Annotated in this window: 50 protein-coding genes and 4 tRNA genes (1 of these 54 running past the window's edge); 22 read left to right on the plus strand and 32 right to left on the minus strand. The window is 36.0% G+C overall.

The features are described 5' to 3' along the window. Window positions 1–611 precede the first annotated feature (611 nt). The 4 genes from DD829_RS20925 to DD829_RS20940 all read right to left on the minus strand — a co-directional run bounded on the left by DD829_RS20925 (window position 612) and on the right by DD829_RS20940 (window position 6,949). Window positions 612–2,057 (minus strand): TolC family protein, encoded by a 1,446-nt coding sequence (locus DD829_RS20925; RefSeq protein WP_108409201.1) that lies wholly within the window; start codon window positions 2,055–2,057, stop codon window positions 612–614. After that, the gene (locus DD829_RS20930) at window positions 2,044–5,238 is read right to left on the minus strand and encodes an efflux RND transporter permease subunit (RefSeq protein WP_076392652.1); all 3,195 of its coding nucleotides are present in this window, start codon (window positions 5,236–5,238) and stop codon (window positions 2,044–2,046) included. The genes DD829_RS20925 and DD829_RS20930 overlap by 14 nt, the downstream gene beginning before the upstream one ends. Before the next feature lie 87 nt (window positions 5,239–5,325). Continuing rightward, window positions 5,326–6,411, minus strand: a complete 1,086-nt coding sequence (locus tag DD829_RS20935; RefSeq protein ID WP_175608810.1) for an efflux RND transporter periplasmic adaptor subunit — start codon at window positions 6,409–6,411, stop codon at window positions 5,326–5,328. A gap of 148 nt (window positions 6,412–6,559) precedes the next feature. Continuing rightward, window positions 6,560–6,949 carry a hypothetical protein gene (locus DD829_RS20940; RefSeq protein WP_108411055.1) on the minus strand — a complete coding sequence of 130 codons (390 nt, stop codon included), beginning with the start codon at window positions 6,947–6,949 and terminating at the stop codon, window positions 6,560–6,562. Between the two features lie 414 nt (window positions 6,950–7,363). Here DD829_RS20940 and DD829_RS20945 point away from each other — a divergent pair, with 414 nt between their 5' ends. The 3 genes from DD829_RS20945 (at window position 7,364) to DD829_RS20955 (ending at window position 9,352) form a co-directional block, all read left to right on the plus strand. Then, window positions 7,364–8,236: a hypothetical protein gene (locus tag DD829_RS20945; protein ID WP_108410182.1), complete on the plus strand. Its 873-nt coding sequence runs from the start codon at window positions 7,364–7,366 to the stop codon at window positions 8,234–8,236. 249 nt (window positions 8,237–8,485) lie between these two features. Next, entirely contained in the window at window positions 8,486–8,890 is a 405-nt protein-coding gene (locus DD829_RS20950; protein ID WP_108411334.1) for a hypothetical protein, read from the plus strand. Between the two features lie 18 nt (window positions 8,891–8,908). Then, a complete protein-coding gene (locus DD829_RS20955; RefSeq protein WP_108411335.1) occupies window positions 8,909–9,352 on the plus strand; it encodes an META domain-containing protein in 444 nt (147 codons plus the stop codon). Window positions 9,353–9,411: 59 nt separating this feature from the next. On the opposite strand, the gene DD829_RS20960 is transcribed toward DD829_RS20955, so the two are convergent. After that, window positions 9,412–9,669 (minus strand): SemiSWEET transporter, encoded by a 258-nt coding sequence (locus DD829_RS20960; RefSeq protein ID WP_116548118.1) that lies wholly within the window; start codon window positions 9,667–9,669, stop codon window positions 9,412–9,414. 180 nt (window positions 9,670–9,849) lie between these two features. On the opposite strand from DD829_RS20960, the gene DD829_RS20965 reads away from it, so the two are divergent. Continuing rightward, window positions 9,850–11,268: a LuxR C-terminal-related transcriptional regulator gene (locus tag DD829_RS20965; protein WP_116548119.1), complete on the plus strand. Its 1,419-nt coding sequence runs from the start codon at window positions 9,850–9,852 to the stop codon at window positions 11,266–11,268. 417 nt (window positions 11,269–11,685) lie between these two features. Continuing rightward, entirely contained in the window at window positions 11,686–12,960 is a 1,275-nt protein-coding gene (locus DD829_RS20970) for a hypothetical protein (RefSeq protein ID WP_123906951.1), read from the plus strand. Between the two features lie 50 nt (window positions 12,961–13,010). On the opposite strand, the gene DD829_RS20975 is transcribed toward DD829_RS20970, so the two are convergent. The 8 genes from DD829_RS20975 to DD829_RS21010 form a co-directional block, all read right to left on the minus strand. Beyond that, on the minus strand, window positions 13,011–14,054 hold the full coding sequence (locus DD829_RS20975; RefSeq protein ID WP_116548120.1) for an NAD(P)/FAD-dependent oxidoreductase: 1,044 nt from the start codon (window positions 14,052–14,054) through the stop codon (window positions 13,011–13,013). Between the two features lie 55 nt (window positions 14,055–14,109). Continuing rightward, the gene (gene gldN / locus DD829_RS20980) at window positions 14,110–15,048 is read right to left on the minus strand and encodes a gliding motility protein GldN (RefSeq protein WP_108410342.1); all 939 of its coding nucleotides are present in this window, start codon (window positions 15,046–15,048) and stop codon (window positions 14,110–14,112) included. A 9-nt stretch (window positions 15,049–15,057) separates the two neighbouring features. Further along, complete coding sequence (locus tag DD829_RS20985; RefSeq protein WP_108410343.1) at window positions 15,058–16,647, minus strand: GldM family protein; 1,590 nt, start codon at window positions 16,645–16,647, stop codon at window positions 15,058–15,060. Window positions 16,648–16,700: 53 nt separating this feature from the next. Next, entirely contained in the window at window positions 16,701–17,390 is a 690-nt protein-coding gene (gene gldL / locus DD829_RS20990) for a gliding motility protein GldL (protein WP_076392674.1), read from the minus strand. Window positions 17,391–17,447: 57 nt separating this feature from the next. Then, on the minus strand, window positions 17,448–18,866 hold the full coding sequence (gene gldK, locus DD829_RS20995) for a gliding motility lipoprotein GldK (RefSeq protein WP_076392676.1): 1,419 nt from the start codon (window positions 18,864–18,866) through the stop codon (window positions 17,448–17,450). A 108-nt stretch (window positions 18,867–18,974) separates the two neighbouring features. Further along, window positions 18,975–20,828 carry a glutamine--fructose-6-phosphate transaminase (isomerizing) gene (gene glmS, locus DD829_RS21000; RefSeq protein ID WP_108408848.1) on the minus strand — a complete coding sequence of 618 codons (1,854 nt, stop codon included), beginning with the start codon at window positions 20,826–20,828 and terminating at the stop codon, window positions 18,975–18,977. Between the two features lie 23 nt (window positions 20,829–20,851). Continuing rightward, complete coding sequence (locus tag DD829_RS21005; RefSeq protein ID WP_108408849.1) at window positions 20,852–22,420, minus strand: DUF4270 domain-containing protein; 1,569 nt, start codon at window positions 22,418–22,420, stop codon at window positions 20,852–20,854. A gap of 14 nt (window positions 22,421–22,434) precedes the next feature. Then, a complete protein-coding gene (locus DD829_RS21010; RefSeq protein WP_087711716.1) occupies window positions 22,435–23,205 on the minus strand; it encodes a glycogen/starch synthase in 771 nt (256 codons plus the stop codon). 181 nt (window positions 23,206–23,386) lie between these two features. Here DD829_RS21010 and panC point away from each other — a divergent pair, with 181 nt between their 5' ends. Then, entirely contained in the window at window positions 23,387–24,235 is an 849-nt protein-coding gene (gene panC, locus DD829_RS21015) for a pantoate--beta-alanine ligase (protein WP_116548121.1), read from the plus strand. A gap of 185 nt (window positions 24,236–24,420) precedes the next feature. Here panC and DD829_RS21020 read toward each other — a convergent pair. The 4 genes from DD829_RS21020 to DD829_RS21035 all read right to left on the minus strand — a co-directional run bounded on the left by DD829_RS21020 (window position 24,421) and on the right by DD829_RS21035 (window position 25,015). Continuing rightward, window positions 24,421–24,493: transfer RNA gene (locus DD829_RS21020), tRNA-Lys, on the minus strand. 181 nt (window positions 24,494–24,674) lie between these two features. Continuing rightward, window positions 24,675–24,747: transfer RNA gene (locus DD829_RS21025), tRNA-Lys, on the minus strand. 74 nt (window positions 24,748–24,821) lie between these two features. Continuing rightward, window positions 24,822–24,904: transfer RNA gene (locus DD829_RS21030), tRNA-Leu, on the minus strand. A 38-nt stretch (window positions 24,905–24,942) separates the two neighbouring features. Then, a tRNA-Lys gene (locus tag DD829_RS21035) sits at window positions 24,943–25,015 on the minus strand. Between the two features lie 114 nt (window positions 25,016–25,129). On the opposite strand from DD829_RS21035, the gene DD829_RS21040 reads away from it, so the two are divergent. After that, on the plus strand, window positions 25,130–25,645 hold the full coding sequence (locus tag DD829_RS21040; protein ID WP_076392687.1) for a shikimate kinase: 516 nt from the start codon (window positions 25,130–25,132) through the stop codon (window positions 25,643–25,645). Window positions 25,646–25,654: 9 nt separating this feature from the next. Here DD829_RS21040 and DD829_RS21045 read toward each other — a convergent pair whose 3' ends face one another. Continuing rightward, a complete protein-coding gene (locus tag DD829_RS21045; RefSeq protein WP_076392689.1) occupies window positions 25,655–26,092 on the minus strand; it encodes an RNA-binding S4 domain-containing protein in 438 nt (145 codons plus the stop codon). A 57-nt stretch (window positions 26,093–26,149) separates the two neighbouring features. On the opposite strand from DD829_RS21045, the gene DD829_RS21050 reads away from it, so the two are divergent. Then, complete coding sequence (locus DD829_RS21050; RefSeq protein ID WP_108411016.1) at window positions 26,150–26,896, plus strand: hypothetical protein; 747 nt, start codon at window positions 26,150–26,152, stop codon at window positions 26,894–26,896. A 47-nt stretch (window positions 26,897–26,943) separates the two neighbouring features. Here DD829_RS21050 and DD829_RS21055 read toward each other — a convergent pair whose 3' ends face one another. The 6 genes from DD829_RS21055 to DD829_RS21080 all read right to left on the minus strand — a co-directional run bounded on the left by DD829_RS21055 (window position 26,944) and on the right by DD829_RS21080 (window position 34,340). After that, window positions 26,944–28,461 carry an FMN-binding glutamate synthase family protein gene (locus tag DD829_RS21055; protein ID WP_108411017.1) on the minus strand — a complete coding sequence of 506 codons (1,518 nt, stop codon included), beginning with the start codon at window positions 28,459–28,461 and terminating at the stop codon, window positions 26,944–26,946. A gap of 194 nt (window positions 28,462–28,655) precedes the next feature. Continuing rightward, complete coding sequence (gene mtaB, locus DD829_RS21060) at window positions 28,656–30,002, minus strand: tRNA (N(6)-L-threonylcarbamoyladenosine(37)-C(2))-methylthiotransferase MtaB (RefSeq protein ID WP_108411018.1); 1,347 nt, start codon at window positions 30,000–30,002, stop codon at window positions 28,656–28,658. Between the two features lie 66 nt (window positions 30,003–30,068). Next, a complete protein-coding gene (locus tag DD829_RS21065) occupies window positions 30,069–30,707 on the minus strand; it encodes a hypothetical protein (protein WP_185140326.1) in 639 nt (212 codons plus the stop codon). Then, window positions 30,707–31,228 carry a DUF1572 family protein gene (locus DD829_RS21070; protein WP_108411019.1) on the minus strand — a complete coding sequence of 174 codons (522 nt, stop codon included), beginning with the start codon at window positions 31,226–31,228 and terminating at the stop codon, window positions 30,707–30,709. Before DD829_RS21070 ends, DD829_RS21065 begins: the two co-directional genes overlap by 1 nt. Window positions 31,229–31,312: 84 nt before the next feature. Continuing rightward, complete coding sequence (locus DD829_RS21075; protein WP_108411020.1) at window positions 31,313–33,409, minus strand: T9SS type B sorting domain-containing protein; 2,097 nt, start codon at window positions 33,407–33,409, stop codon at window positions 31,313–31,315. 133 nt (window positions 33,410–33,542) lie between these two features. Next, a complete protein-coding gene (locus DD829_RS21080; protein ID WP_108411021.1) occupies window positions 33,543–34,340 on the minus strand; it encodes a hypothetical protein in 798 nt (265 codons plus the stop codon). 201 nt (window positions 34,341–34,541) lie between these two features. Here DD829_RS21080 and glgP point away from each other — a divergent pair, with 201 nt between their 5' ends. Then, window positions 34,542–36,200, plus strand: a complete 1,659-nt coding sequence (gene glgP, locus DD829_RS21085; RefSeq protein WP_108410738.1) for an alpha-glucan family phosphorylase — start codon at window positions 34,542–34,544, stop codon at window positions 36,198–36,200. Window positions 36,201–36,383: 183 nt separating this feature from the next. Here glgP and DD829_RS21090 read toward each other — a convergent pair whose 3' ends face one another. Continuing rightward, the gene (locus DD829_RS21090; protein WP_108410739.1) at window positions 36,384–36,569 is read right to left on the minus strand and encodes a DUF6496 domain-containing protein; all 186 of its coding nucleotides are present in this window, start codon (window positions 36,567–36,569) and stop codon (window positions 36,384–36,386) included. A gap of 12 nt (window positions 36,570–36,581) precedes the next feature. Beyond that, window positions 36,582–37,055 carry a hypothetical protein gene (locus tag DD829_RS21095; protein WP_076392708.1) on the minus strand — a complete coding sequence of 158 codons (474 nt, stop codon included), beginning with the start codon at window positions 37,053–37,055 and terminating at the stop codon, window positions 36,582–36,584. A 120-nt stretch (window positions 37,056–37,175) separates the two neighbouring features. Between DD829_RS21095 and DD829_RS21100 the strand changes: the two genes are divergently transcribed. Next, the gene (locus DD829_RS21100) at window positions 37,176–39,305 is read left to right on the plus strand and encodes a S9 family peptidase (protein ID WP_116548122.1); all 2,130 of its coding nucleotides are present in this window, start codon (window positions 37,176–37,178) and stop codon (window positions 39,303–39,305) included. Window positions 39,306–39,358: 53 nt separating this feature from the next. Here DD829_RS21100 and DD829_RS21105 read toward each other — a convergent pair whose 3' ends face one another. Further along, complete coding sequence (locus tag DD829_RS21105; RefSeq protein WP_165796581.1) at window positions 39,359–39,661, minus strand: type II toxin-antitoxin system RelE/ParE family toxin; 303 nt, start codon at window positions 39,659–39,661, stop codon at window positions 39,359–39,361. After that, window positions 39,651–39,896 (minus strand): DUF2281 domain-containing protein, encoded by a 246-nt coding sequence (locus DD829_RS21110; protein WP_165796582.1) that lies wholly within the window; start codon window positions 39,894–39,896, stop codon window positions 39,651–39,653. Before DD829_RS21110 ends, DD829_RS21105 begins: the two co-directional genes overlap by 11 nt. Before the next feature lie 88 nt (window positions 39,897–39,984). Between DD829_RS21110 and DD829_RS21115 the strand changes: the two genes are divergently transcribed. From DD829_RS21115 to recG, 9 genes are all read left to right on the plus strand, one after another. Then, a complete protein-coding gene (locus tag DD829_RS21115) occupies window positions 39,985–41,640 on the plus strand; it encodes a peptide MFS transporter (protein WP_108409436.1) in 1,656 nt (551 codons plus the stop codon). Between the two features lie 133 nt (window positions 41,641–41,773). Beyond that, window positions 41,774–43,528, plus strand: a complete 1,755-nt coding sequence (locus DD829_RS21120) for a peptide MFS transporter (RefSeq protein WP_076392718.1) — start codon at window positions 41,774–41,776, stop codon at window positions 43,526–43,528. A gap of 165 nt (window positions 43,529–43,693) precedes the next feature. Continuing rightward, the gene (locus tag DD829_RS21125; protein WP_108409437.1) at window positions 43,694–44,275 is read left to right on the plus strand and encodes a Crp/Fnr family transcriptional regulator; all 582 of its coding nucleotides are present in this window, start codon (window positions 43,694–43,696) and stop codon (window positions 44,273–44,275) included. A gap of 173 nt (window positions 44,276–44,448) precedes the next feature. After that, window positions 44,449–45,288 carry an MBL fold metallo-hydrolase gene (locus DD829_RS21130; protein ID WP_108409438.1) on the plus strand — a complete coding sequence of 280 codons (840 nt, stop codon included), beginning with the start codon at window positions 44,449–44,451 and terminating at the stop codon, window positions 45,286–45,288. 59 nt (window positions 45,289–45,347) lie between these two features. Continuing rightward, window positions 45,348–45,737, plus strand: a complete 390-nt coding sequence (locus tag DD829_RS21135; RefSeq protein WP_108409439.1) for a nuclear transport factor 2 family protein — start codon at window positions 45,348–45,350, stop codon at window positions 45,735–45,737. A 9-nt stretch (window positions 45,738–45,746) separates the two neighbouring features. After that, entirely contained in the window at window positions 45,747–46,166 is a 420-nt protein-coding gene (locus DD829_RS21140) for a MoaF-related domain-containing protein (RefSeq protein ID WP_228408260.1), read from the plus strand. A gap of 156 nt (window positions 46,167–46,322) precedes the next feature. Then, window positions 46,323–47,834 carry a peptide MFS transporter gene (locus DD829_RS21145; RefSeq protein WP_076392734.1) on the plus strand — a complete coding sequence of 504 codons (1,512 nt, stop codon included), beginning with the start codon at window positions 46,323–46,325 and terminating at the stop codon, window positions 47,832–47,834. A gap of 41 nt (window positions 47,835–47,875) precedes the next feature. Then, window positions 47,876–48,409: a thioredoxin family protein gene (locus DD829_RS21150; protein ID WP_108409425.1), complete on the plus strand. Its 534-nt coding sequence runs from the start codon at window positions 47,876–47,878 to the stop codon at window positions 48,407–48,409. A gap of 70 nt (window positions 48,410–48,479) precedes the next feature. Continuing rightward, window positions 48,480–50,564, plus strand: coding sequence for an ATP-dependent DNA helicase RecG (gene recG, locus DD829_RS21155; protein ID WP_108409424.1), 2,085 nt, complete (start codon window positions 48,480–48,482; stop codon window positions 50,562–50,564). 575 nt (window positions 50,565–51,139) lie between these two features. Here the strand turns inward: recG and DD829_RS21160 are convergent. The 4 genes from DD829_RS21160 to dapA all read right to left on the minus strand — a co-directional run bounded on the left by DD829_RS21160 (window position 51,140) and on the right by dapA (window position 53,949). Beyond that, on the minus strand, window positions 51,140–51,586 hold the full coding sequence (locus DD829_RS21160; protein WP_116548123.1) for a response regulator: 447 nt from the start codon (window positions 51,584–51,586) through the stop codon (window positions 51,140–51,142). Beyond that, entirely contained in the window at window positions 51,583–52,161 is a 579-nt protein-coding gene (locus tag DD829_RS21165; RefSeq protein WP_108411275.1) for a helix-turn-helix domain-containing protein, read from the minus strand. The genes DD829_RS21160 and DD829_RS21165 overlap by 4 nt, the downstream gene beginning before the upstream one ends. A gap of 295 nt (window positions 52,162–52,456) precedes the next feature. Continuing rightward, window positions 52,457–52,954, minus strand: coding sequence for a GNAT family N-acetyltransferase (locus tag DD829_RS21170; protein WP_108410016.1), 498 nt, complete (start codon window positions 52,952–52,954; stop codon window positions 52,457–52,459). A gap of 122 nt (window positions 52,955–53,076) precedes the next feature. Next, window positions 53,077–53,949: a 4-hydroxy-tetrahydrodipicolinate synthase gene (gene dapA, locus DD829_RS21175; RefSeq protein ID WP_108410017.1), complete on the minus strand. Its 873-nt coding sequence runs from the start codon at window positions 53,947–53,949 to the stop codon at window positions 53,077–53,079. 469 nt (window positions 53,950–54,418) lie between these two features. Here dapA and DD829_RS21180 point away from each other — a divergent pair, with 469 nt between their 5' ends. From DD829_RS21180 to DD829_RS21190, 3 genes are all read left to right on the plus strand, one after another. Continuing rightward, a complete protein-coding gene (locus DD829_RS21180; RefSeq protein WP_108410018.1) occupies window positions 54,419–55,099 on the plus strand; it encodes a hypothetical protein in 681 nt (226 codons plus the stop codon). Between the two features lie 492 nt (window positions 55,100–55,591). Continuing rightward, entirely contained in the window at window positions 55,592–57,382 is a 1,791-nt protein-coding gene (locus tag DD829_RS21185; RefSeq protein ID WP_108411107.1) for a hypothetical protein, read from the plus strand. Between the two features lie 3 nt (window positions 57,383–57,385). Continuing rightward, window positions 57,386–57,671 carry the 5' portion of a DUF6705 family protein gene (locus tag DD829_RS21190; protein WP_116548124.1) on the plus strand. The gene runs 311 nt beyond the window's last position, so 286 of the gene's 597 nt are visible here — the first part of the coding sequence; its start codon is at window positions 57,386–57,388; its stop codon lies beyond the right edge, outside the window.

Here is a 57,671-nt window from a genome sequence, read left to right on the forward strand (position 1 = left end):
AAATAATCCTATGTGTAAACTCCGTCAAAAGTACAGAAAATAGATCATTTTTTATCAAAGAATATGGAATTAAAATGTGGTATAGAATTATTTCTACTTTACAAATATATCAATTGAAAATCAAACAATTAAACAATAAAAATCATAATATTAAGCTGTCTTAATTTATGAATAATGACCGCATTTGTTTTTTTATTTCACCATAACGTTATAATTTCGAAACCGGAAATCAAAACAACAGACAAAAATTAATTTAAGCCGTTTTATAATCATTGAATAGAAAAGAAGCCCTAAAAAAGCACATGCAGATAAATTTTGAAAAGCTAATAAAAACATGATTCTATTCATAAATCTCACCACCTTCCTTAACAGGAGAAATTACTTTTTTGGAAGGCTGGTTTTTTAAAATTTAATTTTCAAAAAAGCTAATAACCATTTTTTTTAAAATGATAATAACCGTGAAGAAATAAATTAGTCCTGTATCCTACAGGTAAATTGGGAAGGAGGTTCTGAAATATGAACCTTTTTATTAAAGTTTTCAGTTTTAATCGAAAAGAGACTGTTCCTTACGGGCAGCCTCTTTTCTTTTTAAAACATTAAGGATTTACAAATCACTTCCAGCCTCCGCCTAAGCTTTTGTAAATATCAACAACTGTACTCAGCTGTTTTTGTTTAGCTTCCACCAGTTCCATTTTGGCATCCAAAGCATCTCTCTGGTTCAGAAGAACTTCCAGATAATCGGCTCTTGAATTTTTAAATAACTGGTTAGCAATATCTATTGATTTTTCCAAAGCATGTGTTTCTTCAGACTTCAGTTTGTAATACTGATCGATGTTTTTCACTTTAGACATTAAATTGGCAACATCCAGATACGCATTCAGAATGGTTTTATCATATTCGTACAACGCCTGAATCTGTCTTGCATCCGCCGTCTGAAAGTTCGCTTTAATGGCACTTTTATTAATCAACGGACCTGCCAGTTCACCCACCAGACTTGCTGCCATAGATTCCGGCAATTTTACCAGATAAGATGGTTTAAAAGCTTCCAGTCCTAATGTTGCAGAAATTTCAAGGCTAGGATAAAACTCTTTTCTGGCAGCTTCCACATCCAGTTTTGATGATTTTAACTCCAGCTCAGCCTGTTTAATGTCGGGACGGTTTGCCAGTAACTGTGACGGAATTCCCGTATAAACCGTCTGAGGAATCATCGACATGAAATCTCCTTTTGATCTTACAATCGGCTGTGGAAAACGTCCGCAAAGCGCATTGATTTCGTTTTCTTTTTCAGTAATTTCCTGACGGATGGTAAATTCCGAAGCCTTAGATTTTGCCAGTTCCGCCTCGAATTTTTTTACCGCCAGTTCCGTGGCTGCTGCAGCTTCCTTCTGAATTTTTGATATTTCCAAAGCTCTCTGCTGCAGTTTTGTGTACTGCTGAATGATATCCAACTGATTATCCAGAGCCAATAATTCATAATAATTATCAGCAACTTCCTCAATTAAGTTCGAAAGAACGAAATTCTTCCCTTCCACGGTAGAAAGATAATGTGCTACTGCAGATTCTTTCTCCGTTCTCAGCTTTTTCCAGATATCCACTTCCCAGTTTGCCATCAGTCCACCCTCAAAATTTCCAAGCGGATCCGGCATTTCTTTTCCGGGTTCTATTTCTGTGGTGGCATCACCTGCTCCTTCGCTGGTGTAGCGTCCTGCTTTTTTCACACCCGCTCCGATTCCTGCGGAAACAGTAGGTGTTAATCTTCCTTTTTTCGCCAAGACACCGCTTTTTGCAATTTCAATTTCCTGCAAAGTAATCATTAACTCCTGATTATTTTTTAAAGCAGTTTCTATTAAGGCTACTAAATTAGGATCTGTAAAAAACTGTCTCCAAGGGGTTGTTCCGCTGTTATTATTGGCATCACCCTGATCCTGCTGATTAAAATTCTGAGGAATATTTTCTTTCACCTCATCTTTTACCACGGTCGCCATGGGCGCCTTACAGCCTGCTAAAACAAGCGATAAGGCAATGGCAGCTATATATCTTTTATTATAAATCTTCATGTTTGTCGTCGTGTTGGTACGGTTCTGTTTGTTCTGTTAAAGGATTTTCCTCTTCATATTTTGCCAGTTTCGATTTTTCTGCGATTGTTCCAAAGATGTAATACAATCCAGGAATAATCATCAGTCCGAAAATAGTTCCGATCAGCATTCCTCCTGCTGCAGCGGTACCGATGGTACGGTTACCAATCGCTCCCGGTCCCGTTGCCAGAACCAATGGAATTAAACCTGCGATGAATGCAAATGAGGTCATCAGAATCGGGCGGAAACGGATTGCAGCTCCTTCAATGGCAGCCTGCGCTACAGGAATTCCTTCTTCGGCTTTTTTCTGTACGGCAAATTCTACAATCAGTACGGCATTTTTACCCAAAAGACCAATCAGCATCACCATTGCCACCTGAGCGTAAATATTATTCTCCAGTCCTAATAATTTCAGACATAAGAAAGCTCCGAAAATACCTGTCGGTAACGATAGAATTACCGGTAACGGAAGAATGAAACTTTCGTACTGTGCGGAAAGAATCAGATAAACAAATCCTAAGCAGACTAAGAAAATGAAAATCGCTTCGTTTCCACGGCTTACCTCGTCCTTAGAAATACCTGCCCAATCGATCCCAAAACCTCTCGGAAGGGTTTTATCCGCAACTTCTTTAATGGCTGCAATCGCCTGTCCGGAACTGTACCCCGGAGCCGGAGTACCACTCACCTCGGCAGAATTGTACATATTATGTCTGGTAATTTCGGAAAGACCGTACACTTTTTCCAGATGCATAAAGTCTGAATACGGAACCATTTGCTCCTTATCATTTTTTACATATAATTTCAAAAGATCACTCGGTAACGCACGATATTGAGGGCCCGCCTGAACGATTACTTTATAAGGTCTGTCGAAACGGATGAAACTGGTTTCATAGTTTGAACCGATTAATGTGGATAAATTATCCATTGCATTTTCAATCGTCACTCCTTTTTGCTCGGCAAGATCATTATCCACTCTCAACATATACTGAGGGAAACTCGCGGAATAGAACGTAAACGCAGAACCCAGTTCCGGACGTTTTTTCAGTTCTCTAACGAAGTCGTTACTTACCTTTTCCATTTTTTGATAATCTCCGCTTCCCGCTTTATCGAGCAGACGAAGCTCGAAACCACCTGCTGCACCGTATCCCGGAATGGAAGGCGGCTGGAAGAATTCTATATTTGCACCGGGAATATTCTTCGCTTTTTCTTCAAGCTTTTCTATGATTTCCGCGGCAGATTCTTTACGGTCTTCCCAGCTTTTAAGATTAATAAGACAAGTACCGGAGTTGGAACCCGTACCTTCGGTAAGGATTTCGTAACCTGCCAGTGAAGAAACAGACTGTACTCCATCTATATCTTCAGATTCTCTTAATAGTTCTTTGGCAATCTGGTTGGTTCTTTCCAGTGTAGAACCCGGAGGAGTCTGAATAATGGCATAAATCATTCCCTGATCTTCCGCAGGAATAAATCCTGAAGGCAATGAATTGCTTAAAAAGAATGTACAGGCACAGAAAGCTAATAGTAATGGTAAAGTGATTGTTTTTTTCTTCACCGTTTTGTTTAGCATTCCTTCATATTTGTTAGCTCCTTTTGTAAATAATCCGTTGAATTTATCAAGGAAAATAGTAATGGGAGTTCTTCTTTTGGCTTTTCCGTGGTTATTTTTTAAAATTAAAGCACATAAAGCCGGCGTTAATGTTAAAGCAACAACCCCTGAAAGAATAATTGCAGAAGCCATGGTGATGGAAAACTGACGGTAGAAAACTCCAACCGGACCGGACATGAAGGCAATCGGAATAAATACGGATGCCATTACCAGAGTAATTGCGATAATTGCCCCGCTGATTTCGTGCATTGCTTCTTCAGTCGCTTTTAGCGGAGATAAATGCTTCTCCTCCATCTTGGCGTGAACGGCTTCAATAACCACAATCGCATCATCCACCACGACCCCGATTGCCATAACAAGCGCAAAGAGAGAGATCATGTTTAAGGTAATTCCGAAGGCGGACATGACTGCGAAAGTACCTACTAATGATACAGGAACTGCCAAAGCAGGAATTAAGGTTGAACGCCAGTCTCCCAAGAATAGGAATACAACGATTGCCACCAAAATAAAGGCTTCAAAAAGCGTATGAACTACTTTTTCAATAGAAGCATCAAGGAATTTTGATACGTCATAACTGATGTCGTAATGCATTCCTTTCGGGAAAGTGGTTTTCTGCAATTCTTCCATCAAAGATTTTACATTCTTGATAACGTCACTTGCGTTGGAACCATACGATTGTTTTACCGTGATTGCCGCAGAAGGCTTTCCGTTTAAGGTAGAATAAATATCATACATGGACGATCCGAATTCTATATCGGCAACATCTTTCAGTCTGATGAATTCTCCGTCCGGTTTTGCTTTAAGAATGATATTTCCGTAATCCTTTTCGTTATTAAAACGTCCCGGATATTTTAAAATATATTCAAATGACTGCGATCTCTTCCCTGAACTTTCCCCTGTTTTTCCCGGAGAAGCTTCTAAACTCTGCTGATTCAGGGATTCCATTACTTCATCTGCTGAAATGCTGTAAGCCGTTAATCTGTCCGGTTTCAGCCAGATACGCATCGCATATTCTCTTGTTCCCAATATATCTGCGAAACCTACACCACTTACTCTTCTCAATTCAGACATTACATTGATGTCTGCATAGTTGAAAAGGAATTTCTGGTCAGCTTTCGGATCATCACTGTACAGGTTAATGTACATCAACATATTGGGTTCTTCACGGGTAATTTTCACCCCTTCACGAACAACCAATGGCGGAAGTTTATTAACCACCGAAGAAACACGGTTCTGTACGTTTACTGCTGCTACATTCGGATCGGTTCCCAAATCGAAAACCACCTGAATGGAAGCTTCCCCGTCGTTTCCGGCATCGGAAGTCATATATTTCATTCCGGGAACCCCATTCAGACCTCTTTCTAAAGGAATAACAACGGATTTAATCAACAATTCATTGTTGGCTCCGGGATAATCCGCCGTAATGTTTACTTTGGGCGGAGAAATGGACGGAAACTGGGTAACCGGTAATTTTACAAGGGATAAAACTCCCATAAATACGATAATCAAAGAGATTACGATAGACAGAACAGGTCTGCGAATAAATTTCTTAAACATAAAATAATGATGAATTATTAATGATGAATGATAAATGATGATTATGAAGTTTTTGCATAATCACGATCACGTATCGATTATCGTATTCTACTCTGCTTTTAATTTTAATGACTGAAGAACTTTTTTCGGATCCTGAACTTTTGTCTGAACTTTCTGATCGTCTTTTACTTTCTGAACTCCTTCCAATAAGATTTTATCTCCGGTTGAAAGTCCTGAAGCCACAACGTATACATCAGGAAGCTCATAAGCGATCTTTATATTTTTAGATTTTGCCACTCCGTTCTTGTCTACCACGAAAACATATTTCTGATCCTGAATTTCGTAGGTAGCTTTCTGAGGAATGATCAAAGCGTTTTTCAATGGTAACGTCATTCTTACTTTTCCGGTTTCTCCGTTTCTCAGAAGTTTATCCGGATTCGGGAATTTAGCTCTGAAAGCGATATTTCCTGTCTCACTGTCGAATTCCCCTTCAATGGTCTGAACCTGTCCTTTCTGTGGAAAAACATCTCCGTTTGCCATAACAAGATCCACCATATTGCTTCCTCTTGAAGCTACATTTCTCTGATAGTTAAGATATTCCGGCTCCGAAACGTTGAAGTACGTGTAAATATCGTTGTTATCGGAAAGAGAGGTTAATAAATCTCCTTCATCTACCAGACTTCCCAGTTTTAAAGGAATTCTGTCGATAATTCCTGAAAACGGAGCTTTAATATCTGTAAAAGACAGGTGAATCTGTGCCAGTTTTGCTTCAGCATTGGCTGCATCCAGCTTAGCTTTTGCCATCGCTCTTTCGTTTTTGGAAACAATGTTGTTGCTGGCCAATGTACTTGCATTTTTCAACTCAATTGTTGCCTGAGCAACTTCTGCCTGAGCTTTCAGTAATTCTGCCTGATATAATTTCGGCATAATTCTGAATAAGGTTTGTCCCTGACGAACAAACTGTCCCTCATCTACAAAGATTTTCTCAAGAAAACCTTTTTCCTGTGCACGAACTTCGATGTTCTTTACAGATCTGATCTGCGCTACATATTCTTTATCAATCACAGTATCCATCACAACGGGTGAGGTTACCGGATAAACAGCGGCTTCTTCTTTTTCTTCTTTTTTCTTGTTACAACCTGTGAACAATAAAATACTGCTTAGCGCAATGCTTGCGACAACTCTTTTAATCATAATTCTAGAGTTTATGTAAATCGTTAATGTTTTAAATATGAAAATGACAATAAGAGGATCGACGGAATAATTGATTGCCGGCAATTACAACGCAGGATTTTCCCACCGAATAGCTAATCGGCAGAAAACGGGTTTGAAAATGTGGATTTTAAATTCTGATAGAACGAATCAGAATGAATTTTTTAACAGAAGAATATTCTGATATACAGCTATGGATCGCTGATTTTAGTCTTTTGAAACTTTTTAAACCAAAAATATAGACCAAGGTGAAAACACTGGCGAAAGCCACCATTGCCTGAAAGGTATCGGACAACTGGAAATCGTCTTCTGCAAGTTCGAGCGTGTATGCATTGCTTACATCATCCGAAGCCTGCTGCATAGAAAGCTTTTCGTAGGTCTGGTTTAAACGGTTTGCTTTTTTGGGTAAATTATGAGAAGTGTGGGTGTAATCGTTTCGTAAAGTTTTGACATTGATCTTACTTTCTACTACAAAAAGCAGAAAAAGAGTGGTCAAAAAATATACGATATAGTTTCTCATGATTTCAAGGCACAAATGTAGACTTTAGTTTTGTTATATTTCAAGGCAATTGTGTGACAACTTGTTTACATTAACAATATTTAACACTTCTTTAAATTCGCTGAATTTGTTTAATTATACAAAAGCACACCTATCTTAAAAGGGATAAAAAAATTGATTACCAAATAATTAACATCATAAAAAATTTTATCTACCATTTGTGAAGTTCGTTAATACGATTTCTACGTCATACAATCCGCCCAGAACAATGTTAAATTATTGTAAAATTCCCATATTATTGATAAAAATAAAATATAATAACATTTATATTAAATTATTTATCACAATAAAAGAATATTTATTATTTTTACAACAAAATACCACCGAAAACTCTCATATTTTTTATCTGATAAAAACTGACATTAACATTATAACATGAAAAACAAAATCTTTATTTCAGGCTTCCTTCTTGCTTCTATTTTTTCTTTTGCGCAAGTTGGTATTAATACAACATCTCCCGATGCTTCTGCAGCTTTAGATGTGAATTCAACGAACAAAGGGATTCTCGGTCCCAGAATAAGTCTTACTTCTGCTACCATGCAGATCGGAACAGCGCCTAATGCCGCTGGTCTTTTAATTTATAATACGGGACCAACAATTACTCCCGGATATTATTTCTGGAATGGATCTGAGTGGAGGGTTTTTAACACTTCATCTTCAGGAAGCGGCTCGACACAGTCTCTTGCCAATGTGGAAAGTATTGCCGTAATGGGACCGCTTGTTGCAACATCGGATAACGGAAGAGCCGGATATGCTCTTTCCATCACGACACCGGACGGAAGATTTTCGGTAAGAACATTTATTCCTACAAATACAAATTTCTCGCAGGTAAATCTGCAAATAAGAAACAACACTACCGGAGTAGTGGAAATTATCTCCAACGGACATTATCTTTGGGGAGGAGCAGGTGGCTATCAGCAAAACCAGCTAAGACTTCCTGTGGGTGCATGGGCAGGAGATAATGCAACTTCAAGTGCGTCTCTTATTGACGCCACCACAGGAGCAAGAATCCAAACCGCATCTACCAATCCTTATTGGGGCGATCCCGAAACCTATGCAGGAGGTATGCCGGAACAGCGTTTGTACTCATGGACCACGAACGACGGAGCCGATAAAACATTTTATAAAATGTATTACATGATGGGATCTTCTACTCCCGGAAATGCAGGAAACAGTACAAACTGTCCTTCAGGAACCTGTAATACGACGAAAGCATTTTTCACTATTGACCAGATAAAAGCGCCATAGGATTCTAGAAACACATATTTGATTTTCAAGAGACGTTCCCGGAATGTCTCTTTTTTACTTTTAAAATGAGTGTTATTTATTTATTCAAAGACGGGCTTACTTTATCTTATTTAACATAAAATATTTTAATAACGGTAAAAAAGCATTTAGTTTTAATTAATTTATAAAAATTTAACATATTATTATCATAAAAAATTGTAATTTTAAGCATCATTACATTAATGAATCACTTAAAAATCACATCTTATTATGAAAAAATTATTGCGGATTATTACATTAACAGCTATAGTGGTCTTCACCATAACAGCATGTAAGAATCAGGTAAAAGAGGAAATTGTGGAACCTGAGAACAATGCTGCCGTAAAACAGGAACCTGATAAAATTACCAAAGAAGTTTATACAGATGAATCCGGAGAACAGCTGGAGGTAAGTTTTAATGAAACCCAACACACTGTTGTGGTGCATCTGAACGGCAAATCTTATGAGCTTAAAAAAAGCGATGAACTTCCCGAGTTTACAGCGGGAGACGCAAACTATCAATATTCTGATGTGCGTGGTGAGATTACTTTCCTGAAGAAAGATTACAATATGGTATTGTTCCATCACAAGAAAAGCAAAGCTTCTTCATCCAATACTAAAATGGCTTCTTATTAATCACGAAATTTTAAAATTATGAAAAAATTAATCACTTATTTTTGTGCACTACTCTTTATGGCTTTTGCGGCTTCATGCATGTCTAAGCCTTCCGCAACGGCTCCTTCTGAAAATAATTCTGATATCACCGGAAAAACATGGAAACTTACTGAACTCAACGGTAAACCTATTCAGCTTAAAAATCCTAAGGCTGTACCCCATTTTATGCTGAATACTTCGACAATGAGATATGAAGGTCATGGCGGCTGCAACGGTGTAGGCGGTACTTTTGAAATAAAGCCAGAAGTCATGCGCATTAAATTCAACCAGGGTATGTCTACTATGATTGCCTGTGATGATCTGGAAACGGAACGTGCATTTACGCAAGCGCTGCTTTCTGCTGATAATTATTCTGTAAACGGAAATACTTTAACTCTTAACAAAGCCAGAATGGCGCCTTTGGCAAAATTTACTTTAAAGTAATTATAAAGATTAGTATAGATAAGAACACTTCCTGATGACGGAAGTGTTTGTTTTTTAGGTTATTTGTTTTTATAGATGAGGCAGCAAATAAGCAATGTAACGTTTACAACTACCGAAAATGCATTGGTAAGGATGATGGGAAGTTCATCTTTCAGAAAGCCGTACCAGATCCAGAGAGAAACTCCCGAGATAAGTACAATAAGCATTCCCGAAGAAAGATCATCGGCATTTTTTTCTTTAATCACTTTTACCAATTGAGGAATCATTGATCCAGAAGTAAGAAGACCGGCGATTATTCCTAAAACATTTTCATTCATAGCTGCTATTTGATTAAGATATAGCAAAAATTATGGCAATTGTTAAAATAATTTTAAAATTTTCCCTAAATTCATCATAAACTTATTTTTTAGGAATTTTATTCAGTAATTCTTTTTAAAAAGATAATGATTTTCTCAATTTATAATAATTATCGTAATTTGCTTTATAAAACATAAATTATGGTGTTTCATCACATCCGGGATTATATTGTATGTATTGTCTTTTTGTTATTAGGAATTCAAAGCTATGCTCAGAATCATTCAATATCAGTTCTTGACAGTATTACAGATCAGCTTCGTGTTGAAGGAAATATTAATAAAAGTATCATTCTGAATAAAAATGCTTTAAAAGCCTATACCAGAAATTCAGATACTGAGGGAGTGATTAACGCCAATATTAATCTTGGCGGACTTTACTGGTATTTAAATGATTACAAAGTAAGTCTGCAGTATTTAGAAACCTCAGAAAATCTTTCAGAAAAAACAAAAAATCCTTTGCTTTTAGGAAAGCTGTTTGGGGAGTATGGAAGAAATTATGCTTCTCTCGGGTTATTGAATCAATCTAATTCAAATCTAAATAAGGCGATATTTTACGCTAAAAAAATTCAACAGAAAAAGCAAAGAGAAAAACTTCTTTTCTATTACTACACCTGGAAAATTGCCAATTTTGAAGAATTGCACCTTCAGGATTCTGCGGATGCCTTACAAAAGGACCGGAAAAAACTTGTTGTACAGCCTCTTACTTATGTATACACAGCAGAAAGATTTCTAAGTCTGAAAAAGCCGGATTCTGCAGAATATTATTTAAATAAGGCATTAAAAATATCCGATCAGTATAGTCTTTACCAAAAATCGATGACGTTTTATGCTTTCGGAAAACTGTATTTTTTAAAAAAGGATTATGATAAAGCTTTAGATTTTTTTAATAAATCTCTGGTTATTGCCCAAAAGCTTTCCAGAAAAAATGACGAAAAAAACATCAACAAATTTGTTTCGGAAGTGTATGAAAAGCTTGGTGACATTTCTAAAAAGAGCGAATATCTTGAAAAATACATCAAAATAAAAGACAGCATTGATGATGCAGAAAGGGAAGCTTTGGTAATCCCTGTAAAAAAGATTATCGACCGTGAAAAGAGAAATGAAAGAAAAGACAGAATTCAGCTTTACATTCTTATTACCATCATCATTATGTTGGCATTAGCGGTTATATTCGGGCTGAGACAGCGATACATCCGAAAGCAAAAAGAAAAGGAAGCCATCATCACGGAAACATTGCAGGAAACAGACAAACTGAAAAGTAAGCTGAATAATTCTCTGGACGAACTTACCAAACTTGCCAGTACAAATGATCCGTTCTTTCTGATGAAATTCAAAGAAGTCTATCCCGAGTTTTATGAGACATTAATCACGAGATATCCTCATCTTTCTCCCAACGATATCAGGTTCAGTTGTTTTCTCAGATTAAATCTCTCTACAAAAACTATTGCAACGTATAAAAATATTTCGATCCGAACGATAGAATCCAGAAAATACAGGCTCCGAAAAAAATTAGGTCTTCCTTCAGATGTTGATCTCAATAAATGGATGATGGAACTTTAGCATAAAATATAATAAAATCCTTAATTCGTTAAGGATTTTTCATTTCATCATCATGATAACTCTAATAATTCCGTGATTTATCCTCTACTGAAAAACTACTCAAAACAAAAAAATAAAATACTCAATATCAGCTCATTAACAAATTAAAGTAGATTTGCAGTATCTGTTTTTTTCAATATTGGCTATAGTTTTGCCCCGTTAATCGCATCACAAATTATCTATGAATATCATATCACAATAATTGATTTTCACATTTAAATTTTTGACATAATAAGGATTATATAGTTCACTGAATTTATAGCAAATAGATAGTGAATGTGTGTTCAGGAAAGTAAATATTATAAAGTTCATCCCACTTTAAATATTTGCTTCCTGTTTTTAATCGAAACAAAAACAAAGATTCTAAATACACTAAAAATGAAAAAAACAATTCTGGCATGTTTATGTATTATTTCATCTGTTACGGCTTTCTCACAAGTAGGTATTAATACCGCTCAGCCGAATTCTACCTTAGACGTAAATGCCAAAAACGCCACCGGTACTTCTGCCGCTGTCGACGGATTACTCGTTCCCCGTGTCGACAGACAAAGAGCCCAAAGCATGAAAAATGTACCGGTTTCCACATTAATATTTGTAAACAATATTTCCACAGGTTCATTATCCGGTACAGCGGTTAATATTGATAGTGTGGGATACTATTACTTTACAGGTGTGGTCTGGTTAAAGCTGATTACCGTTGATAAAGATTCAAATATCTATAATTCCAACGGAACTCTTTCCGGAAACAGATTGGTAAGTCAGGGAGCCAATACTTTGGCATTCTCAGGTTCATCCGTTCATTCCTTCTCTGTGGACGGAAGTACCTTTTCTGTAGACGCAGCCAATAACAGAATCGGAATAGGAACCACTACTCCACAAAACAAACTGGATTTAGGAGGCGGAAATGGCAAAAAGCTGGCGTTATGGAACAGTCCCGCAGGAGACGATTTTTATGGATTGGGAAATGCGCAGGATGTTCTACAGCTTTTTTCCGGAGCTAAACCGGATGGAGATCCGCTTATGACTTTGAATAAAACCGGAAAAGTAGGAATAGGAACAACTTCTCCTTCTACCGTTTTGGATGTTCGTTCGGCTTCAAAAGGAGCATTAAAAATTGCAGATGGTACACAGGGAGCAGGAAAAGTTCTCACTTCAGATGCCAATGGAGTTGCCACTTGGGTATCTCCTTCCACACAGGTTATTATAGGTTCAGGATCTAACGGAGGCTATAATCTTCCTTTTATAAAATTCAGCGAATACAGATACACAGGAGCCACCATTCAGTTACCTCCCGGAAAATGGATGATAACAGTGAGCCAGCTTGTAAAACCTGCGGGCGGATCTCTGTCTCCTAATGACTGGCTATTTGTAAGAAGCACCTTTTCTGAAGAAAATCTTACTACAATCGGACAGGCCGGAAACAGGTCTCCCGATGTAAAGTCTCCTGCCTTAATGAGTTTTAAAGTTACCGGACCGGGAACTTATGATACTGCTACAGGAACTATTCTTATCCATAATACATCTTCGGGAACAAAAACGTACCGATATATTGCCGGAAGTACAGAAGGCGGAATTTCATCTACTCCAATCTATCTGGACGCATTTGCCGGAGGATGGGCAGAAAATACAATTTATGCTACGGCAGTGAACTAAAAATATATTATTTGTTAGCGATTAAGGCTGAACTTTTATGAGTTTCAGCCTTAATTTTTATTTTTGAACCGCTCTAAAGAAATTTCCTCATGCAACGGAATGCCCTCTTCAATAAAATCATATAAACTTTTGGAAAAATAACAGCCGTTCAGAATCCCTCTGGCTCCTAAACCATTGAAAACATAAAAATTGTGATGGTCAGAATGTCTTCCGATAATCGGTCTTCTGTCTTTTACGGTTGGTCTGAATCCAAAATTGATGTCTTTAATTTCAAAAGGATGAGGATAAAATTCCATCAGCCCTTTTTTAAGCTGTTCAACGGCAGATTCGTCAATTTCCTGATGCAGCTGCTCTCTGTCATAAGTACCGCCGTAAAAATACAACTGATCATTTACCGGAAAAAGAAAATGCTTTTTCTTGATAGTAATATTTTCAGGAATTTTTTCTGAAAGCTCTACTTTGATATGATGACCTTTATTGGGGTTTACGGGAATATCGGAAAAAAAAGGATTATGCTTCACTCCCATTCCTTCACAAAATAAAATATTTTTGAACGTAAAATTTTTATATGTTGATCTTTCTGCATCTAAATCAGAATAAATAAATTTTTCAGCGATTAATTTTTCATTTTTTTCTAAAAAATCAAATAAACCCGTAAAAAATCCATTAACATTTAATCTTGCAGACTGATTAACCTTTCCTGAAAGAAAATCGTTTTTTACCACTTTTAAATGATCAAAATTTTTATCTAAAAATTGAGAAAGATCATCATTGTCTGATTTTTTCAGCCAAAGTGTCTGTTCATTTTCATCATGAAAAATTCTGTGGATAGGTGCATCTATAAGATAGTTTTCTCCTGTATAATACTCAATTTCTTTTAAAGTATTTTTAAGAAAATCGATCTGTTCCTGTGCTTTCCAGAAAGTGGTGAACTTTTTAAGGACAACAGGATTAATGATTCCCGCAGAAACCTGCGAAGCACTCTTCTGTCTTTCCGAAAACATGACAAAAGACCTGTTGTTTCTAATTAACTGATGTGCAAAAAAAAGTCCCGCATATCCGTCTCCAACGATAATATAATCTACATTCTTCATAATAAAAAAACCTGAGTAAAAATACTCAGGTTTTCTATAATTATCAAGTGAAATCTTAGTAATTCCACATATCATTTTCCATTTGAAGGATCTGCGCCTTAATTCTGTCGCTTTCGTCAATCTGATCTTCAGCATCTCTTGGAATATAGTCTTTGATAACTCCATCACCTAGTCCTGTTGAAGATTTGAAGATAACAGAAGAGAATCTTCTTGCGTTAATTAAATCATCAAAAGATAAGTCAGCAGATGAATTTTTTCTGTTGAAAACGAAATTATTCGCTAAAATATCTCTTGCATTAGGATAATAAACCCAAAAAAGATCAATTAAATCATTAGCTCCCGGTAAAGGCTGTCCATCCGGAGTCGTTCTACCAATTAATTTTGGATCTGGTCCCATTGCAGCAATTCCTAAAGGTCTGTACTTCAATTGTCCATCTCTTTTATCGATAAACCACATACCGAAGATTTTTAAAACTTTAACCTTTTCAGTTGTAGTTTCATAAACGTCAGTAAGCTCTTTTTTCTCCTGCTCGGTTAGCTGACGTCCACTATTTAAGATATTAATCGCTTCATCATCAACTCTTACGTCAACCAATCTTGTCTTGATTTGTTCAGGAGTAAGTCTCTGAACGAAATTCTCATCGTCATAAACTTCTTTAATGTCTCCATTTAAAGCACCGTCTAACAATAATTTATACAGAGATTTTGTTTGTGTAGCTAATAAACCATCAGGGTTGTTATAATAGAAAGGCTGATTGATTTTGTCATTCATATCTATAACTTCCCAAACAAACATGCTCTTTAAGATATCTTTATCCTCAACAAATCCGTATTCTAAAGGTTTTACTTTTTTGTCAATAAGAGTATCTCCAACTTTCATTTTGTTCTCAGCTCTCATTTTTCTGAATTCTTCAGGAGAAGAAGCATTCAGAATAGTTTGGGAAAACATCAATCCCGAAACTACTACTAAAAGACTGCTAATATATTTTTTCATAATTATTTGTTATTGAACATTAATTAATACCGGTGAAATATTCGGAACTATTGTATTTCCTAATCCAGTAGCTGTTGCTTTAATATCAAAGATATAAACGCCATCTCCAGGTCTTAAGTTTCTGAACATTCCCGCTGCTCCTTGTAATGAATTACCCTGAACCTGCATTGATGCTCTACCCGGAACTCTTACCATGAACGAAGTCACGTTAAATGATACAGGGAAATCAAAATCTGGAATAACAGCCTGAAGTTGCTGATTTTCAACAGAACTTGCTGGTAATGTAAGAATATTCTTACCTCTGATTTGTCCTTGTGGCGGCGGTACATTTTTAATTCTGTATTCGAATACCTGAGAAATTGATTTTCCATAAGGATCCGTTCCAGATAATGTGATTTTAAGAATACTTCCTGCACCTGGTCTAACATCCCACTTACCTGGTCCTGTACTCTTAACAGTAGCTCCCGGAGCAGATAATGAAAGTTTAGCATTGTCAGCTCCTAAGATAGATCCTGAAACAGGGTTATCTAAGTTTCTGTACATCACATTCATTTTATCAGCAGAAAGCAATAAACCTTTTTGAAGCTTAACTTCCTGTGGTCCTGCGATTACATTATAAGTATGTGTGAAAGGGAAGTTTTGAGCTTTTCCAGTCGCATCTGTTAATGTAATATTTCCGCTAAATGTTTTTGGTCCAATACCACTTGTATTAAGTGAAGCTGTTCCTTTTCCATTTTCTACTTTTATACCAGAACTCATAGTAATTTTATTACTATTAGAATAGTTTCCTAACATTACAACTGCTTCAGCCGGTTTTCCTGCAATTACATCTACAGGCGCAGAAACAATAGCTTCATAGCTAGTAAATTTAATACTTGCATCCACTTTTTCCTGTAGCATTAATGCCAATGCATCAGACTGAACGTTTCTTGCATCATTCTGAATAATTTCTAAGTTAGAAATTGCAGCAATTAGCGGCTGATGATAAAACTTGTTTTGGAACCAAGTTTTGTCATTTGGAGATTTTCCTTTTGGATATTCGGCAATTAAAGATTTATTAGCTCTTTCAACCAAATCCTTCAATTGCGGATTGTTTCCGAAAGTAGCGTTAATGTAATTTCTTACATCATCAATTTTTGCTTTTAATTCCAATGCACCTTTTGACGGTGTGTTTTCATCTCCTTCTCTGAAAAAATATTCAGTTGTAGCTTCATTATTATTAAGCGCCGCAAAGTTTTCACTTACATCAACATCTTTTCCCTGTGCATCTTTATCGTGAAACTCTGATTTCTTCTTAAGAACATCTTTAATTTCCTGAGCAGATTTTACCAAAACATTGATCTTATCTCTAAGAACCTGATACTGAGCCCATGGCTGCGCATAAGTATCCGGAACCTGCTGAGCTTTAGCTTCAAGAGTTTTTTCAAAAATCTTTTCGTTTTTTCTTTCAGTTAAAGTTCTTGTTTCATTAAGAGCTTTAGTAGAGTCATAATATGACCTGATGATTTCCGCATCAATATTTAGGGCCATCATAGCGATGAACACCAAATACATCAGGTTGATCATCTTCTGACGAGGTGTCTGTTTTCCTGCTGCCATTCTCTTTTCTTTGTTTTTTGATTAAGTAGTTAATTTAAAAATGGTTTGGGAAATTAAGACTTCATAGCAGTTAGCATACCACCATAAACTCTGTTTAGATTGTTTAAGTTTGAAGTTAAACCTTGTAGTTCCTGATTGAATTTTTCTGATTGTTCAGCAGATTTCTGCATATCTGCAACATATTTGTTAGTAAACTCAGATTGTTTTTTAGTGCTTTCCATTTGCATTGCATATAAAGCATTCATGCTTTCCATGTGCTGCGCTGCTTTATTTAACTGCTCGTTATATTTATGAGTAGAAGCAGAAACATCAACAGTTTGGTTGATCTGATCTACTGAGCTTGAAAATTTATCGATTCCTGTTCTTAATCTTTCAAATAACTGAACATCAAGTTTAGCATCCTGAAGCATTTTGTCTAATTTGGTAGAAAGAGAGTTTTCTAATTCAGCAAATTGAGCAGAGTTGCTTTTAGATACATTTGAGTGTAATGGATTTGGGTTTGCGTGTTTATCTAATAATTCAGGATAAACGTTTTCCCAAGCATAAGACTCCTCAGATTTTGGCGGGTCGAAAGCGAAAATGATGAAGATGATAGCTTCCGTAATAAGTCCCACTGTAAGGGCCATGTTTCCGTTAATTGGTCCCAAGGTAATGTGAGTAATTTTAAGCCAAGCTCCAAGAATTACAATTGCAGCACCGAATGAATAGAAGAAATTCATCCAAGCATCTTTAGTCTTAAACATATAAGTTAGTTTTTTTTAATGTTAAATAAAATTTATCGAAAAATAATGGTGATTGAATTATCTGTTAACTTTTCTTGGTTTAACAGCAGCTTCAGGAATATCCTGTACAGTTCTGAATCCGATATAACTTCTTGCAGAGTCTTTTCTTTCCCAGTCTCTTGCACCGTTCATAAGCATATATCCTACATCTTTCCAAGATCCTCCTCTGATAGATTTCTTAGTATCTGCCAAATCTTTCGTAGAAGGATTTAAAGTAGATGAGAATCCGTATGAAGAGTTGTTGTAATCAGATGATGTCCATTCAGAAACGTTTCCAGCCATATCAAATAACCCAAATCCATTTTTCTTAAATTTCTTAACTGGAGCTGTATATGTATAAGTACCTTTTTTGTCGTCTTCCATATAGTTACCTCTCTTCGGTTTGAAGTTTGCCAAGTAGCAACCTCTGTCGTCCATTAAGTAAGGACCTCCCCAAGGATAAGTAGCATTTTGCATTCCTCCTCTTGCAGCATATTCCCACTCGATTTCCGTAGGCAGCCTGAACTGCAATGGTCTTTGTTTTCTTCTTTTTAAGCTTTCGTTATAATCAGATTTCAATTTAGATCTGAAGTTACAGTATGCTCTTGCCTGATCCCAGGTTACCCCAACTACAGGATAATCTTTGTAAGCTTTGTGCCAGAAATACTGCTCAAACAAAGGCTCGTTATAAGCAAAATGGAAATCTTTTACCCAAACAGTAGTGTCCGGATAAATGGCAATGCTTTCGCTTCTAAGATAGTTTACCCCTCTTTCTTTTTCAGCCATTGCTACATCCATATCTCCCCATCTGTAAGTATACTTCAATTTACTAACGTCAAGGATTCTTTCATTACCGATTCTTGAAGAAGCTGGTAAATACATAGATTCTAAAACTTCCGCATATTCTACATCCGGATATTTAGATGTACTCCAGTGCAAAGGAACTTTCCAGTCGATTTTTTTCGTTGGATCGTAGTTTCCTTCGTTTCCACCGCCTTGTCCTTCTAAATATTCCTGATATGGTGTTAAATTCTCTTCTTTCTGAGCAAGGTATGCATAATCTCCGATGCTTGTTCCTTTACCTTTACCTTCACCACCTTCTCCGGCAGCTTCAGCAAGTAAAGTTCTTGCGATAGAATCTCTTACATAATTGATAAATACCCTGTATTCCGCATTAGTAGTTTCTGCTTCATCCATGAAGAAAGAAGAAACAGTAACAGTTTTTGCCGGAGCCTTTTCAGGACTGTTTGTGAAATCCTGATCAGTTAATCCTGCAACAAACGATCCTGCAGGAATAGCTACCATTCCGTAAGGTCTTTCTGCAACAAATGATTTTGTTTTTTCTCTAGGTATCAATTCTCCTTTTGTTCCCGGTTTACCCACTGAAGAGGCTCCCCCACCTGAACAAGATACCGATGCTACCGACGCAGACAATAATAAAAGAAATATCCTTTTCATGTTAATTTTTATAATTAAGCCGTAAATATATAATTTTTTTAAGAAACTTTTAAGATTTTTTTTGAAATAACGGAAGAAATCTAAATTTATTTTATTTACAAGTAATTTTTATTCTACCGTTACAGATTTCGCAAGGTTTCTAGGCTGGTCTACGTTAGCTCCGCGATACACTGCAATATAGTATGCCAACAACTGTAGAGGCACTGATGCAACGATTGGAGAGAAACATTCTGATGTTTCCGGAATTTCAATAACGTAATCTGCCATCGCACTTACCTGCGTGTCTCCTTTATTTACAACAGCAATAATTTTTCCTTTTCTTGCTTTAATTTCCTGAACGTTGCTTACAATTTTATCATAATGTCCTTTTTTAGGAGCAATGATAACAATAGGCATATTTTCATCAATTAAAGCAATAGGACCGTGCTTCATTTCTGCAGCAGGGTATCCTTCAGCATGAATATAAGAGATTTCTTTTAATTTTAAAGCACCTTCAAGTGCTGCAGGATAGTTGTATCCTCTTCCTAAATATAAGAAATTTGTTGCACTTACAAAGTCCTTCGCGATATTTTGTACCAACTCGTGAGTCGTTCCCAAAACATCTTCTATTTTTTTAGGAATGGCATCCAGTTCAGCAATTAAGCTCATGAATTCAGCATTTCCTAAATTTCCATTATGTTTTCCTAATTTCAGAGCTATTAAAGAGAGAATGGTTAACTGTGCGGTAAATGCTTTTGTAGAAGCTACTCCGATTTCAGGACCAGCATGCGTGTAAGATCCAGCGTCTGTAATTCTTGCAATAGATGAATCTACGACATTACAAATACCATAAATAAATGCTCCTCTTTCTTTAGCCAATTTTAAAGCTGCCATGGTATCTGCAGTCTCTCCTGACTGAGAAATAGCAATAACAACATCTTTATCTGTAATAATCGGATTTCTGTATCTGAATTCAGAAGCATATTCTACTTCAACAGGAATTCTTGCATATTCTTCAATTAGATATTCTCCAATAAGTCCTGCGTGCCAAGAAGTTCCGCAAGCAATAATAATGATTCTATTGGCATTTTTAAATTTCTCGATATGATCCCAGATTCCTGCCATTTTTATAACTCCTTCATCTACAATAAGTCTTCCTCTCATCGTATCATGAACGGATTTAGGCTGTTCGAAAATTTCTTTTAGCATGAAATGTTCATAACCTCCTTTTTCAATCTGCTCTAGACTTAATTTAAGCTCCTGAATTTCCGGTTCAATTTTAGAGTTCTCACTGATGGTTCTGATGTCTACTCCATTTTCAAGAGAAATCGTTGCCATGTGACCTTCTTCAAGATAAATAGCCTCTTTCGTAAATTCTACGAACGGAGATGCATCTGAAGCGATAAAATATTCTTTATCTCCAATTCCTATTGCCAAAGGAGATCCTAATCTTCCTACAACTAAAACACCCGGAAAATCTTCATGCATTACTGTAATCGCATATGCTCCATATACTTCATTAAGGGCATATCTTACTGCGGTAGGAAAATCCATTTCAGTATTTAAATCCATAAAATACTGTACTAGATTTACTAAAACTTCCGTATCTGTTTCAGATTTAAATGTAAATCCTTTTTCAGTAAGCATCGTTTTAATCGTATCATAATTTTCAATGATCCCATTATGAACAAGTGCTATTTTTCCGTTATTGGATAAATGTGGATGAGAATTTCTGTCGCTGGGAACACCATGTGTAGCCCAACGTGTATGTCCCATACCAATTTTTGCAACTCCTTTTAACTGACTGGAAATATTTACCAAATCATCTACCTTACCTTTTGTTTTCTCAACTTCAAGTTTATTCTCCGCATTTTCAAGAACAATTCCGGCACTATCGTACCCTCTGTATTCTAATCTTCTAAGACCGTTAATTACAATATCGTAAGCGTCCTGAAAACCTGTATATCCAACGATTCCGCACATATTTTTATCAAGTGTATTTTAAATTATTTTGTACCGTAAATTACTTTTAACTGAACCCTGTTCGGATTTCCTGCCTGCGATCCCACAAAAACAGCTCTGTATGTATTATATGGTGTTGTAGTGAATTTATATCCTGCTAAACTGGTTCCATCAGAATTAGTCTGGAAGGACCCCATATCAATTCTAAAATATTTTGTAGTATTATCTGCTGAAGTTTCTACAAAATCTTTAACCGATTTGGTAACTATAAAATCATAATATGTAGGATTTTTATCATAATCAAAAATCTTATAAATACTATAATTGTTAGAACCTGCTAAATTTAGTATATCAGAAGTAAAAGCTGTTATAGTTTTATCTGGGGTAGATGAACTGAGGTCTTTATATTTTTGCACAATCGTAAGTTCTCTTGGCTTAGCCAAATTATTGTTCCAATCTGTAGGATCTGTATATATTCTCACTTTAGCACTAATTATAGCCGCTTTGTCGTTTTGATACAATTGCTTAAGCTGATTAATAGTTTCATCTGGAATTTTAATACCTATTGATGGACCTCCCATTCCCTGTAAAAATAATTTCGGAGCACCATTACTTTGATTTCCAATTGTAGCCGATGCCCATGCAGAACCAGTTCTGTCATATTGATATTGCCCAATATGTGTATTGGCAGAACCTAATGCAAATGAATATGTTGTCTGCGGTCTTGTAGTAGTCCCATTTTCTGTTTTATCATACTTATAGTACATGATAAGTTCCATGTCGTTTGGTGAGAACTGGAATAAATATCCATCCTGTTCGTCAACAGAAATTCTAAGGCCCTTAAAGTATCTTATGAAATTTGAAGCATCCTGAAGTTCAGGCTGATCTTTCTTAGCTATAATTCTACTTTGGAAAAAATTTTTATCCAACGGAATTCTGATTCCTGGAGTTGATGCAGTAAATAAAGCTGCTCCGCCATCATCTTTGGTAATAGCAACAGAACTCACATATCCTTTAAACTGCTTTGATCCCAAATCTGAACCAATATCAAAAGTCTGATTAGATTTGGCACTATCAGAAACACCTTTTAAGAATGTATTTACTTCATGAACTCTTAAATTAAATGTTTTTTTCGCCTTCCCAAATTTTAAAACAGGATATGTATTTACTACTTTTTTAGCATTAACACTCCCGTCAGCGGCTGTAGTGTAAGTATAGCTGTCATCCACTGTATTGGTTGTAACACTGTCAGTAGCATATCTTGGTTTCATAACCAAAACTACAGAATCGACTACTGCATTTGTTCCAAAATCAGGATCGTATGTTGAGAGTCTAAGCTGCGTTAGATAAGAAGCTTTTTGCATTCCGAATTGCCCTTCACTGAAAGCACCTAAGACAGCATAAGTTAATTTTGAGGCATCACTTCGGATACTATCATTATTGTTTATATTGAATGCAGTAACATCAAAAGATTTTTCATTTCCCTGTGCAGCACCATCTAAGAATAATTGCTCACCCAATGTATCTGCATCCGGCTCACAATTATAAAGTAATGCACTTCCGAAAACCACCATAGAAAAAACGGTGATTGCTTTTTTAATAGTATGAATCATTAAAAATGTGTTTTTTAATAAATTTGATTTATAGAATCTACGTCAAGATATTCCGATTTGGGAGTAGAACTTTCGTTGAAAGCTTTATCTAAGTCTTCATCTAAAAATTCATCTCCTTTTACAACCATATCTACGTAGTTCATGCTTTCGATCACAAAAGATTTTACACTCGGATTATCTAACGCTTTTAATCCTGAAATATTATCAAACTTCAGTTTTTCGTCGATATTGGAAGCTAAAGATGCATCTTTCTCATTGTATAATGAAAGAACGATTTTGGCATCCTTGAAATAAGTATCTGTTTCGTAATAGGTTTTCAGATAAATCGGAACAAAAGAAGCCATCCATCCGTTCAGATGAATAACATCCGGAACCCAATTCAGTTTCTTAATGGTTTCAATTACTCCTCTGGCAAAAAATATTGCTCTTTCATCATTATCCTCAAAAGGCTGTCCTTCATCATCAAAATAATATTGTTTTCTTTTGAAATACTCTTCGTTATCAATAAAGTAAACCTGAAGTCTTTCCCCCGGAAGAGACGCTACTTTAATAATAAGAGGCTGATCCAGATCATTAATAATAATATTCATTCCTGAAAGGCGGATCACCTCATGAAGCTGGAATTTTCTTTCACTTATTTGTCCAAATCTTGGCATAAAAACTCTTACATCATTGCCTTCTTGGTGCATCTTAAGTGCCATTTTGTTTACCACTGCAGCCATATTTGTATCTTCCTGATATGGATACATCTCTGTAGTAATGTACAGTATTTTTTGATTCGGCATAAATTTCTATCTAATTTTTGTAAAAATGCTTTAATGTGCAAAATTACGAAAAAACATTCATTATTATTTTAATTAACATTTTTTTACGATAATTCCCTTTCTAAAATTATTAAAACTAGGACTTCATGTGTCATAATTATATGATATTTTTAGTATTTTTGAATTACTATTAAAATAAACTATGGAAGTTCTAAAAAGTAAAAAAGTTCTTCAGGATTTCATTGAAAGACAGAAAGAAATGGGCAAAAAGATAGGTTTTGCACCTACCATGGGAGCCCTTCATGACGGACATTTATCACTATATAAAGCAGCCAGAGAAGAAAATGATCTGGTGATATCATCAATTTTTGTTAATCCTACCCAGTTTAACAATCGGGAAGACCTCGAAAAGTATCCCCGAGATATCAACAGAGATATTTCCATCCTTGAAAAATCCGGTCTGGTAGATGCTGTTTACATTCCTGAAGTTACAGATATTTATCCTGAAAAAACAGAAAGCAAGCATTATGATTTTGACGGACTGGAAAATGAAATGGAAGGAAAATCCCGACCGGGGCATTTTGACGGTGTAGGAACGGTTGTAGAAGAACTTTTCAGTCAGGTAAAGCCCGATAATGCTTATTTCGGAGAAAAAGACTTCCAGCAACTGGCAATTATCAAAAAAATGGCTGAAAAGAAAAAACTTCTCATCAATATTAAGGGAGTTCCTATTTACAGAGCAGAGAACGGACTTGCTTTAAGCTCCCGAAACCAGAGACTTCATGAGAACCGAAGAGTAGCCTCTGCTGTTATTTATGAAACACTTAAAAAAGTAAACGATTGGTTCAGAGTCATCACCGTTCCGGAAATCAAAGCCAGAGTGCAGGATATTTTTGATCAGCAGAGAGGAATGCAATTGGAATACTTTCTAATCGCTGATGAAGAAACACTGAAAGAAACAGACTTTTTTTACAAAGACCGAAAATTCCGTGCATTTATTGTAGTTGTTGTGGATGGAGTAAGACTAATCGACAATATGCCTCTGGATTAATTCAATCAAATTCAAAATCATCTTAAACTAACAAGCGTTGCTCTCATAGGCAACGCTTGTTAGTTTCACTCTATGCCTATAAATGAAGGTAGATTATATAAAAAATCAAAGGCTTCTTACGAAGCCTTTGAAACACCAAATCACAAAATATTAATATGAAAAAAATTTACTTTTCAGTAAACTTGTGACCCGGCTGGGATTCGAACCCAGGACCCATACATTAAAAGTGTATTGCTCTACCAGCTGAGCTACCGAGTCGGTCACTTAATTTGAATTTACTTTTTAAAAAGTAATATTCTTTTTTTAAGAGCTGCAAAGATACAAATTATTTTGTTCCTGCAAAATTTATTTTTCAAAATCAAAGGCTTCTTGAGAAAGCCCTTGAAACACCAAATCACAAAATATTAATATGAAAAAAATTTACTTTTCAGTAAACTTGTGACCCGGCTGGGATTCGAACCCAGGACCCATACATTAAAAGTGTATTGCTCTACCAGCTGAGCTACCGAGTCGTCACAATTAATAGGATTAAATATAAAATTAAAATTCTAAACTTTACTATTAATTATTCAAATTTTCTGCATTGTGCCTGCGACTGGACTCGAACCAGCACATCCTTAGGAAACCACCCCCTCAAGATGGCGTGTCTACCAATTTCACCACGCAGGCAATAAAAACTACAAAAATCCAGTAATCTTTTTTGCTTGTGACCCGGCTGGGATTCGAACCCAGGACCCATACATTAAAAGTGTATTGCTCTACCAGCTGAGCTACCGAGTCGGTCACTTTATCAACGATTAACACAGTGATAATGTCCCTCGTTTTTAGTGGTGCAAAGATATGAGTTTTTTCTTTATCTCAAAACTTTTTTGCAAATTTGTTTAAAAAAAATTCATGATAATTTCACTGGTCGGATACATGGGAAGTGGCAAATCTCACATTTCCAAAATATTAAGCGATAAACTCAATTTTAAATTAATTGATCTTGATAAAGAGATTTCCAAAAGAAACAAAATGACAATCCCCGAAATCTTCGATAAAAAGGGAGAAATCTATTTTAGAAAGCTGGAAAGAGAGACATTGGAAGAAATTCTTGCGTCCGAAAAAAATACAATTTTAAGTCTTGGGGGAGGAACTCCTGTTTACTATAATAATATGGAAATCATCAACCATAATTCAAAAAGTGTTTTTTTAAGGGCTTCTGTTGCAACTTTAACAGAAAGACTTTCTAAACAGAAGGAAAAAAGACCTTTAATTGCAAATATTACTGATGAAAATCTTGCAGAATTTATAGCCAAGCATTTATTCGAAAGGAATGATTTTTATAATAAAGCACAGATCAGCATAATTACAGACAACAGAACTCCGGAAGACATTGTGAATGAAATAACAGAAAAGCTCTATCTCTAGAGCTTTTTGTTAATCTTCGTTTTCAGAGTCGTCCCCATTTTCGCCAAAGAAATCGTCCCAGTCCGTAAAATCTGAGGCAATATCATTTTCTACGTAATCGTCCATATCTCTGCGGTCTTTTTTCGTAGGTCTTCCCTCACCTTTATTCCGGTAATAATCCTGAGACATTTTACGCATTTTTAACAGCTCATACTGTTCCTTATCAGTCACATCTTTTATATGAAGAGGAACAAGCTTTGCTCCGATCCTGCTTTTAGGAATCTGAATTACTTTAATTTGATAGTCAATCTGATTTTTACGGATCTTAATTACATCTCCTTCCTTCACCTCTTTAGAAGACTTTACAACCGACGCACCGATAGACACTCTGTTCTTTTTAATCTCCTCAGTAGCAATGGTTCTGGTCTTATAAAAACGAATGCTCCATAAAAATTTATCTATTCTCATAATTTTTTATACTTTTGTCGTTATATTATTTGTAAAGTAATTAAAGTTTTTTGAAAAATGAAAAAAATATTTTTATATATCCTTGCTGGATCTCTTTGTTTCACGGCATGTAAAAAGGATGATGAAGTTGAAACATTTGTAGAACCGGAAGATATCTCGGTAAGAAATTCATATGATGATCAGGCGATCCAAAAGTTTATGAATGACAATTACCTTGATTCACAAGGAAATATAAAAGCATTCAGCTCTACAGATACTTCTGATGATAATGAGAAAAAATTATCTGAGCTGAGTCCCGTAAAACTTTCTTCCGGGGTTATTTATATTGTAAGAAACGGAGCACAGCCAACCTCAGGAGTAACTCTTGAAACGAATCCGGAAGCAACAAATGCCACTCAGATCAGAACGATGATGAGAGCAAATTATTACCTTGCAACAAATACCGATGGTAATGTAGCATTTACAACATCAGGAGTTTTAGCCAACACAATCAACGGAAGTGGTTCTCCTTTAACGGACCCGATGTTTTATTATGTGAAAAAGAGTGTTAAAGAAGCGGCTAGTAAAGAAAGAAGCTATTACGAGATAGAAGGTTTACAGGAAGGATTAAAATACTTTCAGGGATACGCAAATTTATCAGACGGTGATGCATATAATTTACAGGGTGTAATTATCGTTCCTTCAAGAGCTGCTTTCGGAAGAGATACCCACTATAATTATACAGGGTATTCACTCCAAAATAATTGTTTTGTATTCAATTTTCAAATTTACAAAGCTAATCAGAGACCTGTTCTAGAACAATAAAAAATAAAGCGCTTCCCAATAAGAAGCGCTTTTTTATTTGCTTAAAATTAATACTTAGCTTTCTGCTTTACATTTCCTAAAATATCCGGAAAATAGAGATCTGCTAAATGATCAAACTCATCGCCCCTCATGAACATTGTGGCATCTACTTCTTCGTAAGAACTTCTTCCTGCCGCTGCAATCAGTTCATTGCATGTATGAAGCGTATTTTTATGAAAATGATACACTCTTTCTGCTTTATCCGTAACATCAAGTCCTTTAATTAACATTTTATCCTGAGTAGCAACTCCTGTCGGACACATATTATTATTACACCTTAAAGCCTGAATACAGCCCAAAGAGAACATAAATCCTCTCGCATTATTACACATATCTGCACCCATCGCGATTGCTCTTAAGATGTCAAGACTTGTAAGAACTTTTCCACTTGCAATCACTCTTAATTTACTTCTTAAATTATAATTATTCAGTGTTCTGTTAACAAAAATCAAAGCAGGTTCCAAAGGCATTCCTACTCCATCTGAGAATTCCGGCGGTGCGGCTCCGGTTCCTCCTTCAGCTCCGTCAATGGTTATAAAATCCGGATAAATCTTCAAAACATTCATCTGGACGCAGATATCTTCAAATTCTTTGGTATCGCCGATGCACAACTTAAATCCAACAGGTTTTCCTCCGGAAAGTTCTCTTAACTGCTGTACAAACCTCAGCAAACCTGCAGCATCAGAAAAAGAAGTATGTGAAGGCGGTGAAATAATCGTCATTCCCGGCGTGACGTGACGGATTTTTGCAATTTCCGGTGTATTTTTAACAGCCGGTAAAACTCCGCCATGACCTGGTTTTGCCCCTTGAGATAATTTAATTTCAATCATCTTTACATTGGGTAAAGTGGAATATTTTTTAAACAATTCCGGATTGAATTTACCTTCTTCATCACGACAGCCGAAATATCCTGTCCCAATCTGCCAGCAAAGATCTCCTCCTTCCAGATGATGCGGAGAAATTCCCCCTTCTCCCGTATTGTGGTAAAAATTTCCTTTTTTAGCGCCTCTGTTTAAAGAAATCTGAGCGCGGTCGCTTAACGCCCCGAAACTCATTGCCGAAATATTAAATAACGAAGCATGATAAGGCTGAGAACACTGCTCTCCTCCTACCCAGACTCTCGGAAGCTCTTCCATCGGAGATTTTGCATAAATGGAATGCTTAATTCCTTCATATTTTCTGTGGTTAACTTCGAGCTGTGTTCCGAAAGGCACAGTATCACTTAAATTTTTGGCTCTTCTGTACACCGCAGAACGCTGATTTCTCGGAAAAGGTTTTCCATCGGTTTCTCTTTCAATAAAATACTGCTGCATTTCCGGGGAAATACTCTCAAAAAAGTATCTGAAATAGCCCAAAACAGGAAAATTTCTTAAAATAGCGTGCTTAGATTGGGTAATGTTGTAAATCCCTATTGCGTACACAGCGGTTAGCAAAACAGGAATCCACCAATCTGCCCTTATTAAAAAAGCAACCGACCACGCAACGACGAGAATAATAGCTCCCCAAAGCAAAAATTTGTCTCTCATATCATTTTGAATTTTACCAAAGTTAAAAAATTTAAATTGATATGACCGGTCTGAGAAACATGAAAAAGATGAATGAAAGAAGTTATTTTTGGATTAAATGTGATGATTTCAGGTTTCGATTTCATTAAAACAAAAAAAGACATCACTCTGATAGCAATGTCTGAATTATTTTAAATGAATTGTTTAAAAGAATATTAAATTTTCTCGAGAAAACTCTCAAAGGAATTCATCACAGAAACGGTTCCGTCCGCTTCTATTTTTTCAAGCTTTAAGAATTCAATCTGATTGACTGAAGCCTGATCGAAATTCTTCTGAACCCTCACATAATTCTCTGTGAAGCCAAACATTTTTCCGTCTTTGTTTTCGTGTTCCCAAAGTACAGGAAGTGTTTTTCCAAGCTGGGTCTGGTAAAATGCCATCTTTTTCTTTTCAGATAAAATTCTAAGCATTTTATTGCGTCTTTTTCTTTCAGGAATCGGAACTACGCCTTCCATTTCTGCCGCTTCCGTATTTTCCCTTTCAGAATAGGTGAAAACGTGCAGATAAGTTATTGGAAGCTCATTCAGGAAGTTATATGTTTCCATAAACAGTTCTTCTGTTTCTCCGGGAAAACCGACAATTACATCCACACCAATCGCTGCATCCGGCATTACCTCACGGATTTTATTAACTCTATCGGTATATAATTTCGTTAAATAACGGCGTTTCATTTTTTTCAGCAATTCATCGCTTCCCGATTGTAAAGGAATATGAAAATGCGGAACAAAACTTTTGCTTTTCGAAACCAGTTCTATGCTTTCATCTTTCAACAGATTCGGCTCGATGGAAGAAATACGGATTCTTTCGATGCCTTCAACCTGATCAAGCTCAGAAATTAAATCTAAAAAAGTATGTTCATGTCTTTTGTTTCCAAATTCTCCTTTTCCGTAATCTCCGATGTTTACGCCTGTAAGAACGATTTCCTTGATGTCTCTTTCAGCAATCTCTTTGGCATTTTTTAATACATTTTCGATGGTATCGGAACGGGAAATCCCTCTTGCCAAAGGAATCGTACAGTAGGTACATTTGTAATCGCAACCGTCCTGAACTTTCAGAAAAGCTCTGGTTCTGTCTCCGATGGAGTAACTTCCAATAAAAAAATCTGTTTCTTCAATTTCGCATGAATGAACGATCCCTTCGTTTTCAGATTTCTCCAGATCATCAAGATAGCTCAGAATATTGAATTTTTCTTTGGCTCCTAAAACCAAATCTACCCCTTCAATCTGTGAAATTTCCTCAGGTTTCAACTGTGCATAACATCCCACGATTACAACCAGACCATCCGGATTGGCTTTCATGGCTCTTTTTACGTGAAGTTTGCATTCGCGGTCGGCATTTTCAGTTACCGAACAGGTGTTGATAACATACACATTCGCTTTTTCATCAAAACTTACCTTTTCGTAACCTGCTTCTGTTAATTGACGGGCAATGGTAGATGTTTCCGCAAAATTTAATTTGCAGCCAAGAGTATGAAATGCGGCAGTTCTTTGAAATTGAGACATTTATTGATTCTGAATTTTGTGGGTGCAAAGATAATAATTTTAAGATGAATTCTGAATTGATTCAGTCTATTGATTAAATTCATCCCTTATTTCCAGACTGTTCTGGTAACAAACCAGAGACGAATTATGAATTTCATGCTCATCAATTTGCTGCAAATCCATGATACATTGTTCTCTGATATTCCACAATTCATCTAAACTGTAAGTGATGCGCTCTTCATTCAGCCACTTTTCAAGAAAATCTTTATGAAATGAAATTTTCTGAGCCCCAATTTCGTTGAATTCTATTTCCTTTTCAATCAGTAGTTTATCTTTAAATTGATGATAATGTGAGCTGCGGTTCGTAAAATCGAAATATTCGTTATCAATTTTGAGATAATTATGCGCTTCCGGAATGTATTTCAAATTAAATTTTTGCAAAGTACCGCTAATTTTCGGAGTGTATTCTGCATCCATTTTAAAAATTCCAAGAATGAGCTTTACATCGCTGTGATGGTTTTCCAGAGCAAGTTTTCTCAGGGCGGCGTGTTTTGTACTGCAGGTTCCGCCAAAATCATCAAAAACACATTCGACTCTGCTTTTATCATTATTTCTTTTGTAAGGGAGCATTGAAACATATTGGCACGCAGAATGAAAATCTGTGATGTTTCTATTTAAAAATTCATCAGAAATAATTCCTTTATTTTGAATCGTAAAATTCTTCATTACTGCTGTCTGAATTTACTGATCATTTCAGAATTAAATTCCTGCGATTTGTTTCTCGGAATAGAAAGGCTTTTCCAATCTTCATTCTTCATCATTTTTGCGATATACACAATCTGTCCGATATGATAAGGATAATGCGCCAACTGACGGAAAACAGCATCCATAAACGTATGTGCTTCATTTCTTATGTAAATTATGGAATGTACATTTTCATCATTCATCTGGTTCAGAGCGTCAAAAAAACATTTCCAGCCTTTTTCCCAATATTCCAGAACCTCAGCTTTTGTTTTAAAAGTATCAACAAATTCTTCATCCCTGTTCCGCCATGATTTTTCGCCGTCTTCGGTTAAAAAATTAGTCCATCTGGATAACATATTTCCGGCGATATGCTTAACAATAATCGCTACAGAATTGCTTTCTTCATTAAACTGCCAGAAAATCTGTTCATCTGAAAGCTGCTCAAAAGATTGATCACCGAGCATTTTATAGTATTCAAAACGTTTTATCAATAAATCTTTCATGATGTAAATTTGAATATCTAAGATAGGGATTTTACAAAACAAAAACCGTTACACAGGCAACGGTTTTCTATTGAGTTCTGAAAATTATTCCCTGTTTTTCACCATTACCCAGCCGGAATATTTGAATAAGGTGTTCTTTTTATCATTTTCGCTCCAAGAAACCGAATACCAGTAAGTTCCTGTTGGGACTTTTTTACCTCCGATGGTTCCGTCCCACGTATAATTTCTGAATTTATCCGCCTTGAAAACAAGCGTTCCGTACCTGTCGAAAACACTCAACACCAAATTCTGTTTATATCCTAAAGCTGAATAATTGATCACATCATTTACTCCGTCTCCGTTCGGTGTAATTACATTTACCAAATTAGGAACCACCACAGTAATATCAATCGGTTCGCAATTGTAGGCATCTTTTACAAAAACTCTGCTGTCTCCTCTCGGAAGGTTTGTAAATACGTTGGAATCCTGCCATTTGATTCCGTCAAGAGAATATTTGTACGGAGCTGTTCCACCTGAAACATTTACCGTTATGGTATTATTGGTAACATCAACTGATGAAATTACTGGCTGTTCCGAAGCATACACTTTTACACTTTGCTTGATAATACAGTCGCCACTTTTTAATTTCACCCAATACGTTCCTACTCCTACATTATTGATGGTCTGTGTTGTTGCACCTGTACTCCACTCATAACTCGTAAATCCGGAACCTGCATCCAGTGTGGTTCGGTCTTCCATACAGATAATTTTGTCTTTCAGAACATTGGAATATACCGGCTGAATGACAACTAAATTCACTTTCGCAATTGCAAAACAATTGTTAGAATTAAATACTTTGATGTAAATAACGCCATTTGGAGCGATGTAATTTGAGAATAATACAATTTCATTGGTTCCGTTTTGGGCATCTGCTAAAGAAGGATAATATTTTTTAGTCGTTCCGCTTTGCGTGGTGACGGCTGCAAGACTGAGATTAAATGCTCCCGTTGAAGGATTAGCTTCAATAAAGCAGGTTCTTAAAGTGGCCTCGGTAACCACAACAACCGGATAAAATTTCAGAATAATCTGTGCAATAGCTACACAACCATATTGAGAAGTAATTTTAACATACACCGTTCCTTCTGCCGAAACGAAATTAGTGGTGTTTGTAATAGGATTTATTCCCGCATTAAGATCTGAAAGTGAATTATAATAAACCTTTACTGCGGTAGGATCTCCAAAAACAGCAGCGGAAGTTAAATCGTAAATTCCGGTTCCGGCATTGTTGTTATTACAACTGTAGAGCGTAACATTGGTTCCTGAAATATTTCCGTATTTAAATTTGAAAGCTCCCACCTGTCTGCAGGAATTAATAGGGTTATTCGGGTTTGCAGGATCCTGATAATGGATACTGTAATAATATGTTGTGGCAGTATTAACGGTAATCGGCGACACAATAGGATTTGCTCCGGAAAGTGCTTCATTCTGTGAAGTATGATAACTGATCTGGAAATTGCTGTTGCCATTAAGAATACCGGAAGACAAGGTACTGAAATTAAAAACCATGGGATTTTCGCAGACAATAATTTCTCGCGGATTGGCAGGATTGGCAGCCGGAACTCCCGGCGGAGTAAATGGATGAGTCTGAATATTAGGATTTGTAAACGGCGAAGCCAATGTTGCCGTTCCTCCCCAATTTAGAGAAAACGGAGCCATTGTAGGATTAAAAACATCTACCCAGTTATCTATATACAAATAGTAAGTCTGCCCTGGTAAAACATCCATATATTTACAGTAAGGCGTTAACGATCCTCCTGCAGCACTTATAATGGTGCTCGTCATATTCATGCCTGTGGAAGCTCCGACTCCGATAACGGTGGCTGCATTACAGCGAACCGGAGAACCAAGACTTGCACAGTTCACATTCGGTCCGTAAATCGCCCAGTCGTAATCTGCTCCCGGATCTGTAGGAACGAGATCGAAAGTAAGCGTTCCGCCTGTTGCAATGGTAAATTTATACCAGATTGAATTGTGCTCACCGGAAGATAAACATCCTCCTAAATTTTCATTAACGGCCCCGATTCCCGTCGGAGAATACGTTATACTGGAATTTCCGCATACTGCAAGTGCTGATGAACAGTCTGCCTGAGCGAAAATAAAAGATGAAATAAAAAGCAAGAAAAGAAGTAGAGTTTTTTTCATATCATGTTGAATTTGGTTATTAATTTGTGCGGTAATTTGTTGTCTATCAAATATAAACAATTCCAATTAAAAATAACAGATTCAACGAAAATAATTCAATAAAAGCTGATTAAAAATGAAATATTTTCAGCGATTATTTGATACTTGTGATATTTCCGCAAAGATTTTCGAGATGAAAAATCTTGTGAAAAGGGCTTTTTACCTTTTGCAGATGTTCTTTATCCTGAATAAAAGTATAGCGCGAAGCGATGGAATTCATATCCGAAACAATAACGAGCCAACATTCGTCGACCGAAGTATCGTAGTAAGGGAATTTTTCGTTCTTTTTTTCAATCAGCTCCACAATTTTCTCAGAGCATAATTCATCAAAAAGATTCATATTGTATTCATGCGTAATAAAAACATTTCTGCGGTGGAAAGACTTTCGGATTCCTTTCACATTTCCTACAGGTTTTCCTTTTTTGATGCTTTTACAGATATTTAAAATAATTTCCTGCTGATGTTCCGGAGAATCCAGTCTGATGTTTGAGTGAAATTCTAAAAAATAAACACCACGATATTTCGTAGTGTCTTCCTGTTCCAATAATATTTCTGCCTGACGGAAAATCTTGTTCAGATTGCTTTCCACTTTCTTCATCTCAAGATGATTGATCACTTCGGTAAGTTCAATCCCGATTTTCTTGTCGTTGAATTTTGCGATAAAGTCGGGGCTTTCGCACGTTAAATCTTCAAATTTAACTTCAGGGAAATGATGCATGAAAGAATTGAGCAGTAAAATTTCCGCTTTCTTTTTATATTTTTCGCGGTCGTGAAGCGGAGATTCGTCGATCTTACGGTGATACTTTTCTATCGGCTTCTTTTTCAAGTGTCGGTTCAGATAATATAAGCTCAGATTTTTAATTAAATCTTCATCAGAAAATGCCTTTTTCATCTGCTTATTATTTTATTGTTATGGAAGACATAAAGCTTCCGGTTTCAGATCATGAAGTTTTGATTATCAAAAATTTACATATTAAAGGTAAATAAAAAACAGATTCAAAAAGTATTTTTAATGTTAATTTATAAAATAATTAATGTAGAGTTTATTTTCATAATTAATACCTTTGCCTCCTCACTTAATAAACTGTTACACATGGATTTTAAAAATTTTAAAATACCTTTTAGCGTAAATCCGCAGTATTCCAAGAAAGTTGCTTATTTTTCTATGGAATTTGCGATTGAGCAGGTGCTGAAAATATATTCGGGAGGATTAGGATTTCTGGCGGGTTCCCACATGAGAAGTGCTTACAATCTGAAACAGGATCTTATCGGAATCGGAATTCTCTGGAAATTCGGGTATTACGATCAGGCAAGAAATCATGACCAGACGTTACAGCCGACCTGGACGAAAAAAATGTACAGCTTTCTGGAAGATACCGGCATAAAATTTCAGATAGAAATCCACAGCGCTCCGGTTTGGGTAAAAGTATGGTACCTTGATCCTGAGATTTTCCACACGGCTCCAATGTTTTTCCTATCAACGGATGTTCCTGAAAATGACCACATTTCTAAAACCATCTGTCATAAACTGTATGATGCCAATGAATCTACAAAACTGGCACAGTACATTCTTTTAGGAAAAGGAGGCGCTAAATTGCTGGATGAAATGAACATTGAAAGAGATGTTTATCATTTAAATGAAGCTCACGGACTTCCTGCAGCGTTCCATCTGCTGAAAAAATACAACGGAAACCTGAATAAAGTTAAAGAAAAGCTGGTTTTCACCACGCACACTCCTGAAGAAGCTGGAAATGAAAAGCACAATATGAGACTTTGTTATGATATGTCTTATTTTTCAGGCTTCAGTATGGAAGAGGTAAAAAATATCGAAGGTTCTGATGACGACAGGTTCAACCATTCACTTTGCGCGTTGAAAATGGCAAGAATAGCAAACGGAGTTTCTCAGCTTCATGGGGTAGTTTCCAGAGCGATGTGGAGAAAATATCCGGGAATCTGTGAGATTACTTCGATTACCAATGCGCAGGAATTCAAATATTGGGCAGACAAACCGCTTTACAATGCAAAAGACGAAAACGACGAAACGGTTTTCGATTACCGTAAAAAGCATCTGAAGAAAAGATTATTTAAAATCGTAGCCGACCAGACCGGAAATTTATTCAATCCAAATGTTTTCACCATTGTCTGGGCGAGAAGATTTGCAGGATATAAACGTGCCGATCTGCTTTTACATGACAAAGACAGATTCTACAAACTGTTGAATCATCCGAAATATCCGGTTCAGATCATTTGGGCAGGAAAACCTTATCCGATGGATTATTCTGCGATTTCCACATTCAATTCTCTGGTGGAGGAAAGCAAAAATCATAAAAATATGGCAGTTCTTACAGGATATGAGTTGTCTTTGAGCAAATCTTTAAAGCAGGGTTCTGATCTTTGGCTGAATAATCCGAGAGTTCCGAGAGAAGCTTCCGGAACCTCCGGAATGACGGCTTCCATGAACGGTTCTGTAAATCTTTCCACAGATGACGGATGGATCCCTGAATTTGCGAAACATGGAGAAAATTCTTTTGTGGTTCCGAAAGCAGATTATGCCAACATGAGCATCTACGAACAGGATAATTATGATCTTAACAAGTTATACGAAATTCTGGAAAATGAAATTCTTCCTACGTACTATGACAAGCCGGATCAGTGGAGAAAAATCCAGTACAATTCTATGAATGACGTGAAAGATCAGTTTAACAGCGACAGAATGGCGGATGAATATTACAGAATTATGTATAACGATTAAAGTTAATTGTTAATAAGCTTTTAAACCATTAAGAAAAATTGAGTTGTTGAGCATTATTAAGTTTATATTAAAATCAAAAATGATTCATCTTAATGTGGCTTAACTCCTTAAATCAATCTTAAGGGTTCAAAATATGAAATAAACAAGGCTTGGAAAAATTTTCCAAGCCTTGTTTATTTTAGGTTAATCTTTTTTGTTTTTCGGCACTTTTAAGCCTTCCTGTTTCGCTTCAGAAATTCCAATGGCAACTGCCTGTTTTCTGTTGGTCACTTTTTCTCCGGAAGAAGATTTCAGTTTTCCTTCCTTGAATTCGTGCATTACTTTTCCTACTTTTTCCTGAGCTTTTTCAGAATATTTTGTCTTGCTCATACTATTGATATTTTAAGATTTGGGTAAAGAGACACCGATTTCGTACACTTGGGCGTGTTTCAGATATTTAGAGCGCTCTCTTGAAGTTACCGATTCAAAATGATCATTTTTTATCACTACAATCGGGTCTTCAATGTTTTCGATTTCAAAATTGGCAATATATCTTTCATCGGGTGGAGACTGTTGCTGTTTTGCTTTTATTTTCTGCAATTCATCGGCATATTTTCTGAATCCGGGATCTGACGAATGGATAAATTTATATTCATCTCCCGCATCTACGAAATAATGTAACTTTTTTTCAAGAAGTCCGGCTTCGTTACAGATTTCAGGATTATCATTTCCATCTTTGAAACCTACTTCTACCAGTTCCCCTCCTTTTTTATGGGCACATGCTTCTGCATCTTTATAACTGGAAAATCCGGTATATATAATTTTGTCGTCTAACTCGTATCGGTTCAGTTTCTGGTTAAAATCATTCGTTTCCATAATTATATTTTAATTTGATTGTATCTTAATATATCCAATTTTACTGCCAAAATCAGAGATTTAAAAAGCTTTTTTTACCATTTTAAAAATTATTATATTTGAAATCTTTTAAAATTAGAAATGAAAAAATTCTTACTAACGCTTACAGTTGCTGTGGCATTTCAAAGTTTATCCGCTCAGGAAATTACTTTAGATAAAATATATTCAGGATATTACCGTGGAAAAGGCATTGCCGGAATTACATCCATGAAAAACGGGGGAAATTATCTGGTTATCGAACAGGGAGGAATTGCAAAATATTCTTACAAAACTTCCCAAAAAGAAGGCAATCTTGTCGACGGACAGTTCCAGAGCTATGAATTTTCTGATGATGAATCTAAAATCTTATTACTGAAAGCTAGTGAACCGATTTACAGACACTCGTTTTTAGGAAAATATGAAGTAAAAGATCTGAAATCCGGAAAAACAGTAAGTCTTAATGAAGGAAAATTTGTTCAGGAGCCAAGATTTTCACCGGATGCTACAAAAGTTGCTTTCATTGTGGATAACAATCTGTTTTATCAGGATCTGAATTTGGGAAAAATCACACAGATTACGCAGCACGGTGTTAAAAATAAAATTTTAAACGGACTTGCAGACTGGGTTTATGAAGAAGAATTCGGGCACGCAAGACTGTACGAATGGACAAAAAACTCCGATGCGATTCTTTTCGTAAAGTTAGACGAAACGGAAGTTCCTGAAATTTATATCCCGATTTACGGCAAAACGCTTTATCCGAGTGAAATGCGTTACAAATATCCAAAAGCCGGAGAAAAAAATTCTGTCGCTTCCGCGCATATTTATCAGTTGAGCGACGGTAAAAAGACAACCGTCAATTTAGACAGTTTCAAACATTATTATATTCCGAATGTTATTCAGACAGCAAAACCGGACGAAATTGTTTTGATTACTTCGGACAGAATTCAGAATGCTTCTGATGTTTTAAAAGTCAATACAAAAACAGGAGCTGTACAGAAATTATTCACCGAAACCGATGAAAAATGGATCGATACAGACAGCCCGACTCTGGAATTTTTAGAGGACAATTCTTTCCTTTGGGGTTCTGAAAGAGATGGAAACCGCCATTTGTACTGGTATGACAAAGATGGTAAACTGAAAAAACAGGTTACAAAAGGAAACTGGGAAGTAACAGATTACTACGGATTTAATCCTAAATCAAAAGAAATTTACGTTCAGACTACCGAAAAAGGAAGCATCAATAAAGTGATTTCCAAAGTAAATATCGAAAACGGAAAATCCCAGTTGATTTCCAATGCGGAAGGAAATAATTCTGCAAATTTCAGCAAAAACTATAATTATTTCATCGAAACTTCTTCTACGGCTTCAAAACCTTATACTTATGTTTTAAAGGACGGAAACGGCAAAACAGTAAAAGAACTTCAGAATAATGAAGCTCAGCTGCAAAAATTAAAAGCTGATAATTTCGTAGATAAAGAATTTATTACAATTCCGAATGAAGCGGGAGATCAGATGAATGCTTGGATCATCAAGCCTAAAAACTTTGATAAGAACAAAAAATATCCGCTGTTCATGTTCCAGTATTCAGGTCCCGGTTCTCAGCAGGTTGCCAATTCCTGGGACAGCGGAAACGGTATCTGGTTTGAAATGCTCGCTCAGAAAGGATATATTGTAGCTTGTGTCGACGGGCGCGGAACGGGTTATAAAGGAGCTAAATTCAAGAAAGTAACGTACATGAATTTAGGAAAATATGAAATTGAAGATCAGATTGCAGCAGCAAAATGGTTCGGAAATCAATCTTACATCGATAAATCCAGAATCGGAATGTTCGGATGGAGTTTCGGAGGGTATATGACAAGTCTGGCAATGACAAAAGGAGCCGATGTTTTCAAAATGGGAATTGCAGTGGCTCCGGTAACGAACTGGAGATATTATGATTCTGTTTACACGGAAAGATTCATGAGAACACCACAGGAAAATCCGGACGGATACGATAAAAACTCCCCGACTGAATATGCGAATCTGTTAAAAGGAAAATTCTTATTAATCCACGGAACTGCCGATGATAACGTACACTTCCAGAATTCCATGGAGTTTTCGGAAGCTTTGATCCAGAACAAAAAACAGTTTGATTTTATGGCTTATCCTGATAAAAACCACGGAATTTATGGCGGACAGACAAGACCGCAACTGTATCAGAAAATGACTGATTTTATTTTGGAAAATTTGTAATTCGAAAATTTAAGCATAAAAAATCCGGATCTGAAGTTTAGATCCGGATTTTTTTATTTTTTGTCATTCCATTCTTCAGGATTTCTGGAAGTGTGAAAGACAGAATATACTTCAATTAGATTTTTCTCTTCGCTGTAAGAATAATGAATTCCAAAGGGAAATTTTTTGAGAAAAACGATTCGACTGTCACCATATTTAAGTTCAAAGGACAATGGATTTTCCTTTATTAAATCGATTTTATTCCGAAAATCAATAAGAAATCTGTTCCATAATTTTTTATCAATTTTCCTGTACCAATCGTTGATTTCTTTTAAATCCTGCTTTACAAAATGACCGTAAATTAACCTAGTCGCCACTTTCGAGATTATTTAAATAATCATCCATTTCAGACTCAGAAACAAAACTTTGAGGGTTTTCACGTAAATATTCTGCCCTTCTTCCTGTTTCTTCTTTTTGCCATTCAGGAATATGATGAGACTTGCTTTTGAAATGTTTCTGTTTCAAAAAATCAATAAAATCATTCACCTCTTCATAAAAATTTTCAGGAAGTGTTCTGATGTTATCTTCTAAATCTTTTAACGTAATTTCCATTTTCTTCATCTTTATTTCCATCAAAGTTAATAAAATTCGATTATTATTTTTAAAATTCTATATTTGTGAAATTTGAAATTTGTAAACTATGAAGACTAAACATCCTAAAGGATTGCCTTTCCTCTTCTTTACGGAAATGTGGGAGCGTTTCGGGTACTATCTTATCCTCGGAATTTTTGTATTGTATGTTATTGAACCAACCGGCGCAAAAGGCGGTCTCGAACTTCCGGACAAAACTGCAGACGATATTTTCGGAACCTATATTGCTTTAACGTATTTAACACCTTTTATCGGAGGGTTTCTTGCGGACAGAGTTTTAGGATACATCAAATCCATTTATATCGGAGGCGTTTTGATGGCTGCAGGATACATCGGAATGGGGATTTTTAAAGATCTTACTTTATTTTATTCTTCTTTAGCACTCATTATCATCGGAAACGGTTTCTTTAAACCTACTATTTCTACTTTGCTTGGAAATTTATATTCCGAAGAACCTTATAAAGCCAATAAAGATTCCGGGTACAATATTTTTTACATGGGGATCAACATCGGTGCATTTATCTGTAACATTATCGCGGCATTCATGCGAAACAAATTCGGCTGGGGTGAAGCGTTTATCACTGCCGGAGTCGGAATGCTGGTCGGATTAATTATTTTTACCATCGGCAGAAAACACTACATTCATGCCGCTCAGATGAAGCCTGTTCAGGAAGGAGATACCAAACTTTCTGAAATATTAATGAAAGTGTTCTTACCGGCAATCATTGCAGGAGCAATCGGCTGGGTTATTCCCGGAAATATTTTCGGAAGCGACAATACAGATGCCTTTATTTTTGCCTGTGTTCCTGTTATTTACTTCTATGCTTCACTTTATTTCAAGGCAAAACCGGACGAGAAATCGTCTATCGGAGCCTTATTATCGGTTTTCCTCATCAGTATGTTCTTTTGGGCAGTTTTCAAACAAAACGGAACCGCTTTAACGAGATGGGCAAATTATTACACCGACAGAAGCGTGCCTGCTTCCATGGAAAAACCTTTGGAAAGCATTTACATGGTAGACGGAAAAAGCTATGAAAACAAAGAAGTTTCTGTTTACGACGATCAATATCAGTCTCAAAAAGATAAAGATGGAAAACCTATCAAAGAAACAGGAAAGGATATTTATTTCAGGAATATTTCACCTGAAAAGAAAGCAGAACTAGGAAAAAATCCTGAAACTAAAACCTATTTATACAACACAGAATTATTCCAGTCCATCAATCCGTTTTGGGTAATTGCTTTAACGCCAGTTGTAGTTGGTTTCTGGGCGCTATTAAGACGAAAAGGAAAAGAGCCGTTAACGCCTACAAAAATTGTTTTGGGACTTTTCATTTCAGGATTATCGTGTTTGGTAATGGTTTTAGCGGTCTGGGCTGGAGATAACGGTGCTGTTAAAGTTTCGCCATGGTGGCTGGTTGCAAGTTACGGAGTCATTACTGTGGGAGAATTATGCCTTTCACCAATGGGATTATCCTTCGTTTCCAAACTTTCTCCTGCAAGAATTACAGCGTTGATGATGGGCGGATTTTTCCTTGCCAACTCTGTAGGAAACAAACTTTCCGGAATTTTAGCCAGTACGTGGTACAATTACGACAATAAAATGAACTACTTTTTAGTGAACTTTGCTTTGCTGATCTTTGCAACCCTTTTAGGCTTATCCATGCTGAAAAAACTAAACAAAATCATGAAAGAAAAAGGACATTAATCCCTGTTCACAATACAGAAAAGCAAGCTGCGGAATTATTCTGCGGCTTTTTTATTTAAATATAAAATTAAAACCTTGCCGAAAACACAAAAAAAACTATATTTGTCAGTCTTAACAAAAATTAACAATAAAAATGGATAATACTGAAGCATTGAGTCCGAAACCGGATGAATTTGTAGAGAACAAGAATTCCAGACATCCGAAAGGGTTATGGGTTCTTTTCGGAACAGAAATGTGGGAGCGTTTCAACTTTTATGGAATGAGAGCTTTATTAACGCTCTTCATGGTAAATTCCTTATTGATAAAAGAAGCTGATGCAGCAATCATCTATGGTGGATTTTTAGCTTTATGTTATCTTACTCCGCTTTTGGGAGGTTTCATCGCCGACAAATATATCGGTAACAGAAACGCAATTCTTATCGGAGGAACATTAATGGCAATTGGTCAGTTTTTGCTTTTCATCAGTGCTTCAACATTCTCAGGAAGCCTGGACAGTGCAAAAATGTTTATGTGGCTTGCTCTTTTCATCATCATTTTCGGTAACGGATTTTTCAAACCGAATATTTCTTCGATGGTAGGAAGCCTTTATCCGAAACAGGAAAAATCTAAATTAGACTCTGCCTTTACGATTTTCTACATGGGAATTAACATTGGTGCATTCTTAGGACAGTTTATCTGTCCATACGTAGGAGACGTAAAAGATGCAACAACAGGCGTAAGAGATATTTTTGCCTTTAAATGGGGATTCCTTGCCGCTTCCATTGCAATGGTAATCGGTACCATTACTTTCTTTATTCTTAAAAACAAATATGTAGTTACTCCGGAAGGAAGACCTATCGGTGGACTTCCGAAAAATAATACAAGCGCAGATTTTGAAGAAGGAGAAACGCAGACTGCTAAATTCTCCGGATCCGCTTTAGGAATTACTGGAGGATTGTTTGTTGTTCTTTTCTTTGCTTTCAGATATCTTCTGGTAGGAGAATTCGGATTTAAAGCCGTAGAAATGGGACAGCTTATTAAAGGAATTATTTATCCTTTCATTTATGCAGCAGGGATTTCTCTGGCATTCCTGATCATGAGTTCTGCCGAAAATAAAGTAGAAAGACAGAGAATCTGGGTAATCTATATCGTGTCATTCTTCATTATTTTCTTCTGGGCTGCTTTCGAACAGGCTGGATCTTCATTAACATTTATCGCTGATAATCAGACAGACAGAAACATTTTAGGATGGAATATGCCTCCTTCGATGGTACAGATTTTCAACGGTATTTTCGTTGTTGCTTTGGCTGTTCCTTTCAGTTTAATCTGGGACAAATTAAGAGCAAAAGGAAAAGAGCCGGTTTCCCCGATGAAACAGGCAATGGGATTGGCTTTAATCGCGTTAAGTTACTTCATCATCGCACACAACGTAAAAGATTTAGGAAACTCAGGATTATTGGCAATCAAATGGTTAATGTTACTGTATTTTATCCAGACTTGTGGTGAACTTTGTTTATCTCCTATAGGATTATCATTGGTAGGTAAGCTGGCTCCAAAAAGATTTGCATCCTTATTATACGGAGTATTCTTTATTTCTAATGCTGCAGGTTATGCTTTAGCAGGTTCTTTGGGTGCATTGATTCCTGCAACGGGAGATAAATTCTCTAAGGCACAGGAAATGGGAATCAACCTTCAGGATGTTTTAGATAAAAAAGTAACATTAAATGCTGATCAGGTAGCTGCTTTCGAAAAAGCACAGTTGCCGTTGGCAAATCCTACTTTTGCAGGTTTTGAAATCCACAATCTATTTGAATTCTTCATGGTATTCGTTGTTCTTTGTGGTATCGCGGCTGTAATTTTAGCATTAATTTCACCAATCTTAAAGAAAATGATGCATGGTGTAAACTAATCCGCATCAAATAAAATACAATGAAACCTCCGCTGAGTCGGAGGTTTTTTACTTTATAAATCTCTTAAAAGATTAGTTGATGATCACCAAAGCCAATTGCCATTTTTTAAACCCGAAACCCAAAAATTCCTATATTCACAGTACAAAAACATTAATGAGAATAGAATGTCAGAAATTTTTAAAAATAATATATCGCAGCACATCACTCTTTCTGAAGAAGAATTAGCAGAATTTTATGGCTTGTTTCAGAAAAAAACAATTAAAAAAAAGCAATTTTTATTACAAGAAGGTGAAATCTGCAAATTTGAAGGCTTCGTTATAAAAGGTCTTTTTAAAACATATCATATTGATTCTGAAGGAATAGAGCAAATCCTTAATTTTGCTACTGAAAACTGGTGGATTACTGATATCGACAGCTTTACCCATGAAAAGCCTTCTCAGCTTAACATAGAAGCACTGGAAGACAGTGAAATTTTAATTATTTCTAAAAGCGATAAAGAATTCGCCTATCAAAACTTACCCAAAATAGAGAAACTCTTCCGCGTCATGACGCAGAAAACACACGTTGCCTTACAACGCAGAATGATTGATAACCTAAGCAAAACCGCAGATAAACGATATACCGATTTTATTGAAAAATATCCACAGCTTTACCAAAGATTAACCAATGTACAAATCGCTGCATATTTAGGTATCAGTCATGAATTTGTGAGCAGGATTAGAAAAAAAATCGTAAACAAAAAATAATTCAGACTTTATTTATTGAACTTGTTCAATGTTTCAAAGCTTTGGTTTGATGCATCTTTGTACCATTAATAAGACAGTGAGAAGAAATAAAACTTTTACTCAACAAAAGTAAAAAACATGAGTAATCGGAATTATTTCAACAATTTTTTTAACAATTTTATCACTATTCAAAAATGGACATACAAGCACAAAGTTTCAAAACTATTGAAACAAACAATTTTACATTAAAAGTTTATAACGCATCCGAAAACAGCTTTGGTGTTGCATCGGTAATTGTTACCGGTAAAACAGAAGCTGTATTGATCGACGCACAGTTTACGTTGGCAGATGCAGAAAAAGTAGCACAGGAAATCAAAAAAGACGGCAAAAAACTAACCGCAATTTATGTTTCTCACGGAGATCCTGATTTTTATTTCGGCTTGGAGATTTTTAAGAAATATTTTCCGGAAGTTACCGCCTATGCTTCACCGGCAACCATTGAGCACATTAAAAAGACGGCTCAGAAAAAACTGGAAGTTTGGGGTGAGAGATTAGGAAAAAATATCACTTCGAATGTTGTTCTTCCTCAAAATTTAAAAGAAGACTTCATCGAGCTGGAAGGCGAAAAACTAGAAATTATTGGATTAGAAGAATTTCCGTCCAGAACTTTCGTCTGGATACCTTCTGTAAAAGCTGCCGTTGGCGGAATCAATGTTTTCGGAACGAGTTTTCACTTATGGATGGCAGATGCACAAACTGCGGAAGCTCGTAAAGAATGGACTTCAGTATTAAACAAAATAGACAATCTGAATCCTGAAATCGTTATTCCGGCTCACGCAAAATCTGAAACACCATTTGATATTTCAGCCGTAAAACATACCAGAAACTACATCCAATTTTATGAAGAAACCCTGAAAACAAACAAAACTTCAGAATCTTTAACAGACACTTTAAAGAAGGAATATCCGGATTTAACTTTCGAAACAGCTCTTCAGATCGGTGCAAAAGTGAATACAGGAGAAATGAAATGGTAAAATAAACCATTGTCATTACAATAAAAAACTTTCTAAATCTGAATTAAAAAATCAACAACATGAATAATTTAGAGATCGTAAAAAGCACCTACGAAGGGAAAAATTCAGAAGAAAACGGCAGAAACCTTGCAAAATATGCCGCTGAAAATATTTCATGGACGGAAGCAAAAGGATTTCCTTACGCAGGAACTTACATCGGGCTGGAAAGCATTACGCAAAATGTTTTCGCCCGATTAGGAAGCGAATGGACAGACTATACATTTACACCGGAAGATTATGTAGCGGGTGAAGATAAGGTGGTTGCTTATGGAACCTATTCCGGCACTTACAATCTTACAGGAAAATCATTTGAAGCAAGAGTTGCTCATATCTGGAAACTGAAGGACGGAAAAATCATCAGCTTTGAACAGTTTGTAGACAGCCATACCGTAATTCATTCAATGACCTAATTTTATATGATGAAAAAAACAATATTCAGCCTTACTGCAGCAATCATTTTACTTTCCTGCAATCAGAAAAATGAAAATCTTCCACAGCAGAATCCATCAACCAATTCTGATCTTCTCGGAAAAAAAGCAGTGATTTCCTTTCCGGAAATGAAAGCAGAAGTAATTTATCACAAAGATTCTACCCTTCACTGGAAAACAACAGATAAAAAAGGAGTGGTGAACGAAGGCGATGAAAAAATGGATTATCAAAAGCTGAGTGAAAATCTGCATTTCTTAAACTGGATAGAAAAAGACGGATGGACGGTAAGTCAGATAGTCGACACAAAAGCAGGAACCGTAAAAGCATTCTGGAGTTTTGCGGACGAATCGAGCCCAAGAGGAAAGAGAAAATCTCTGTTTGTGGACGGAAAAATTGAGATGGTAAAGTAAGTTCAACCTGAAAGCCTGCAACAACATTGAAAATTTGTATAGATTAATATCCTTCAAATATAAATTCGAAACAATATTTGAATGCAAAACGTCTTTGGTAATTACTTTTTCCGTTATTTTACAGAAAATTTAATTAAATCTTAATCATATTGACCTATGAGTTTAACTTTAGACGAAATACAAAATTTTAAAGGGAAATATCCAAGACAGATCTGGAGCCTTTTCTTTTCCGAAATGTGGGAACGCTTCTGCTTCTACGGAATGAGAGGAATGCTTGTTTTCTTCATGATCTCGCAGCTTAATTTTCATGAAAGTGAAGCCAATCTTCAATATGGTGCAACGCAGGCTTTCGTCTATGCTTTTACCTTTATCGGAGGTTTATTTGCAGATAAAATTTTAGGTTTCAGAAAATCTCTGTTTTGGGGTGGACTTTTAATGATTGTCGGAAGTTTAATTCTTGCAACAGATCCTCATAAGTTTTTCTTTCTGGGAATCGCGTTTACTGTAGTGGGAACAGGTTTCTTTAAACCCAATATCTCATCAATGGTCGGTCAGCTTTATAAACCGAATGATTCAAGAGCAGATGCCGGATTTTCATTGTTTTATGCAGGAATTAACCTTGGAGCATTACTGGGTGGATACTTTTGTATTGCCATCGGAAAAGGAGAGATTTTATCAGATGTAATTCCGGAAATGTTAAGATGGAATATTGCATTCGGATTAGCTGCTGTGGTAATGGTCATCAGTTTAATTAATTTTGTTTTTACCCAGAGAAGCTTAGGAACGATCGGACTTCAGCCGGGACATCCTGAAAATGAGACAAAATCTGCGCCTATTCCAAAATGGCAGGAATACGGAGTGTATGTTTTATCATTACTCTTTGTTCCGATTATCATGGTGATGGTTGCCAAAACAGAATATACGGATTATTTTATGTGGACAATAGGACCGCTTACTTTAATCTATTTATTTTATGAAATGACCAAAGTAACCCCTGCTGAACGAAACAAACTTTGGGCAGCATTGGTGTTCATCCTGTTTTCCATTTTATTCTGGGGAATTTATGAGCAAAGCGGAGGTTCATTAAGCATTTTCGCTGCAAAAAATTTAAATAAAGATTTATTGGGATTGGATCCGAATGGCGTTAACAATTCCGGAGGTGCATTCTTTATTATCTTTTTAGCTCCGTTAATCGGACTGCTCTGGATCTGGATGAATAAAAGAAAAATTGAACCGAATACCATCATTAAATTTGGTCTGGGATTCATCTTCTTAGGTTTAGGATACTATATTTTGTTCGCAACGAGACTTTTTGCCAATCTTCAGGGTATTACTTCCCTTAATTTCTTCACCATTGCTTTACTCGTTATCACTCTGGGAGAACTATGCCTCTCTCCTATCGGATTATCCATCATGACGAAACTTTCCACGAAAAACCTTCAGGGAATGATGATGGGAATGTGGTTTCTTGCCTCTGCTTACGGACAGTATGTGGCAGGAATTATCGGGGCAGGTTTGGCGACCACCAAAGAAGGTTCTACCAACTATGATGCTTTGATCACTTATACCGATGGATATAAACAATTGGGATTATACGCGGTAATTGCCGGAGTGGTATTAATTTTGATTTCCCCGCTTGTGAAAAAATTAATGCAGGATGTAAAATAAAAATAAGTAAATGCTTACATTTACTTCAAAAATACCAAATCATGAAGAAAATTATAAGTTTAATAGCACTCTTTTTAGTCACTTTCAGTTTTGCGCAGGTAAAATGGATGACGATTGAAGAAGCACAGAAAGCACAAAAAGAAAATCCTAAAAAAATTCTCATCGATTTTTACGCAGACTGGTGCGCTCCGTGTAAGATCATGGATAAAAAAACATACGGACATCAGGTAATTGCTGATATGCTGAATGAAAGTTATTATCCGGTAAAATTCGATGCGGAAGATAAAAAGGAGATCGAAATTTTTGGAAGAAAGTTTTCTAATCCGAATACGGAACATAAGAAAGGAAGAAATTCCTTACACGAATTCACTCAGTATATGAATGTTGCAGCCGTTCCGAGTACGGTTTTTCTGGATGAAAGCGGTAATCCGATCACCATTTTACAGGGAGAATTATCCGCAAAGGAATTAGAACCTTATCTGGAATTTATTTCTAAAGATCTTTTCAAGAAAATCCGTTCGCGGGAGCAGTGGGAAGATTATCAGAAAAAATTTAAATCTAAAATAAAAGAATAAAAATACAGGCTTTCAGCAATGAGAGCCTTTTTTAATTTCTAATTTTTCCCGAAATTCGTGGCTCCTAAAAATGAATTTAGAAACCTCCATAGAATACGTAAAAGGAATCGGTCCGGAAAAAGCCAAACTCATCAAAAGCGTTCTGGGAATTTCCACCGTGGAAGATCTGCTGAACTTCTACCCGCTCCGTTATCTGGATAAAAGCAAAGTTCATAAAATTTCGCAGCTTGGAGACGTTTCCACAGACGTGCAATTGAAAGGTAAAATTACCAACGTTCAGGAAATACAGACCGGAAAAACCAAAAGGCTTTCGGCGAAATTCAATGATGATACAGGATCGATGGATCTGGTTTGGTTTCAGTATTCAAAATGGCTGAAAGAACAGCTTCCTGTGAATAAAGAAGTTTTTATTTTCGGGAAAATCAATGTTTTCAACAACCAGTTTTCGATGCCGCATCCCGAAATAGAAATTGAAGAAAAGAAAGATTCCGAAAACCGTTTAAGACCCATTTATCCAAGTTCGGAAAAACTGACCAAAAGAGGACTGAATCAGCGGTTTTTTCAGGTTGTGTTACGAAATGTATGCAAAGAAATCCCGAATCTTATCCATGAGAATTTTCCGGATTATCTGATGAAGGCATTTAAGTTTTTATCAAGGCAGCACACCTATCTCAATATTCATTTTCCGAAGGATATGGAGCATTTTGAGAAAGCCGACTACCGTTTAAAATTTGAAGAATCATTTTTCTTTCAGTTAGGATTCGGGCTGAAAAAACTTCATCACAAAAGCCATACTGCGGGAAATCCTTTTCCTGTTGTCGGAGATTATTTTAATGATTTTTATGAAAATCATCTTCCGTTTGATTTAACAGGAGCTCAGAAAAGAGTACTCAAAGAAATCCGGATGGATATGAAACGTCCGATCCAGATGAACCGGCTTTTGCAGGGAGATGTAGGTTCCGGGAAAACAATGGTTGCTCTTTTAACGATGCTTATAGCAAAAGATAATGGTTTCCAAAGCTGTATCATGGCTCCTACGGAAATTCTTGCCCAGCAACATTATAACGGAATTAAAGAGCTTTTAGAAAAGACGGAAGTTAAAATCCGCCTTTTAACAGGTTCTACAAAAAAATCCGAACGGAATAAAATTCATGAAGAACTGGAAAGCGGCGAACTTTCTATTCTTGTGGGAACTCATGCGGTTCTGGAAGATAAAGTGAAATTTAACAATCTTGGTTTAGCCATCATCGACGAGCAGCATCGGTTTGGTGTGGCACAAAGAGCAAAACTTTGGGCAAAGAATAAAATTCCGCCTCATATTCTGGTCATGACGGCAACGCCGATTCCGAGAACTCTTGCGATGAGTTTTTATTCGGATCTTGATGTCTCGGTAATCGATGAGCTCCCGATTGGAAGAAAGCCCATTATTACCGCTCACAGAAGGGAAAAAGACCGCACTTATGTTTATAATTTCTGCCGCGAGGAAATCCAGAAAGGACGGCAGGTTTATTTTGTGTATCCTTTAATTGAAGAATCTGAAACATTAGACTACAAAAATCTGATGGAAGGTCTAGAAAATGTGATGGATAATTTCACACATTACAATGTGGCAATGCTCCACGGAAAGATGAAACCGGACGAAAAAGATGCTGCCATGAATTATTTTGCCTCCGGAAAAGCAGAAATTATGGTTGCTACCACCGTAATTGAAGTCGGGGTAAATGTTCCGAATGCCTCGGTTATGGTCATTGAAAGTTCTGAAAGATTCGGGCTTTCTCAGCTTCACCAGCTTCGCGGACGTGTCGGTCGTGGTGCGGAACAGAGCTATTGTATTCTGATGACTTCGGACAAATTGTCTAAAGACAGCAGAACACGTATTAAAACGATGGTGGAAACCAATGACGGCTTTAAAATTTCTGAGGTTGATATGCAGCTTCGCGGTCCCGGAGATATTTTGGGAACCCAGCAAAGCGGTGTTGTGGATTTTAAAAGACTGGATCTTGTGAATGATGCTGCCATTATTAAGGCAACCAAAAAGACGGTGGAAAAAATACTCGAAGCAGATCCGCTATTATCCAGACCGGAAAATCAGATTATTAAAAACGATTATCTGAGAAATTACAAAGGAAAAAACAAGTGGAGTAAAATCTCCTGAAAACAAAAAACCGCGAAAAGATTTTGTCTTCACGCGGTTCCCCCTTATAAAACTGTTATTTGAAGAAAAATTACTTTACTTCTTTAAAATTCACGTAAGCTTTTCGCTTAATATTTTGTGATGTGGTGTGATGAATATGGTAATGTATATGATGTTTAAGCTTAAAAAATAATGTAAAAAAAACAAAATGAATTAAGTTTCCAATTGCTTATTTATAAAAACTAACTAGGTTTCTGACAAAGGATTTGAAAAATGAAACGATATATATTCCTTTGGCAGCACTGAGTTTTCATGATTGTACCGTTTTGTTTAAAGATCTTCTGCGCTTATAATTGGAAATTATTATAATTCATTTTGTTTAACTAACATTGTGATTTATATAATTTTTTTCAAAAACTGAAACAATTTTCATTCTTCATTTATCGTTTTTTGATATAATAAATCTGTGTTCCAATTTCGGTAATTTCTCAAATGATAATATCCGTATTTCTTTACCCAATTATCACCTTTGAGTGAGTATTACTTTACAAATATAAAACTTTAATTTTAATTCCAAAATAATTTAATCAAATTTTTCACACTTTCATGATAAAATTATTTTTATTGAATCCTGAAGTGTGATATTGCCAGTTTATGGTGATAATTTCACTCACAATTTTCTTCATATCTTTATAATTATCAGGAAGTTTCATTAGAATATTGGCTCCTTTCACCAAAAAATCATCTTCCTCATCATTTTTAAAATTTTCTGAATAGATAAGGATCACCATAGTATTAAACTTCACATCGGATTTTATTTCTGACAAAAATTCAGAATTGTCTTTTTCAAGAATACTCTTATTGATCCATACCATTTCAGGAACAAAAATATCTTCTTCACCCAACAAATCCATGACAGATTTTACATTGTGGAAAGTATTTGTTGTAATGGCTATTTTTGAATCCGTAAATATATTCTCAAAAAAAATTCGCTTTCCTTCGTCGTCTTCTATAAGAAACACATTCAGATAATCTTTGGTCATACAGCCTTCAAATATTGTCCGTTGGTATGAGATAATTTTCTCCTCAGCGAAATAATTTTTTGGAACTGAGAAGGCGTCATTCCCGTCGTATTTTTAAACTGTGTGCTGAGATGTGCTACACTTGAATAATTTAAACGGTAAGCAATCTCCGTAAAACTGAGCTTCTTACTGATAATCAGTTCTTTTGCAAACTCTATTTTGCGGATAATAAGAAAATTCTCAATGGAAGTATGCGTAATCTCCGAGAACAGATTCGAAAGATATCCGTAGCTGTGATTGAGTTTTTCGGCAATGTAAATGGAGGCTTTTACAGAGATTCCTTCTTCGGAAGAAATAAGTTCTACAATGGCATCTTTAATTTTCTGTACCAATGCAGCTTTTTGATTTTCAATTATTTCTATTCCGTAGTCTTCAAGGTTTCTTTTAAAATTTTTGTGCTGCTCCTGGGTAAGAGATTCATAGAACTCTACTTCACCGAAGTTCAAAAGCCTGTATTTAAGACCGTGCTCCCGAAGTTTCTCGTCCAGTATCTTTTTGCAGAGGGTATTGAAGTCAAATTTTACATACATTTTCATCTTTGATATATCCTTTAATGTTTCATTGTAAATATAAAAATTTTATTTCAATTAAAAGTGAAATAATAAAAATCTGCTATTTTTTGCATAAATAAAAAACTCCTGCATTAATAAATACAGGAATTTAAACACTAAGGATGAAAAAAAATATACTGATAAAAAGCCAATAAAGCTTAGCACCAAGCATATGAATGTACTGTTATAGGTGATTTGGTACAGCAAAGATGCGGAAAATAAATAAATCACATTTTATAGAATTATGTTTAAGATTTATAAAATTCCAATCTGTGGTGTCTTAAAAGACAAATTCCATCAGATAATCATCCATTACAAAACCGTCTCCTATATCCAGAACCACCTCATCATATACTTTAAATCCCTGAGATTCGTAGAAATTTTTAGCGTTATTTTCCTTATTCACATTCAGAATAATTCTTTTATCATTACTCTCAGAAATTTTCTGCTTTAAAAAGTTCAGGGCTTCTTTTCCAAAACCTTTCCCCTTACTTTCCGGAACCAGATAGATTCTGTGGAGCTTTGTCGTGGCATCTTCGTAACCGTTTTCATATCCCATAAAGCCTTCAAAGGAATTATTATTTTCATCAAAAATTAAAAAATAATGATAATCCGGATTCTTCAAATGGGATGAAATTTCTTCTTCCGAATACATTTTCCCTAACATATAATCAATCTGTTCATGGGAGATAATTCCCGAATATGCACTTTCCCAGGATCTTCTTGCCAAATCCTGAATCATCGGAATATCTTTTTCTGTAGCTTCTATTAATTTCATTTAATTAAATTTTAAAAATTGAAAAAGGTGAAAGAACTGATTCTTTCACCTGATATTTTGGAATGCTTTAAAATGTTACTGTGAATTCACCATTCATTATAAAGCAGATTAATAACTTTCTTTTAAATGTTTGCCATTTCAGCTTTAATTTTAGCATGAAGCCCTTCTGAAGCCGCGATCAACGGAAGTCTCAGATAGTTTTTGATGATTCCCATTTCCGCTAAAATCACTTTAATTCCGCAAGGATTTCCCTCAGCAAAAATCAGTCTCGTGATCTCAACCAGCTTGTTATGGATTTCGTAGGCTTCATCCACTTTTTTATCAAAAGCCAACTGAACCATGGTAGAAAATTCTTTAGGATATGCCTGCCCGATTACAGAAATTACCCCTGCTCCACCTGCCAAAGTTACAGGAAGCGTATATTCATCATCCCCAGAAACCAGATTGAAACCTTCCGGCTTCTTTCTTAAAATATCGAAATACTGAAGAATATTCGGAGCTGCTTCTTTAATCAAGAATAAATTAGGGAATTCTCTTGCCAAGCGCAGCGTTGTTTCTGCCTCAACATTTTGTCCTGTTCTCGAAGGGACGTTGTAGATAATAATATTTTTCCCGGTTGAAGCCAACATTTTATAATGCTGATAAAGCCCTTCCTGATTGGGTTTGTTGTAATAAGGAGAAACAGAAAGTACTGCAGTAAATTCAGAAAGATCTGCTTCTTCAATCTGTTTCTTAACTTCAAGAGTATTATTTCCGCCGATTCCTAAAACCAAAGGAACGCGTTTATTATTAACCTTAATGATGTGTTCAACCACCTGTTTTTTTTCTTCAGCAGAAAGTGTTGCAGCTTCTGCTGTAGTTCCCAAAACAACTAAATAACTGGTTCCGTTTTCGATGTTGTAGTCTACCAATTTTGTTAAACTTTCGAAATCTACGGATAAATCTTCATTAAAGGGCGTTACCAAAGCAACACCTACTCCTTTTAAAATGCTCATCTGTTAGAATTATTTTTGTCAAATTTAATCATTTACGAGAAGAATTTTTATGTATTCTTATTTTTTTATTTCAAAAATATACTTTATCTGAAAACACAAATCTCAATCTTCCATACTGCAATAAAAATCTTCAACATTGCAACAAAAATCTTTAACAGTGGAATAAAAATATTCCACAGTGCAACAAAAATCTTTAACAGTGAAATAGAAATGTTCCACAGTACAATAAAAATCTTCCACAGTGGAATAAAAATGTTTAATACTGCAATAAAATTACTCTTTACTGCTTTAAAGATGGTTTAAAAAGTAAAATTTATCCTAAACAATACACCGTTTCATGTAAATACTAAATTAAAAATAATCAACAGTATTAATAATCTTCCAAACAGTGCATTAAAAGCATACAAACCTCTAAAGATGAGGGATTAAAGTGTATATTTATTTTCCGAATTTTTAAAATAATTATACAATGGGAATCTTAAAAGAAGAGTATGTGCCGATTGCTGATGCATTACTAACCAGTTTAGCTAGAGACTTAGCCTTTTTTGAAGCAGAAAATCATTTGTTCAATGCTGCCTATCTTTCGGCAATGCAAAGCAAGACGGATGAGGTACGGGCAAAGGAAACCGGAGACGCATTGCTGATACAGCAAAAGCAGACCACAAAAGAACTTTATACATTGGGCAAAGAACTTTCTAAACCCATGAAACTGCTAAATCTGGTCTTTGATAAAGCCGGAATAAAAAATTCTTTAACCAGCGAGGTACTGAAAAAAGTAAACAAAAGAAATTTTGAAGGCGTCCTGATGGGGCTTAAATCTCTGAAAGATGTTGTTGCAGCCAACAACGCTCTATTAACATCCTATGGAATGAAAGCCGATACGGAAACGGTACTGCAAAATGCGTTTGATGCCATTACGGCAAAAAGCAATGAGCAGAGCAGCTTCCAACAGCAGAGGAAAGCCTTTACCTCTGCCAACAAAGGCATTTACAGGGAGCTGTATGTCTATATAGGTGACGTGGCAAGATTGGGAAAAATTATATTTCAGGGAGAGCAGAAGGCTTCTGAATACACTCTTGAAAATCTGATTGCTATGGTAAATTCTTCCAGAAAAAACAAATCTATAGATGATACCCAAAATAAGGGATAACTTCTAAAAAAATTTTGATGCATTATAAAAAGTAATATTTTTATTTCTATATTAGCATCCATAATTTTAACGAAACAAGCGTAAGCTATCATTTTGGTATTAGAAAACCGCTAATCTTCTAAAAAGACCAAATTTTGATAGACTTACGCCCGTGTACCTATAACTGGCACGGGCGGAGTCTTTCTTGGTCTTTGGGTTCTTAGCGGTACCTCTAATACAGATTGGCTTTTGCTCCGTGCCTTTTGCATTATTCTATCTCCTGATCAATTTTGTCTGAGGCTTTTTATTAAAATTAATACGACAGCTTTTGTCGTACTGCAAATTTATTTTTGCACATGAAAATGTTTAATTAAAAAACTTAAAACGATGAAAATACTGAATAGGTCGGGATAAAATAAACCGCAAAGCAAAAAATGTAAAATATAGGAGTCTCCCTATATTGAAATATCAAAAAAAATTATAATTTAACACTCGAAAAAAAATTAATAACAAATGAAAAAAAGTTATTTCATAATGCTTATGGCATTAGTGTTCTTCCTGTCGGGCTGTCGAGAGGAGCTCGACTATGTCAACAGCGAAAATACGCAAAACACTTATCAGCTTACCAAAGACAATGTAAAAACAGAGATTCTGCACAAAACCGATTATGAAAAAAGAAGTTTTCTGAAGCCCAGTGTCAGCAGAATTGAAAATTATCTTAATACCGGAAGTGGTGGAAATTCATCCCTTTCGAAACATACGGCAGTACAGGATAATTATGAAATCTATACCGATACCTTTGAAGAAGTTTCTTACCTTGATGCGAAATATCACTCTTTCTACATTATTGGAGATCCTTCTTCAGGAATTGAAGAAAAATTGGTTCTGAAGAGCATCAATAATCAGGTTACCGAAAAATACATTTTAAAATACAGAAGACTTCCCGACTTTTCTATAGATGCCAACTCTTACCAGACGGTAAAAATAACCGAAAGCTCTTCCGGAAATGGAGAATCTTTACAGGTTTTTACAGACTCTTTTTCTATGGGCTGCTCTACCTACACGGTAACCTATATGGATTGTGAAGTTCCGGGCTATCATCATACCAATGGAGAGTATTGTGATGCTTATAATATCATCATTCCTTACAATACGGTAACGGTAAGTTTTGATCCTGCCTGTACATCGGGATCTCAAACGCAGGGAGGAGCAGCGGGAAACACAGGAACTTCCACCGGAGGGGCTCCCGCAAACAATACGATTCCTCCCGGAGAGACGCCTCCTGTCATCACCCTGCCCACAACGGCACCTCTCTACATTATCCAAAGACCGAGAAATGTAATCTGCAATCCGTTGGATCTCAATCAGGACGAGATTGATCAGTTGAACGGCAATTACAATATCAGACTAAAGATTTATCAGTATCTTGCTTTACAAGGATACAGCCCATCGGTTTGTGGCGATCTTCCGATAGACGAAGAGGTACAGAATTTTATAAAGACGTTATTACAGTATTTTAAAGATCATCCTAATGCAGTATGGCAGGATTATAATAATGCAGTGGCATCTTGCGACAAACTGAAGAAAATGCTGGATACTCCTGCTTCATTGCCTCCGGGAACAGTAAGTATTAAATCTGCTTTAGAAGACCTACGAAATACAGTAGACCAACCCAATACGGATAAAGAACAAGGATATAATTTTAGATATAATCCTACAACAGGAGGAATGTATGCTAAAAAAGTAACTACATGGTCGGAAGATGATAATTCTGTAAAGTACGAGAAAACACCTACTACTTTTGGGGGAGCGCATTTTCATTATGACAAATTGCAGGGAATGTTTTCTCATCAGGATATAGCTGTTCTTTTTAATTTTTCCCAGTGGTTTACCACGCCACCTTTAAATGGTAACAACAATACTGATTATCCTATGCCGGTACACATGTTAGTTGCCAATGGACAGGTGTATGCACTTGTTTACGAACCACAGGATGCTGCTTTTTTCCAAAGTACTGTTTACAATATTTATAAACCCGAGAACGAAGAAGGAAGGGCAGATTTTGAAAATAAATTTGAAAATGATTTTAATAGTCTTCATAGTACAGTAGGAGGATGGAATACTGATTACACAACGTTAGAAAAAACTTTCTTAAAATTTGTAACAAAAATAGATAACAGTCCTAAACATTATAATTTAAAAGTATCTTTATACAGAGCAAATTCAGATTTAACCAATTGGGAAAAATTAACAATCAGCCAAAGTGGAAATGATTACACAATAACACCAAATCCTTGTAACTAAATTATGAAAAATACAATACTATTAATACTTTTCCTCGGAATTATTTCATGCAATGCACAAGTAATTCCAATGAAAGCCGACTACACAGAAGTTCCAGATAATGCTTATTTTAAAGATACAGATAATTTTCTTGATAAATTTGTAGGAACCTGGAAATATCAGAATGGGAATGAACAACTAACCATAATTTTAAAGAAAGAGATAAAACACGATTATCATGGAATTTATTCAGACGTATTATATGGAGAATATAAGTATGTTAACAATTTAGGACAGACATTAGTTAATA

The organism is Chryseobacterium sp. HMWF035 (genome assembly GCF_003094695.1).
Classification (GTDB): domain Bacteria; phylum Bacteroidota; class Bacteroidia; order Flavobacteriales; family Weeksellaceae; genus Chryseobacterium; species Chryseobacterium gambrini.

Bases quoted from the DNA above. Each gene is read 5' to 3' on its own strand.
- DD829_RS20925 (WP_108409201.1), bottom strand. From the start codon at position 2,057: ATGAAGATTTATAATAAAAGATATATAGCTGCCATTGCCTTATCGCTT.
- DD829_RS20930 (WP_076392652.1), bottom strand. From the start codon at position 5,238: ATGTTTAAGAAATTTATTCGCAGACCTGTTCTGTCTATCGTAATCTCT.
- DD829_RS20935 (WP_175608810.1), bottom strand. From the start codon at position 6,411: ATGATTAAAAGAGTTGTCGCAAGCATTGCGCTAAGCAGTATTTTATTG.
- DD829_RS20940 (WP_108411055.1), bottom strand. From the start codon at position 6,949: ATGAGAAACTATATCGTATATTTTTTGACCACTCTTTTTCTGCTTTTT.
- DD829_RS20945 (WP_108410182.1), top strand. From the start codon at position 7,364: ATGAAAAACAAAATCTTTATTTCAGGCTTCCTTCTTGCTTCTATTTTT.
- DD829_RS20950 (WP_108411334.1), top strand. From the start codon at position 8,486: ATGAAAAAATTATTGCGGATTATTACATTAACAGCTATAGTGGTCTTC.
- DD829_RS20955 (WP_108411335.1), top strand. From the start codon at position 8,909: ATGAAAAAATTAATCACTTATTTTTGTGCACTACTCTTTATGGCTTTT.
- DD829_RS20960 (WP_116548118.1), bottom strand. From the start codon at position 9,669: ATGAATGAAAATGTTTTAGGAATAATCGCCGGTCTTCTTACTTCTGGA.
- DD829_RS20965 (WP_116548119.1), top strand. From the start codon at position 9,850: ATGGTGTTTCATCACATCCGGGATTATATTGTATGTATTGTCTTTTTG.
- DD829_RS20970 (WP_123906951.1), top strand. From the start codon at position 11,686: ATGAAAAAAACAATTCTGGCATGTTTATGTATTATTTCATCTGTTACG.
- DD829_RS20975 (WP_116548120.1), bottom strand. From the start codon at position 14,054: ATGAAGAATGTAGATTATATTATCGTTGGAGACGGATATGCGGGACTT.
- gldN (WP_108410342.1), bottom strand. From the start codon at position 15,048: ATGAAAAAATATATTAGCAGTCTTTTAGTAGTAGTTTCGGGATTGATG.
- DD829_RS20985 (WP_108410343.1), bottom strand. From the start codon at position 16,647: ATGGCAGCAGGAAAACAGACACCTCGTCAGAAGATGATCAACCTGATG.
- gldL (WP_076392674.1), bottom strand. From the start codon at position 17,390: ATGTTTAAGACTAAAGATGCTTGGATGAATTTCTTCTATTCATTCGGT.
- gldK (WP_076392676.1), bottom strand. From the start codon at position 18,866: ATGAAAAGGATATTTCTTTTATTATTGTCTGCGTCGGTAGCATCGGTA.
- glmS (WP_108408848.1), bottom strand. From the start codon at position 20,828: ATGTGCGGAATCGTTGGATATACAGGTTTTCAGGACGCTTACGATATT.
- DD829_RS21005 (WP_108408849.1), bottom strand. From the start codon at position 22,420: ATGATTCATACTATTAAAAAAGCAATCACCGTTTTTTCTATGGTGGTT.
- DD829_RS21010 (WP_087711716.1), bottom strand. From the start codon at position 23,205: ATGCCGAATCAAAAAATACTGTACATTACTACAGAGATGTATCCATAT.
- panC (WP_116548121.1), top strand. From the start codon at position 23,387: ATGGAAGTTCTAAAAAGTAAAAAAGTTCTTCAGGATTTCATTGAAAGA.
- DD829_RS21040 (WP_076392687.1), top strand. From the start codon at position 25,130: ATGATAATTTCACTGGTCGGATACATGGGAAGTGGCAAATCTCACATT.
- DD829_RS21045 (WP_076392689.1), bottom strand. From the start codon at position 26,092: ATGAGAATAGATAAATTTTTATGGAGCATTCGTTTTTATAAGACCAGA.
- DD829_RS21050 (WP_108411016.1), top strand. From the start codon at position 26,150: ATGAAAAAAATATTTTTATATATCCTTGCTGGATCTCTTTGTTTCACG.
- DD829_RS21055 (WP_108411017.1), bottom strand. From the start codon at position 28,461: ATGAGAGACAAATTTTTGCTTTGGGGAGCTATTATTCTCGTCGTTGCG.
- mtaB (WP_108411018.1), bottom strand. From the start codon at position 30,002: ATGTCTCAATTTCAAAGAACTGCCGCATTTCATACTCTTGGCTGCAAA.
- DD829_RS21065 (WP_185140326.1), bottom strand. From the start codon at position 30,707: ATGAAGAATTTTACGATTCAAAATAAAGGAATTATTTCTGATGAATTT.
- DD829_RS21070 (WP_108411019.1), bottom strand. From the start codon at position 31,228: ATGAAAGATTTATTGATAAAACGTTTTGAATACTATAAAATGCTCGGT.
- DD829_RS21075 (WP_108411020.1), bottom strand. From the start codon at position 33,409: ATGAAAAAAACTCTACTTCTTTTCTTGCTTTTTATTTCATCTTTTATT.
- DD829_RS21080 (WP_108411021.1), bottom strand. From the start codon at position 34,340: ATGAAAAAGGCATTTTCTGATGAAGATTTAATTAAAAATCTGAGCTTA.
- glgP (WP_108410738.1), top strand. From the start codon at position 34,542: ATGGATTTTAAAAATTTTAAAATACCTTTTAGCGTAAATCCGCAGTAT.
- DD829_RS21090 (WP_108410739.1), bottom strand. From the start codon at position 36,569: ATGAGCAAGACAAAATATTCTGAAAAAGCTCAGGAAAAAGTAGGAAAA.
- DD829_RS21095 (WP_076392708.1), bottom strand. From the start codon at position 37,055: ATGGAAACGAATGATTTTAACCAGAAACTGAACCGATACGAGTTAGAC.
- DD829_RS21100 (WP_116548122.1), top strand. From the start codon at position 37,176: ATGAAAAAATTCTTACTAACGCTTACAGTTGCTGTGGCATTTCAAAGT.
- DD829_RS21110 (WP_165796582.1), bottom strand. From the start codon at position 39,896: ATGGAAATTACGTTAAAAGATTTAGAAGATAACATCAGAACACTTCCT.
- DD829_RS21115 (WP_108409436.1), top strand. From the start codon at position 39,985: ATGAAGACTAAACATCCTAAAGGATTGCCTTTCCTCTTCTTTACGGAA.
- DD829_RS21120 (WP_076392718.1), top strand. From the start codon at position 41,774: ATGGATAATACTGAAGCATTGAGTCCGAAACCGGATGAATTTGTAGAG.
- DD829_RS21125 (WP_108409437.1), top strand. From the start codon at position 43,694: ATGTCAGAAATTTTTAAAAATAATATATCGCAGCACATCACTCTTTCT.
- DD829_RS21130 (WP_108409438.1), top strand. From the start codon at position 44,449: ATGGACATACAAGCACAAAGTTTCAAAACTATTGAAACAAACAATTTT.
- DD829_RS21135 (WP_108409439.1), top strand. From the start codon at position 45,348: ATGAATAATTTAGAGATCGTAAAAAGCACCTACGAAGGGAAAAATTCA.
- DD829_RS21140 (WP_228408260.1), top strand. From the start codon at position 45,747: ATGAAAAAAACAATATTCAGCCTTACTGCAGCAATCATTTTACTTTCC.
- DD829_RS21145 (WP_076392734.1), top strand. From the start codon at position 46,323: ATGAGTTTAACTTTAGACGAAATACAAAATTTTAAAGGGAAATATCCA.
- DD829_RS21150 (WP_108409425.1), top strand. From the start codon at position 47,876: ATGAAGAAAATTATAAGTTTAATAGCACTCTTTTTAGTCACTTTCAGT.
- recG (WP_108409424.1), top strand. From the start codon at position 48,480: ATGAATTTAGAAACCTCCATAGAATACGTAAAAGGAATCGGTCCGGAA.
- DD829_RS21160 (WP_116548123.1), bottom strand. From the start codon at position 51,586: ATGACCAAAGATTATCTGAATGTGTTTCTTATAGAAGACGACGAAGGA.
- DD829_RS21165 (WP_108411275.1), bottom strand. From the start codon at position 52,161: ATGAAAATGTATGTAAAATTTGACTTCAATACCCTCTGCAAAAAGATA.
- DD829_RS21170 (WP_108410016.1), bottom strand. From the start codon at position 52,954: ATGAAATTAATAGAAGCTACAGAAAAAGATATTCCGATGATTCAGGAT.
- dapA (WP_108410017.1), bottom strand. From the start codon at position 53,949: ATGAGCATTTTAAAAGGAGTAGGTGTTGCTTTGGTAACGCCCTTTAAT.
- DD829_RS21180 (WP_108410018.1), top strand. From the start codon at position 54,419: ATGGGAATCTTAAAAGAAGAGTATGTGCCGATTGCTGATGCATTACTA.
- DD829_RS21185 (WP_108411107.1), top strand. From the start codon at position 55,592: ATGAAAAAAAGTTATTTCATAATGCTTATGGCATTAGTGTTCTTCCTG.